This window comes from Brevibacterium oceani (assembly GCF_013623835.1).
GTDB classification, from domain to species: domain Bacteria; phylum Actinomycetota; class Actinomycetes; order Actinomycetales; family Brevibacteriaceae; genus Brevibacterium; species Brevibacterium oceani.
Map to the genome: position 1 here is coordinate 1 of NZ_JABKDE010000013.1, position 57,671 is coordinate 57,671.

The following is a 57,671-nucleotide window of genomic DNA, read 5'->3' on the forward strand; positions in this document are numbered from 1 at the left end:
GGTCGGCCTGGGCGTGGATGACGAGTTCGACTGCGCGAGCCTTGAGTTCGTCGGTGTATTTCACTGGCAAGAGAGAATCTCCTTCTTCCAATCTCCCTGCCTCTATTATCCCCGGGGCGATTCATAGTAGCCGTCGGAGACCTTGTACCAGAGGTCGTCCCATCCGCCCTTGAAGGATTTGCTGTAGTAGCCTTTCACCTTCTGTCCACGCACATAGCACTTCAGCGTCAGCTTGGATCCCTTGGCGTACCAACCCTTCTGCGTCGACTTCAACGTCGCCTTCGACATCTTCTGCGTCTTCGCCATCACCTTGGCGGTCACGGCCTTGGGTGCGGGCTTATTGGTCGATGCCTTTTTGAAGGTGATGAAGTTCGAGGGCCACGTTATTTCAGAGTACCCCTTCATCGTCTTGCCCTTTTTGAGAACCGCGCGACCGCTGTAGCTATGTACCCCTGAATCGTCATAGCTGGTACTCGACACGTAGATTGTCTTCTTGTCCGAGCTGACCCAATCGACATAAGCAACGTGCCCTCTTGGACTCCTGCTGCTTGTATTCCACTGAGCCACATCACCGACCGCCGGAGTCTTGGTCACCTTGAGACCGTATTTCTTAGCGTTTGAGTCCCATTTGTAGGCGTCACCCATATTGCCGGGATTCTTCATCTTCATCTTGGACAGTCTGAAAGCCACATATTTTGTGCAGTTGTTTCCGTACCTGTCCTTCGGATACCCCCAAGCGGTCGTGCTCTTCTTGTACCCGAATTGCTTGACACAGACTTGGTTCTTCTTTTGGTAGCACGGCCAGGATTTCTGGCTCATTGGTGCTTTCGTTGACTTCGCTGCCGCCGGCGACGCGGACACCGTGGCTTCGGCAACGGAGAGTCCGGCCATACCGACGACGAGTGCAAGTACGAGCAGAATGCCGATGACGGCACGCTTGCTGATGGCAATCATGATGATCCCCCGGGTCAGATGAACAGAATGTTCGCGAAAAAGGAATACCCGGGGTCATCGCGCTCATCAGTTGCGGAACATCAGAGGGAAGTTCTCAGCTGCGGAAGTATCGTCTTTCCCGGTTCAGGTTGAACTCAGTAAATCATCACACTCGAGGGTCGACAAGACACTTTCGGTCACAAATACATCACATGCAGTACGTCCGATCGCTGGCCGATCGAGGACCGGCTTGTCGCTCACCTTTCGATTATCGGCTCGATCGGCAGGTCGTATTCTGCCGCGAAGGCCACCCAGTGGGCTGTCGGCTCTGCGGCGAAGGCGCGTTCGAGCGTTTCATGATCCGATCCGAGGGCCGCGGCGAGCGCCTTCGCGAAGTGCGGCTCCAGACAGGCGACCGCGACATGACCGTCGGCCGTGGCGTAGGTCCGATAGAAGGGAGTTCCCCCGCCGAGGTGGCCGCCCGGTGAGCTGAGACCATGCCGTGCAGGCCCTGCCGCCCATCCGGCGGCTTCGTCGAGGACGACCCGCCGAACGATCCCGCGCCGTGCAGTGCCGTCTCCCGCGCCACCCGCGCTCGCGTTGCCCGCGCCCGCGCCGGCCGAGCCCGTACTGCCCGATCTGCCGGCCCCAACTTGAGCACCCACGCCCCGCCGCACGTCTCGCTCGCGCAGACCGGCGAGCGCCTCGAGAGCAGCATGCTCACCGCCGAGTACGTCGGCGACGGGGATCGTCGGCATGTGCCCTGGCACCAGCGTGGCGTGCGCGGCCTGGTAGGTAAGGTCATGGCCGGGGACATCGGCGCGGTCACCGGCGAAGCCGACGATCTCGACATGGACGAGTTCATACTCGTCGACGAGCCCCGGCAGGCCGAGTGCGACAGCGGCCTTCGGCCGCATGGCGGTGAGCAGGATGTCCGCCTCGGCGGCGAGCTCCCCCAACCGACCGATTCCCGCTGGATCTTTGAGGTCGAGCGTCAGGATCTCCTGCCCTGCAGTGAGTTCCGCATAGTACGCAGGCACGCCGGCCTCGAGGGCATCGCCGGCCGGCGGCTCGACCTTGATCACGTGTGCCCCGAGGGCGCTCAGACGCGCTGCTGCCAAGGGCCCGGGCAGGTTGCCCGCCAGCGAGATCACTGTGATTCCGTCCAGGGGCTGATTTGTGCTCATCGTTCCTGATCTCCTTCGCTCAGCTTGACCGCCCCGACCGCCTGGCTCCCGCCGCTTGCAAGGCCATCACTCCCACCGGCCCGCGCATGCTCCCGCGCCCCTTCCACCACGACCGCGACGATGTCGTCCGGGTGCGATTCGGGCAGCCAGTGCGATGCACCTTCGAGCGGAACGAACCGGTAGGTTCCCTCGACCCAATGGGCGCTGAGCTCCGCGGTGGTCCGAGTGAAGGCGACATCCTCACTGCCCCAGATGAAACTCGTGGGCACGGTGATCGGGGTGCTGGGCATCTGGTCGTCAAGCGCCATGGCCCGGTAGTACTTGAGCACGGAGACCAACGCACCCGGTTCGGAGAAGCGCTGAACATACGAGACGGCGAGGTCGCCAGGCACCGCGCCGCCATAGAGTCCGATGAGCCGCTCACCGTCATTGCGCAGCAGGGAGTTCGCCACCGCCTCGGGGTGGTCCTGGATCGAGCGCATGTAATCCATCCGGGCATACTGCTCGTCATCGGTCTTCAGCTGCCGCCCCAGCGCCTTAGGATGCGGGGTCGAGACAACGGTGCAGGTGTGCAGACGCTGCGGATGGTTCGCGACGAACGGCCATGCGACCACGCCGCCCCAATCGTGGCCGACGAGGTGGAAACGCACGAGTCCGGCGGCGCGGGTCACCTCGGCGAGGTCGCCGACCAGCTGCGAGACCGCGTAATCCTCGACGCCGCCGGGACGCGCGCCCGGCGAATATCCTCGCTGGTCATAGGCGAAGACACTCATCCCCTGCGCGAGGAGACCCGCGGCCGTCTCCTCCCAGCACGAGGCGTATTCCGGCCACCCGTGCACGAGAACCGCATCGCCGAGGTCGGGGGCTGGCCGCGCCGGTGTCGCTCGGAAGGCGCTGAACTCCCCCTGCGACGTCGTCACCGTGAGCGCTTCGGCCGCAGCCGTAGCGGGCAGCTCCTGCAGGCGCGCTGCCACTGAGGCATTGTCGAACGGAAACCCAAGGCGGTGCTCGTCGCGGTTCCCACCGCCAGACGGCGCCCCATCCTGGTTCCCATCGGTTGTCGATGACGTCATGCGTCACCCTCCTCGCTGAAGGTGTCTCGTCGCGAAGGTGCCTCATCCGAACCGAGGATCAGCGGTTCTGACAGGCCGGTCCTGAACGAACGTACATGAAGCCGGTGAGCAGTTCAATGATGCGCCTGACAGCGCCCCCTCACCCGGGCGAACGGCGCACCCGCCCTCGCCCGGGCGAACAGTTCGCCACACCTGAATAAACGGTTCGCCGTCGCGATTCGAGGTTGTGCCGCACGGCACATTCCCGTAGATTCTAAACATAGGACATCATACGTCTTATGTATCGGTGTCTGCTGTATCAGTCGGGACCTCGCGCTTCGGTCCCCTACGAATTTGAGGAGGGAGGATGGACGCTCCGGGACTCGGCGGCCTCAATTGGGCCGTGATCATCATCTATCTGCTCGCTACACTCGGCATCGGCGTCTGGTTCACCCGGCGAGCCAGCGGAGGAACAGAGGAGTTCTTCAAGGCCAGCGGGCGGATCCCGGCATGGGCGGCGGGCTTCTCGATCTACGCGACGACGCTGTCGGCGATCACCTACATGTCCACGCCGGAGCAGGCCTTCCTCAGCGACTGGTCGTATGCCGCCGGCAACATCGCGATCTTCGCGATCGTCCCGCTGCTCGTCATCTTCTATATCCCCTTCTTCCGCAAGCTCGAGGTCACCACGGCCTATGAGTACCTCGAGGAGCGATTCGGGCCGAGCATCCGCGTGCTCGGCTCTGTCCTCTTCGTCCTCTTCCACATCGGCCGCGTCGCCATCGTCATCTACCTGCCGACCCTGGCCATCACCTCGGTCACCGACATCAACCCAGCGCTCGTCGCCTGGGCCGTCGGCGTGCTCTCGGTCGTCTACACCTTCCTCGGCGGCATCGAGGGTGTCATCTGGTCCGATGTCGTCCAGGGCATCATCCTCCTCGTCGGTGCGGGAGTCATCCTCGTCTTCGGCATCATGGCCCTCGACGGCGGTCTGGCCACGGTCGCCGCCGACGCCGCAGCCGATGACAAGTTCATCTCCGCGGACAACTGGAAGTTCGGCGGAGCGGCCGCGGCGATCCCGATCGTCTTCCTCGGCCCGGTGTTCAACAACCTGCACCAGTACACCGCGAGCCAGGACGTCGTCCAGCGCTACCAGACCACGGACTCCCCGAAGTCGACGGCCCGTTCGCTCATCGTCAACGGCTTCCTCGCGCTCCTGACGATTCCTCTCTTCTACGGAATCGGCACCGTCCTCTACAGCTTCTACCAGCATTCGGAGTCCCTGCCGGAAGGTTTCAACACCTCGGCGCTGGTGCCCTACTTCGCGGTCACCGCACTGCCGGCCGGCATCTCGGGTCTGCTCATCGCCGCGATCTTCGCCGCGGCACCGTCGACGATCTCCTCGAGCCTCAACTCGATCTCCGCATGCGTGACCGTCGACATCCGCGACCGCTTCTTCCCTCCCAAGGACGGGGCGCCCCGCACCGGGGTCGGATTCTCCCGCGCCGTCATCGTCATCGTCGGCGCCCTGTCCGTCGGGGCCGCGCTCTACCTCTCGGCGACCGACCAGGCTCAGACATGGGACCTGTTCCTCTCGATCACCGGGCTCTTCGGCGTCCCGCTGGCCGGAGTGTTCGCGCTCGGCATCTTCACGAAGCGGGCGAACACCTCTGGCGTGCTCGGCGGGCTCATCCTCGGCGCCGGCCTGGCATGGATCGTCCAGGAGCAGGCTGGGCTCACGCCGTTCATGGTCTCGACCGTCGCGTTCATCGGCGCCCTGGTCTTCGGCTACCTGGTCTCGCTGCTCACCGGCGCGATGCGGCGCGGCCGGACCGGTCACGATGTGCTGCCGCTGACCATCTACGGCAAGCGCGCCGCCTACACCCGCCGAGTCCCGACTCGGCCCACCACCCCCGCCGAGGCGGTCACCGCTTCCCCGGCCACCGCCGCCTCGGCGACGGCACACACGAACGATACGCAAGGAAAGAACCATGACTGACTTCCACGGAATCATCCCCCCGCTGCTGACCCCGCTCACCTCCGGCGGTGAGATCGACCGTGCCGGCATCGCCGCCCTCGTCGACCACCTCGTCGATGGAGGGGTGCACGGCATCTTCGCGCTCGGTTCCTCCGGTGAAGTCCCGTACCTGACGAACGCCGAACGCGACCTCGTGCTGTCGACGGCGATCGACGCCGCGGACGGCCGAGGGCCCGTCCTCGTGGGCATCAGCGAGCAGACGACGACCCGCACCCGCGATGAGGCCGACCGTCTGCTGGCCATCGGCGGGGACGCGGCCGTGGTCACCACGCCGTTCTATGCCCTGTCCGACGCCGCCGAGGTGGAGCGCCACCTGCGCGCCGTCGCCGCCCATATCAACGTCCCCCTCTTCGCCTATGACGTGCCCGTGCGCACGCACATGAAGATGCCGCTCGACGTCCTCGTCCGCCTCGCCGAGGAGGGTGTGCTCGCCGGAGTCAAGGACTCCTCCGGTGACGACGTCGGCTTCCGCCGCCTGCTGCTGGCGACGAAGCACCTGCCCGACTTCGCCGTGTTCACTGGCCACGAGGTGGTCACCGACGGTGCGATGCTCGGCGGCGCGGCGGGCATCGTTCCCGGCCTCGGCAATGTCGACCCCGCCGGATACGTGCGCATCTATGACGCGGCGAAGGCCGGCGACTGGACGGCCGCGACTGCCGAGCAGGATCGCGTGGCCAGACTGTTCGGCATCACCGGGGCTGCCACCCCGGGGCGCGTGTCCGCCGGTGCCGCCGGGCTCGGTGGGTTCAAGACCGCCCTGCAGCTCATGGGCGTCATCGGCTCGAACCGGATGGCCGAGCCGATGGAGGCCCTCGACGCCGCCGAGACCGAGCGCGTCCGCGAGATCGTCGCCGCCGCAGGACTGCTGTGACCCTGCCCGCCACCGTCGCCGTCGATGTCGGAGGCACGAAGATCCGTGCCGGTTCCGTCATCGACGGACGTCTCGCGCACGTGCGCGGCGTGCCGACCCCGGCGACCGCGGGCGCCGAAGCCGTCCTCGACACCATCGCCGAGGTGGCCGCCGCCGTCATCGCGGAGACGCAGAGTGCGCGTGCCGCCGCCGAGTCGGGCCTGATGTGGCGTATCGGCGGCGGTGCGGCCGGGGTCATCGATCCCGCGAGCGGCATCGTCGTCTCGGCGACGGATTCGCTGTCCGGTTGGGCCGGCACCGAACTGACCGCCGAACTCTCGGCTCGCACCGGGCTGCCGGTCCGCGCCGTCAACGATGTCCACGCCCACGCCCTCGGTGAGGCAAGCGCCGGAGCCTCCCGCTACTCGAGCAGTTCGCTGCTCGTCGCGGCCGGCACCGGCATCGGCGGCGGCTTCATCACCGACGGACGCCTGCTCACCGGGCGAAATGCCGCTGCCGGGCACATCGGGCATGTCCCGGTCGCCGCTGCTGCCGGGCTGGCCTGCCCGTGTGGGGGCACCGGACACGTCGAGGCCATCGCCTCGGGCCCGGCCATCCTCGCCGCTTACCGACGGTTGGTGCGAGACGAAGACACCACCACCTCGGCGCAGCTTGGCGCATGCACCTCGGCGCCGGCCGACACCCGCGCATTGGCGGCGGCCGCCTCGGCGGGGGATGATCTCGCCGTTCGAGCCTTCGATATCGGGGCACGTGCCCTGGGATCGGCACTCGGCGGCATTGCGAACGTCCTCTCTCCCGAGGTCATCGTCGTCGGCGGCGGCCTCGCCGAGATGGACGAGACCTGGTGGGCACCCCTCCGCGATGCCTTCGCCGCCGAACTCACCCCCGCCACAGCCGGCCTGAGCCTGCGGAAGGCAGAATTGGGACAGGACGCGGCCCTCATCGGCGCGGCAGGACTGTGGGCAGACGGATTCGCCCCACGCACCGGCACGTACACGCAACGCACCGGCACGAGCACCCCACGCACCGGCACGAAGAAGGAGTCTCACTGATGCTGTCGAAGACCGAGATACTCACGGCGCTGCACGGGCGGCTCATCGTCTCCGTGCAGGCCTATCCGGGCGAGCCCATGCGCGATCCGAAGACGATGGCGCAGATCGCTGCCTCGGCGGTAGCCGGAGGTGCGGCAGCCGTGCGCGTACAGGGTCTCGGCGACATCCAGGCGACGCGATCGGCCGTCGAGGTTCCCGTCATCGGACTGTGGAAAGACGGCAGAGAAGGCGTCGTCATCACGCCGACGTTCCAGCACGCCTACGCCGTGGCTCTGGCCGGCTCTCACATCGTCGCCCTCGACGGAACCCGGCGCGAACGCCCCGACGGCCTGAGTTTGACCGAGACGATCGGCCGCCTCCACGACCGGACGAATGCGCTGGTCATGACCGATTGCGGCAGCCTCGACGATGCCCTGGCCGCAGCGGATGCGGGCGCCGACATCATCGGCACGACCCTGGCCGGCTACACTGGCGAGCGCGGGGCGACCGACGGACCAGACCTTGAGCTCATCAGCGACATCCGCGATGCCGGGCTGAGCCGGTTCCTCGTCGCCGAGGGCCGCATCCACTCCCCCGCGCAGGCGGCCGCCGCCCGTGAAGCCGGCGCCGAGGCGGTCGTCGTCGGCACCGCGATCACCCACCCGGCGACGATCTCGTCCTGGTTCGCCGAGGCCGTCGAAGGCTGAGAAGCCATCTCTCAGAGGTGCTGCCAGTCCGGCTTGTTCGCGTAGGAATGGCGATAGTAGTCGGCCAGCTGCAGCCGTGAGGCCGCCGCATCGTCGATGAGCACGGTCACGTGCGGGTGCATCTGCAGCACCGTCGCCGGCCACATCGCCGAGACCGGCCCTTCGATCATCTGGTGCACCGCCTCGGCCTTGGCGCCGCCGGTGGCGATGAGGACGAGATGCTTCGCCTCCATGATCGTGGCCAACCCCTGGGTCAGGCACAGCGGGGGCACCTGGTCGACATCTCCGTCGAAGAACCGTGCATTGTCGAGACGCGTCTGCTTCGTCAGCGTCTTCACTCGCGTCCGCGAGGCCAGCGACGATCCGGGTTCGTTGAACGCGATGTGACCGTCGGTGCCGATCCCGAGGATCTGCAGATCGATTCCACCTGCCTCGGCGATCGCCTCCTCATACTCCGCCGAGGCGGCCGCGAGATCCGCAGCCGATCCCTCGGGTCCGTGGACGGCTCGCGGGGCGAAATCGACTCGAGCGGCGATCTGCGCGTCGATGACGTTGCGGTAGCGCTGGGGATGGTCGTCGGCGATGCCGACGTATTCGTCGAGCATGAAGGCCTGCGCATGAGCGAAGGACAGGCCGTCGCTGGTGTGTCGGCTGGTCAGTTCGTCGTAGATGCGCAGCGGACTGGAACCGGTGGCCAGACCGAGAACCGGTGCCGCCTCTGTGCGCAGGAGCCTCTCGACGGCGTCGGCGGCGAGTTCGGCCAGGGTGCGCTCTTCGGCAATGACGACCTCCATCAGTTCTCAGCCCTTGCCTGCGCCGGCGTCTCTACTTCGCCCAGCGTCTCTTCGTCCTGCGACGCCGCTCCCCCGGTCTCGTTCTCCAGCGCCCGCACGATCGGCTCGTAGTGGGAGGTGATCGCGGCGCGGAAGGCGTCCGCGTCGCCGGCCTCCGCCGCATCGAGCATGAGTCCATGCGCCCGGGCGGTCTGCTCGAGGTCGGAGGCGACGGCGACGTTGAGTCGCGGCAGGACGGCGGTGTGCACGTCCCAAAACGCGGCGACGAGCTGGCCGACGAGGGAGTTGCCCAGCGTGGCCAGCAGACCGGTGTGGAAGGCGCGGTCCTGCTGCGGGAAGCTCTTGCCTGCGGCGGCCATGGCGACCATCTCGTCGACCAGAGCGTGCAGGTCGGGGTTCGAGGTGCCGGCCAGAGCCTCGACGATCTGGTCGGACATCCCCCGGTCGAGCGCAGTGCGGACGTCGACGACGTCGCGCAGAGCGTCGAGGTCGTCGCCGGGGCTGAGCACTCCCCGGAAGACGAGCGCCTCGACGAGGGCGTCGAGGGACCCCTGGCCGACGTAGGTGCCGTGACCATGGCGGACGTCGACGATGTCGAGGGTCGTGAGCTTGCGGATGGCTTCGCGGACGTTGGATCGAGAAACGCCGAGGCGGGTGCACAGTTCGCCTTCGGTGGGCAGGAGGTCGCCGGGGCGCAGTCCGTCTGCGAGGATGAGATCCTTGATCCGATCGGAGGTCGTGACCTTCCGTCCGGTCGCTGTCGTCTCCGTCATGGGCACCCTCCGCCGATCGTTCTGGACTGAGTCTCCAGTATACGTCTGACATCAGATGTTTGCTTGAGTGAGGCCGAATCCACAGACACGATTCCCGGTCGCCGCCGGCCGATCCTCACGTCAATCTCGCCCTTGCCCGCAGTCCCGGCATATGGCCTTGTCATATACGGGAAGGCGTCGGACTACTAGGGTGGTAGACATCAGCGGTCGCCGCGCGGCCGACAAACACGACCCATGGGAGTAGTCATGACTGGACTCGCGGTCACCATCGCCATAGTCATCGTCATCCTCGTCGTCGCCGTTCTGCTCTTCGGCAAACTGCGCACGAGCATGTTCTTCACGGTGAAGACGCAGGAGAACGTCGTCGTCGAACGGTTCGGCAAGTTCAAGAAGGTCGCGAAGCCGGGGCTGAACACGAAGCTGCCGCTCATCGAGACGCTCAGCCGCCCGATCTCGCTGCGCGTCCAGCAGCTCGAGGTCAACATCGAGTCGAAGACGAAGGACAACGTCTTCGTCACCGTTCCCGTCGCCGTTCAGTACGTCGTCGAGGAAGACAATGTCGCCGATGCCTACTACCGGCTGGCGAATTCCGAGGAGCAGATCCGCTCCTACGTCTTCGACACCGTCCGTTCGGCTCTGTCGGGGCTGACCCTGGACACGGCGTTCGAATCGAAGGACGACATCGCTGAAAACGTCGAGCGTCGGCTGTCCGAGTCGATGAAGCGCTACGGCTTCAAGATCGTCAGCACCCTGGTCACGGACATCACCCCGGACCCGAAGGTGCGCGATTCGATGAACTCGATCAACGCCGCCCAGCGCGACCGGGTCGCCGCGCAGTCGCTCGCCGAGGCGGACAAGATCAAGCGCGTCACGCAGGCTCAGGCCGAGTCCGAGGCGATGCGCCTGCACGGTGAGGGTGTGGCCGCTCAGCGCAAGGCGATCGCCACCGGCATCGCCGAGCAGTATGCGAAGCTGCAGGAGGTGGGCATCGACAAGACGGCCGAGCAGCTGCTGATGATGACCCAGTACTTCGACACCATGCAGAACGTCGCCCAGGAGGGGCGGTCGAACGTGCTGTTCATGCCCTCGAACCCGGGCGGCCTGGGTGAGATGGGGCAGGAGATCAGGAACGCCCTGTTCGCCGCCAATGCCGCCGAGGATGGGGCGGGCTTGGCCGCGCCAGAGAGCCGGTATGGTTCGAGCCACGGTTCAGAGCGCCGCAGCGTGCCGCCGCAGCCGTCGACACCGCCGAGTTCGAGCGGGTCCGGGCAGGGCGCGGGCGAGGGGTACGGTCAGGGCTCCGGCCACGGATCGAGCGACAGGTACGGTCAAGGCTCCGGCCAGTCAGAGGCGCAGTCGCTGAAGTCGCGAGCGCAGTCGATCGCCCAGCAGTGGACGAACGGCCAGCAGCCGCCGAACGGTCAGCCGCCGCAGAATCCGCAGCAGTGACCGGCCGCTGACCCCGCCTCACGGGCCGAGCGGGCGATAGCCTCAGGAGCATCGCACGCCAGGCCACTGAGGGGCGGGCGAAGAGAGATCTTCGCCCGCCCCTCAGTCGCATTCAGCACGCCGTATTCAGCGCCACCCACTCCCGCCTTTCAATGAAATCAAGGTCGTCTCGATCCATTGGTTGTGCACAATTGAATTGTGTGCAACCATTGCCATATGAACCCGCTCGATCTCGACAGGCAGCTCTGCTTCGCTCTGTATTCGGCGTCGCGTGCGATGACTGCGTCGTACAAGGATCTGCTCGCCGAACTCGGCATCACGTATCCGCAGTACCTGGTCATGCTCGTGCTGTGGGAAAACGATGCTGAGCCGGAGGGCGTGACGGTCAAGCGCCTCGGCGAGCGCCTGCAGCTGGATTCGGGCACGCTCTCACCTCTCCTCTCCAGGCTCGAGAAGCTCGGGTTCATCACACGACACCGGTCGACCGAAGACTCGCGCAGCGTCTTCGTCCGCCCGACGGCCGAGGGGGCGGCGGCCAAGGAGCGTGCCGAATGCGTGCCTGCTCGAATCGGGGCGCGCACGCAGCTCGATCCCGACGCATTGCCCGGGCTGCTGGAAACTCTGCGCACGCTCACGGGTAACCTCCGTGGAGATCACGCCCCCACCCCCTGAACCCACACTGCACCACCGATGAAAGGAAGAATCATGAAGGCTCTCTACACCGCAGAAGCCCTGGCCACCGGCGAAGGCCGCGACGGCCACGGTCGCACGAACGACGGAAAGGTCGACGTCGATCTCGCGACGCCTGCAGAGATGGGCGGCAGCGGCAACGGCACGAATCCCGAACAGCTCTTCGCCGTCGGCTACGCCGCCTGCTACCACTCGGCGCTGCGCCTCGTGGCCGGTCAGGCCAATGCGAACGTCGACGACTCGGCCGTCGGCTCACGCGTGAGCATCGGCAAGAACAATGAGGGCGGGTTCCAACTCGCCGTCGAACTCGAGGTCACCCTCCCGCACCTCGACAAGCCCGAGGCCCAGGCACTCGCCGACAAGGCCCACCTGGTCTGCCCGTATTCGAACGCCACCCGCGGCAACATCGACGTGACCATCACCGTCACCGACGACTGACCGTCGCCGAACAGAGCCGAGGGGCGGGCGAAGAGAAATCTTCACCCGCCCCTCGGTCGTATTCAGGCTCGGTCCCGATCTGGCCCCCTCGACTGCGAGTCGAGCGCGCCGAGCTCCCGCCCACCGACACCATCCCTCACCATTAGCGTCACCCCGTCCCGTTTCTGCGGGAGGTTTTGACGCTCACGGTGAGTGATGCTCCATTACCGGGTGGAATTGGCGCCAACGGAGAGGGATGCCCAAAAGGGCGGGCGAGGAAGTCGAAACTTCCTCGCCCGCCCTTTTCACCGGAACGGTCCGGCTACCTCGGCGAAGATCAGGCCGACCCCACCGAAGGCTCACCCGACCCAACCAAGCGTCAGCGCTCGGTCATCGCTTCGAGCGCGGACTTCTCGACCGCCTCGGCGACGGCAGGCGCCACCCGCGGGTCGAGCGCACCCGGCACCACATAGCCCGGGGCCAGGTCATCGCCGACGAGATCGGCGATCGCACGGGCCGCGACGAGCTTCATATCGTCGGTGATCTCGCTGGCATCGGCGTCGAGCGCACCGCGGAAGATCCCGGGGAACGCGAGGACGTTGTTGATCTGGTTCGGGAAGTCGCTGCGCCCGGTGGCCACCACGGTCGCGTACTTCGCGGCGATGTCGGGGACCACCTCGGGGTTGGGGTTCGACAGGGCGAAGATGATCGCGTCGTCGGCCATGTTCTCCAGGTGAACCTCGTCGATGGTGCCTCCGGAGACGCCGATGAAGACGTCGGCGCCGTCGAGGGCCTCGCCGATTCCGCCGGAGATTCCCCGCGGGTTCGTCGATGCGGCGATGGCCTGCTTGGTCTCGGTGAGGTCGGACCGGCCGGATTCGATGACGCCCTTGGAGTCGAGGACGACGACGTCGCTGACCCCGGCGTCGGCGAGGATCTTCGCGACGGCCACGCCCGCGGCGCCGGCCCCGGAGACGGCGACGCGGATGGAATCGAAGGGCTTGTCGACCACGCGCAGCGCATTCGTCAGGGCAGCGAGGACGACGACGGCAGTACCGTGCTGGTCATCGTGCATGACCGGGATGTCGAGGGCCGCCTTGACCCGGTCCTCGATCTCGAAGCAGCGCGGGGCGGAGATGTCCTCGAGGTTGATCGCACCGAAGGTCGGAGCCATGCGGACGATGGTCTCGACGATCTCGTCGGTGTCGTTGGTGTCGAGCACGATCGGGATCGCGTTGAGCCCGGAGAAGGACTTGAACAGGGCGCACTTGCCCTCCATCACCGGCAGCGATGCGGCCGGGCCGATGTCACCGAGGCCGAGCACGGCCGATCCGTCGGAGATGACCGCGACGAGGCGGCCGGTCCAGGTGTGCGTGCGAGCCAGCTGCGGCTCGTCCTTGATCGCGGTGCAGACCTTGGCTACGCCCGGAGTGTAGGCGATCGAGAGGTCGCGCTGGGTCTCGAGCGGACTCGTCAGCTCGGCGGAGAGCTTCCCGCCCTCGTGCGCAGCGAAGATCTCCTCATCGGTGATGGGCGACTGCGCACTCTGGTCGGCGGAGGTGGAGTTGGAGGCAGTGGTCGTCATGGTTGGTCCTCGTGGTTGATGCGGTGACAGTGCGGATGCTCTGCTGCCGACAGTGATCGTCTGACCGCGGGCCATCGCTCGCGCGATGTCGGGCTCAGCCGGCACGATGTCGGGCCATCGATGGCACGACGTCGGACTCGCCCGATTGGGCGCGCCGAGGCGGTCGAAACGAAGAACTGGTCACCAGTGAAGGATGGTGCGGTGACGCCTGCGCGAGCCGTGGTCATCACCCTTGGTGAAGGGCGCCGCGGTTGCGCGCTGTGCGGATACGGCTCGCATGAAGGCGAGTACCGACCTCATGGGTCGCATCCGGCAACCCGATCAGCATAACCGATGAGGTGAGCTGTTTCACCCGAAAATCCCACCCTCACCGAGGTTGCCCCTCGTTTCGGTGGCATGTTCTCCGAACCTTTGGAACCGTTTCGCCCGAACCTTTGGGACCGTTCACGGGCGAGGGAGGCGCCCCATTTCTCCAGGTGACGGGCACCGGTTCTCCATATAACGAGCAGCTGGCATCTCATGTCAGTGTCGCATGCAACGATAGATAGACAACCCAATCAGGCAACCACAGTCATCGAGAACTATTCGAAACTATTTTCTGTTTTCTATTGTACTCGATACTTTGATCGAATATCATGGTGTTACAAGCTTTTCAAATCAGCTCCACTCCCCCGACAACGAGGTCAGAGGCAGGTGAAAACGCAATGAAGGGCACGACCAACAGCTCCACCCCGGCACACGCCGAGGAGGCCGCGACGACGCCGTCATCACCGCGGTTCACCATCCGCTTCGAATCGAACGTCACCCGCTTCGCCGAAGAGGCCGCGGCAGCCGATCGTGCCTACTTCTCCGTCCTCGAGTCGCTGTCGGCAGTGGTACTCGAACAGGTCTTTCTCGACAACGAGTTTCCCGTCCCCGACGGCACTGATCCCTTCCGCTGCGAGACGATCGCCGGAACGTTCGAACGCCGCAACGAGGAGTCCGAGCACGCGGCCGAGCCTGAAGCCGCCGCACAGGCCACCGTCGGACAGAAGCCGGAGACGACGCTGGATGAAACGAGCGCCGAGGAAGCGGCACGGAAGTTGCTGCCGGAGTTCCCCGAGCTCGATTCCGGCGTCTGCTTCTCGAAGTGGGTCTACGACAATGTGGCGTCTGACTACCTCGTCGAAATCTCGACGGTGCTGGGCACGAACTCGGGCCGCACTTACCGCCAGCTGTCGACCGCAATGACGATCGTCTACGGACTCCCCCGGTTCGTCGACCGCGTCCGCGCGGGCGAGTTCACGCGCGCCCATGTAGAAGTCGCGGCTCAGCAGTGTGCCAACGTCGCGTTCGAGTTCCTCCCGAAGCTCGATGCGTTCCTGGCCACTAAGAAGGCCGACGTCACCTGCGATTCGCTGCGCCGGGCGCTGTCGAAGCACATCGCCCTGCTCGTTCCTCCGACCGATGCAAGCGAGATTGCCACCAAGCGTCGCCGCATCGACGTCGAGGGCTTCAAGGACGGTTCGGCGTGCCTGACCGTCAGCGGCCCGTCCGCCGAGATCTTCTCCTGCTTCAACCGGATCCAGGCCATGGCGCTGGCGATCCACGGGAAGAACAAGTCGACGTTCAACCTGCCTGCAGGTATGGAGATCAGTGACGAGCGTTCGGTCTCCCAGCTGGAATACGACCTGTTCATCCGCCCTGTCCCCGAACTGAGCGTCAAGGTCGTCTCCGTCGACCCCGTCACCGGCATCCAGACCGCCACAGAGGCGCCGGCGCTCGATGCCGATGGGAACCTCATCCCCGGCCTCGACTCGGACGACGGCCTCGCCGACTACGCCAAGCACGTCGCCGAACAGCCGCCCGCCGACGAGGCGGCCGAGACTGGGCACGACGCCGCCGGCTTCGATTCGCCCGAGACCGACACAGCGGCCGACACAGCGGCCGCGCGCGACCGTGCCGCCGGATCCGCCTTTGTACCGGACCCCGAAGGCACAGACGAGGCCGACCGGGGCCCGCTCGAGTACTCGATCAAGCTGCGTATGCCCACGAGCCAGTCGTGGCTGGCCAATCAGGCTGCCACGGTCGTGACGGTCCCGTTCCTCACCCTCACCGGCGACTCCAATCTGCCCGGCACGTTCGCTGGCGGCTCACCGGTCCCCGCCGAGGTGGCCCGCACGATCGCCGGCCGTTCGAAGACCATCCAGCGGATCCTCACCGACCCCGCAACCGGCACTCCCATCGACGCAAAGGCAACGAGCTACACGGTCCCGAAGGACCTGCGCAAGACACTGATCGAGCAGTGGACGGTATGCACCGTTCCCGGTTGCTCGCGCAGGGCCGAGAAGTCGGAGATGGACCACGTCAAGCCGTTCTTCCACCTCGATCCACTCAAGGGCGGGCTCACCCGATTCGGGAACATTCATCCGCTCTGCAAACGACACCACGCGCTGAAAACCGCCGGGCGGTATGGGGTCACTATGCCCAAATCCGGTGTGCTCGACTACGAGTTCAGGCACGGAATCTCGGCCAGCGTGTCGGCTCCCGAGCAGCCGATCAACGTGGCACAGGTCCTCGAGTTCGCTGCCTTAGGACACGTCGGCCTCGAGCGGTGGACTCTGCCCACATCGATGGTCCCTGCCGCTCCGCAGGTTCTCGAACTCATGCCCGGCGAGTCGACGATTCGCGAACGCGACGAAAAGAAGCGTCGCCGCGAGGAGGAGAAGCGCCTCCGAGAGGAGCGCGAGGCCAGGCAGCGTCAGCTGTCGGAGGCGTTCAGGGCCCAGCGGGTCGCGCGGCAGAAGCTGCGACTCGAGCGCTGCCTCGACTGGGAGAACTCTGTCTTCCAACCCTGCCTGCCCGTGGGCAGCAACCCTGCCGCTGCGGCCAAGCAGCTGACGGGAAACGCCAAGTATGCCCAGGCCGTCTAGTGGTGCCGTCTTGCGGGGGTCGACATCGATACGATCTCCTTCGACCCCAACGCCCCAGCCAACGCCCAGGTCAAGATCGACCGTAACGCCCCCGCCAAGGCTGATGACTCGGCCGATACCGCTGCGCAGTCCAAGGAGAGTTCGGATCCGGATGCCGCCACAGGCCCCAGGAATGCTCGGGAGGCCGAAGGCGCCGGAACCAACGACCCGTGGGATAGCCACTATGTGCCCAAGGTGAACTGGGACCACGATCCCGAGACCGATCCCCCGCCGTTCTGACCGCGGTCTGCGGCCCTGGCAGATCAACCCGGCCAAGGTCTTCTGGTCAGCGCCGGGTGATGAGCACGGCCGCTCGGCGACCCAGATCTGCTTGCGAATACCTCACCTGCAGGCGGGAGTTGGTGCTGAATTCGCCGGGCACAGACTGACTGGCCCAGCGTTCTCTTGCCTCACTATCAACGAACTTCACCGTCACTCGAGTCATTGGCCGATAGTTCGACGAATAGGTCCTGGCGCGGGTCACTCGACCGGTCGTAACGGTCCCATTCCGCTCGACCCAGGTCCGAAGCGCCTCAGCGGATCGATGCCGACGGACGAGGATTTCGATGATGACGAGAGCAAGGAGTCCACCAAGAGCAAAGACGGCATAAGTAACCTCGATCTGCTCGCTTGACTGATACCGACCAAGTACTCCGCCCAGGCCAAGCGCAGCAAAATAGGCAGCGATGGGCATGAAGATCGCCCGGATGTCGAAGTCACCGCGGCCTGTTCCGATGATCCAGAGGAACTCCCCGAGGAGGAGCAATGGAAGCGGAATGATCGACCCAGTGAGTTCTACCCACATGGGGAGCGGGAGTGGAGTCGCGTCTCCCACCCAGGTGATCCACGAGCCGACGAAAGCAGCGACGACCGCGAGTACCCAGCATGCCCACGCGCCCGCGCGTCGGATGCCGTACTTGTTCCACCACAGTGTCCCAGGGTCCACCAGACTCATGAACTGAGTCTAAGCGGCGATCGTATCGCGGGCTCCGCTCGCACCGGTTTGGCACTCGCAGAATCCCTTCACACAGCGTCCCTCCCGCAGAGTCACTGCTGGCTCTGCGTCTTCACCTCGAAGAGAGCACAGGCTCATCCACCGCATCGACTTCGACCGTGAGGTCACGACCGCGAGTCTCGGGCGCGAAGAGTCCGCCGAGCAGTCCGCAGCCGGCGAAGAGGATGAGGACGATGGCGACAGGCCACCAGGAGTCGGTGATCACTGCGACGAGCGAGGCCGCGATCACCGGCGCGAGCCCGCCCGAGACGACCGATCCGACTTCCTTGATCGTGGTCATGAACGTGTAGCGGTGCTTCGATCCGAACATCTCGACCAACCAACTCGATTCGACGCCGTAGAGGTTCGGCAGAGGGCCGCCGACGAAGATCGCGAAGACCGCGGCGATGACAATCGGATTGCCGGTGTCGATGAGCAGCATGGCTGGGATCGAGAAGAAAATCTGGAACAGTGTGAAGCCCAGGAACACCGGGCGCCTGCCCAGCTTGTCACTGAGTTTGCCGAAGAAGGGCACGGTCGCAAATCCGATGACGGTGCCGATCATGATGCCGGTCGTGACCACCGCGGAATCGATACCCGTCGTGGTCACCACCCATCCGACCATGAACCCCTTGACCAGGTAGACTGCGGAATTCTCGCCCATGCGGATACCGAGCGCGAGCAGGAACGACTTCGTCGACCGGCGCGCTTCGACGAGAATGCTCGGCTGGGCATCCTTGTCCGCAGCCACCTCGGCGCGGCGTTCCTTGGCTTCCTCGAACACCGGGGATTCCTTGACCTTCGTGCGAATCGCCAGCGCCACGAATGTGGTGATGATGCTCAGCAGGAACGGAACCCGCCAACCCCAGCTGAGGAAAGCATCATCCGGCAACAGGGTGAGCAGAGTCCAGAGGACCGTGGCCAGGAAGATTCCGCTGTTCGTGCCCATTGCAACGATCGCTCCGAACAGTCCCCTGCGGCGCACCGGCGACGATTCGACCAAGAGCACCGAGGCACCCGCGAGTTCGGCACCGGCTCCGAACCCCTGCACGAGTCGGAGAACGACGAGCAGCAGAGGAGCCCAGACGCCGATCTGCGCGTAGGTCGGCAGAAGACCGATGCCCATCGTCGCCACACCCATCATCGACAAGGTGACGATGAGGACGATCCGCCGCCCGTGTCTGTCGCCGACCCGGCCGAAGACGTATCCGCCGATCGGCCTGACGACGAACCCGGACCCGTAGACGCCGAGGCTGGAGATCAGCGCGATCGCGGGAGTCTCGTTGGGGAAGAAGAGCGGTCCGAAGACCAGGGCTGAGGCGAGTGTGTAGAGAGTGAAGTCCATGTACTCCAGCGAGCTGCCGAGCCACGATGACCATGCGGCCCGGCGCAGCTCAGGACGAGTCACGTTCGGATCAGGAGGAGAGGCAGTTGAGCTGTGTGTCTTCATTGACATGATTTCAACCTTCTTCGGTTCAACGGAGGTGGATGCGTTTGGGATTTCAGCGCAGGTAGATGCGTGTGGGATCGAGCTGTTCTCGCAGCAGCGACAGCTCGGCGGCGCTCGGCGGCTGCGTCGTTTCGAGGTCGGGCGAGACCAGGAGGTTCCAGCCGGTCTGCCGCACCACCTCGGAGGGGTCGATGCCGGGATGGACGGCCGTCAGGGTGAGTTCCTCGTCCCGGGCGGACCGCGTCATGATCCCCAGGTCGGTGATCACATGCGTCACCCCGGCTCCCGCCGGCATCGAACCGACCTCCGCCTCGGCGGCTTTCCGCGGTCCCGGCGACGTGACGAAGTCGAGGTTCTCGACGAAGGTACGCGGGGTGTGCCGACGCATGACGAGGAAGATCTCGGCCGCACCGGCCATCGCCTCGATGGCCCCGCCCGACCCCGGCAGTCGGCTGTCGGGATGCTCCCAATCGTCACCGATGAGCGTGGAGTTGAGGTTGCCGTACTTGTCGACCTGCGCGGCACCGAGGAATCCGACGTCGATGCGCTGACCTTGCAGAACATAGTTGAACAGGTGGGTCATCGGCATCACCGAGGCGGCTCCCGGAACCAGAATCGAGTCCGAGATACTGCGGGGCATGGCCGGCGGTCGGGCTCCGGTGACTCCCGATTCGTAGACGATCTCGACGTCCGGTGCCACTGTGTGCTGGGCGAGCGACACAGCCAGCGTCGGCAGCCCGTGCCCGGCGAACACAACATTGCGCCCTGCCAATGCCCGAGCCGAATGGACGGTGAGAAGTTCGCTGCTTGTGACCTCGTCGTGTGATGCCTGTACCCCGGTGCTGGCCTCCCGCGCCGCGGCGCCGACCGCCTGTACCCCGGTGTCGGCTTCTTCGTGTGTACGCAAGCTCATGCTCGGCCTCCATAGTTCACAGGTGTCGAATAGGCGTCGTGGATCGTGCTCGTCTCGAAATGGTCCGATCCGAGACTCGCGAGGAATTCGTCATGGTCGCTCGTGCCGCGGACGTTGGTCTCGAGCCATTTCTGAACCGCCTCCGGATCCCGGGCGAGCGCCGACCACTGTCGGGAGAAATCATCATCGCGGTCGTAATACCCCTGGACGGAATGCGGATGCGAGCCGCGGGGAACAGCGACCACGGCGTCGACGACGTGCGCGGGCACGATCGTCCGGTTCGGATCGGAGCGGACGATGTCCTCGTCGACGATCTCCTCGACGGTGACGATGAGTCGACGACCGGCGAACGCGGCTTCAGTCTGAACGCCGAGCATGCCCCAGGCCTGAACGTTTCCGTGCTTGTCGGCTCGTTGTGCGTGGATGATCGTGAGGTCGGGGTTGAGGGCGGGCACCACGTAGATGTCCGGACCCCCGTACGGATCGGGCACCGACGTGATACGCGGATTCTTCGCCGCCAGGTCGCTTCCCCGGTAGGAGGCGATGGGTTGGAAGGGAAGCTTCGAGGCACCGGCCTGGTAGCGGGCGACCATTCCCCCGTGGCTGTATTCGTCGAACCACAGCGGCTCCGGATCGGACTTCTCGACTCGTCGCCTGAGCTCATGGAGAGACCCGGCCGAGCTGTTGGCCACGAAAGAGGAGATGAGGCCGCGCAGACAGTTCGCGCCGAGGAGCTGATCGACGATGACGTCGCAGGACATCCTGGCCAGGATGAGGTCGGTGAACCCTTGGCGGATGATCTCGTGGGCGGCCGCGACCGGAACGATGTGTCCGAAGCCCTCGAGCGCGACCGTGTCCCCATCGCTGAGGTAGGTGCTGATCGCCCGCGGAAGGCTCAGCGTCTTGTCCATCGTGTTCCTCCTCGAACCTCTGACGTCTGTGACCTGAGTCATCATGTCAAACTGATTTATGCTGGTCCAATACATTTCGTATCGCAGATTAAGTCTCACTTGACATAAAACAATAAGACGCGGTCGGCACAGCAGAACAGCCCGCACGACAGAACAACCAGCACGGCAGCGCAACGAGCACAGCGGACAACACAGCAGAACGAAGGGCCCGAACATGGATGCCAAGCAGATCAGAGCGTTCCTCGTCCTCGCCGAGGAGCTGCACTTCGGTCGAGCCGCCGAGCGCCTGCAGATGACGCAGCCGCCGGTGAGCCGGCTCATCCGGAATCTGGAGACGTCATTGTCGGCGCAGCTCTTCGACCGCAGCACCCGGTCGGTGCGGCTGACCGCAGCAGGCGAGGCGCTCGTTCAGCCTGCGCAAGACATACTCATGAGTAATCAGCTCGCCGAGGCGGCCGTCAAGGCCGCCGGCCAAGGCGAAGTCGGGCATGTGCGACTCGCCTTCACCGGGATCGCCACCCACACGCTGGTCGGGCGCTTGGCGAAGCTGGTCCGCAACACGCACCCTGGGATTCAGCTGAGCCTGCAGAGTGCGACGTTCGCACTGCCGTCGATCGAGGGAGTCGTCGACGGCTCGTTCGACATCGCGTTCGGGCACTGGCCCTTCATTCCCCAGACCGTGGAGACGCGAATGATCGCCGAGGAGGCCCTCGTCGTCGCCGTCCACAACGGTCATCCGCTGGCAGGCCGAAGCTCGGTGTCCATGGCCGAGCTCGAGGGCGAGGACTTCATCACCCTGCCGTCGAACCCGGGATCGACGACCATCGAACGTTTGTACTCGCTTTCGCAGGCGGCGGGGTTCAACCCCAATGTCGCCCAAGTGGCACCGGACAGCTGGACGATCCTGTCGCTGGTGGGAGCCGAATTCGGATGCTCGGTCACAGTGTCCTCAGTGCCGCGCAACTTCACGTTCCCCAACGTCACGTTCATCCCGCTCGATGACGAACAGGGCCCCTTTCCCCTGCTTATGGCATGGCGGAGGCACGATGACAGTCCGGCACTGCGAGAGGTTCTGCGTCTGGCCGAGCAGCTGTTCCCCCACCCGACTCCGACGGAATGATGGCAGCCGGCCAGACTGAATGATGTCCGCCGACCCGACTTCCGTCGAGCGTCCCGTAGACTCAGGGTCAGTGAACGATCGATTGAACAGTAATTCGAGCATCACGACGAGGATGTGGTGATTCATGAGCGTGCTCTATCTGGTCCGGCACGGACAGGCCTCATTCGGCACCGACGATTATGACCGACTGTCCGATCTCGGCAGGGAACAGAGCCGCATCACCGGGCGATTCCTCGCAGCACAAGGTATCGAACCTGCACGAGTCGTCCATGGTGAGATGCTGCGGCAGCGACAGACGGCTGAGGGCCTCCTCGACGGCTTCGGACTCGGAACCGGCTCCCTCCCGACCCCTGACATCAATCCAGGTTGGAACGAGTACAACGCGTGGGAGCTCACCGCTGCTCTGACGGAGACCGATCCACGGGCCAAGCACGATTCGAAGATCTTCCAGGCCGAACTCGAACGCGGGTGCGCTCGCTGGGCATCGGGCGAGCATGACGAGGACTATTCGGAGTCCTACACACAGTTCACCTCTCGAGTCGACCGCGCCCTCGACGAGGTGGTCCAGACGATGGGCTCAGGACAGTCGACGATCGTCGTCTCCAGCGCAGGCGCCATCGCCTGGACAGCGGCGCGACTGATCGGCGGCGGTTTCGATCAGTGGATGGCGTTCAACCGGGTGACCATCAACACCGGGATCACGAAGATCATCACCGGCCGCGGCGGCACCAGCCTCATCTCGTTCAACGACCACGGCCACCAGTCACCGAAGAACGCGACCTACCGCTGACGCCTCGGCAAACTGGTCGAACCGGCCCCGGCCCCCGCCCCGACTACTGGGCCAACGACACCCCAACGCAGTTTCCCGTGCTGATTCGGAACCGAACGCGCACCGTCAGGTCGTTCGCACCGCGCTTACCGTCCAGGCCATCCCATCGTCGACTGTTTCGACGGCGGCCGACGGCGGGCCTGAGTCGCGGACAGCATCAAAGATGGCAAAAGGCTCCTGGCTCCGAGGAGAACGGAGCGCCGTCGCACCGACGAACCACACCGAGATGGACACCAGCAACCGCGGCCTCCGGGCCCGGCGCGGGATCACATAAGCAGATCAGGATCGAACAGAAGTTCTCGCCGGCTGCAGGCGGTTCCTTGGAGCTGAACGCGATGACGCGGGGCAGGTGCGCACTGCGTTCCTGGCCTCAGACGGGCCACCCGGGTCAGCCGTCCCGGCCGTGGAGAAGAGGTCTCGTCACGCGTACAGCGAACTCAGTCCGAAGACGCCGAGCCACCCCCGGGCACTTCTGCCGATGAGAGGTACCCGTTCCGCTTCGCGTGTTCGAGCACTTCGGCCCGACTGCTCACACCGAACTTCTTATACAGCGCGGACAGGCGATTCTTCAACGTCCCGACGACCACTCCGAATTCGCGGGCGATCTGTGGAACCGGCTTCTGGGAGTCGATAGCGAAGAGCAGCGAAAGCTCTGCAGAAGACAGCTCGACATCACGTTCGACGGTGACGCGCAGAGCTTCCGGAAGGTCCAGCAGCCGTTGCTGCAGATCTGCGGCCGAATGGCTCGGATCGTCGAATGCCTCAGCCAGATCAGTCCAGGCCGAGTGAGAGGCCGTAGCCTCGATGAGAGCCGACCTCGAGGATTTCGACATCTGCGCAATCGGCATCAGTGTCGCTCCGATGATGCAGTAGTCGAGAACGTGGCCAAAGCTGTCCACTGCCGCGCTCTCCTGACCCTCGTGATGCAGGAACGCGGAGCGAAGTGCCGCAGCACAGCCCTTGAGCCGAGGGCCATCGGCACCATTGAGGACACGAGCGGTGCTCGACCACAATTGTTCCCGCTGCCCGAAGACAAAGCTCTGTCGCGCTTTGACCAAGTGATACGCGGGATGAGTCGGAGGCAACTGGGTCGCAAGGTCCTGGATCGGCTTCGTCTCTCCGGCGGCCAGATACACGAAACTGGCGATATTCACGATCCCGGAGTACCTGGTATTCGACGAACTCGTCATCGGAGAGTTCCGAGTGGCGGCGTTGTCGATCAGCTCTTTGGCTGCGATCGAGGCCCGGCCGATGTAGACGCGGTAGAGACTCTCGGCAATTGTGGGCAGCGAACCGAGCCCCTTCACGGTTCCCGCATTTCTCAGTTTCGCAAGAGCCGTGCCGGCTGCAGACAGGTCGAGTCTGTCGAGGCTCCTCATCGCATCAAGGCATTGCCACTTATGCTCGCCTGGCAAGGTCTCCATCTCGAATGACTGCGCCTTGTCCCGAGCAAGAGTGAGATTGCGACCCATCTCTTTGCCGTACCCGTGCCCGAGATTGGCCAACGCGGTCTCCACATAGCCGGCAAGCATCGGGTGCCATGAGTTCGGCGCGTAGGTTTCGGAGAACTGAACGACCCTTTGGAGAACCCGCAATGCCTCAGCGAACCGTCCTGCTGAAATCAAGTTCTTTCCATGCTCAAGGTTGAGTCCAGCTTGCATCATAGCCGTGGGGCCGGACCCCTCGAGATCGCGATTGCGAAGCAGTTCGCGTCCCGAGTCAATCGTCTGCAACGCCGCCTCGTAGTCACGGTTCGAGCGATGAAAGCGCGCCTCCGCCGTGGTGAGTGCAACGATCTCATCCACACTGCGGGCAGTGTCATGACCGGCCGACAGCATGCCGTGGAGGCTCGGTACGATTACGCTGTCGAAATCTGTCAACGGCACTAAGCGAGTACTGTCCTCGGTACCGAGACGACTGCGCATCGAATCGATCCTTCGTGCGGCACTCCTGGCCAACGCGAGGATCGGCCTTGCGGTGATGACAGAAGCGGGCACTGCGAGAAATGCGTCGACCGCGTTCACCACGTCGTCGAACACATTGATCGACCGTCGGGTCCACATCTGCTCAAGAAGTTCCCATTCTTCGATTTCGACAACGAGGTCGAGGATCTCGTCGTGTCCCGGCACGTCGCTCGCCTTCGCCCTTGCGTAAGAGTTGTCGATGGCGATGCTGAATGCTTCGTGTGGACTTCTGTGGAACTCGCCTGCCCAGGGGCCCGTGATTCGTCGCATCAATGAGCGAATGAGACCAGGAACGGTCAGCGTTCCCTCTTCTCCTGATTCGACCACCAGCAGACCCGCGGCAACAAGTTCGGAGACCAGCTCCGTGGACGTCGTGGGAACTGCTGTCTTGGCCCCAGCTAGATCATAGGCGTCGTGAACGAGCCCAATCGTCGGCGCGGTGATCTTCGGGAGCCAGGAGAAGAGAGCCAGCAGAAACAAGGGTTGCGCTTGAGCTCCTCCGGTCGAGAGGCGCGGAGTCAGCGAGGGCTGAAGCAACGCGTCGATCTGGGTCTGGTCGACGTCAGTTACCCGAATTCCGGCACGATGCGCGGAGTCCACGAGAGACTGCGCAATGTCGATTCTACCGGCGCTGCAGCGAAAGATGTGCTCGATTCCGATAGAGCCGAGAGCGCCTCGGTGATTGAGCGCTTCCGCGAATGAACGTTGGTCTGAGATTCGGGGGCCGAAATAGACTTCGAAAGCGTCTTGTCGGCGAGGAGGGGATGATTCCTCGCTGTTGCCGCGGTTGGGTTCACTGATAGGCAATGATGGGATCTTCTCTGTGCTGTCGGCGGGTGCCGTGGCAGTGGGGACTGCCAAGGTGAGGGGAGATGTGCGGTGCTACGTATTCATGTATAGCACAGCAAACTTACCGGGCTGTCGAGATAATGGCTCGGCAGCCCGTTCCTCATCGTATATCGGTCCTGCTTCCGGGCGGAAAGCTGCCGGCGCTGCAATGCGACCGGTGTACCGCTGTCAGCTCAGCTGAGCCTCAATTGCCTCAATCAGCGACTGGAGCGACGGGCAGTCGTCTTCGACGAACTATCGCCTCCTTCATTCGCCCCCACTGACCCTTCACCGTCTGACTGGACGGATGTCGAACTCGCGCTGTCAGCACCGTCGGGCTCCGACGGCTCGGGGTCGTTCGGCTCGTCGGGATCCGACGGAGCGGGATCACTTGGTTCCTCAGGCCCTGACGGTGAGGGCGCATCCGGCTCGTCGGGATCCGATGGAGCGGGATCACTTGGCTCGTCGGGATCCGACGGAGCCGGTTCATTCGGCTCGTCAGGTTCTGACGGTGAAGGAGCGTCCGGCTCGTCGGGTTCCGACGGTGTGGGCGAATCAGGCTTCGTCGGATTCGGCCGGTCAGGTACGCCCGGCTCTTCAGAACCGCTCTCGTCGGGCGTTCCTGGTCGGTCACCCGCCCGCTTGCCGCTCGAGGACTTTCCATCGGTGCGATCACCAGCGCCGCGCGACGCGGGAGGCCCAGATCGATCTCCGCCCACGTCTTGAGACGCCGCAGGATCATGTGGATTAGGCGAGTTGGGGGAATATGACCCTGCGTGCCCATCGTCGGATGAGTGCCCGGACGATGGGCTGTGCTCGCTGACACTGCCGCCCTGGCTCCCTGCTTCCTTCCCCGCTGAGGCGGACGATGGCCCGACATCCGTCCGATACCCCGAATTCTCGCTGGTTATGGGCGAGATGGATAGGCCGACCAACGATCCGAGAAGCCCGATACACGCCGCTGCCACTGGAATGAGAACAGGTTTAGGGAGGTGAAAGAGTGAGTCTCCTTTCTCGACCCCTGAGTCTTCTTCGGCGACCTCGTCTTCTGCAGCGCCCGAGTCTTCCGCTGCTTCCGCTGCTGATTCAGAGCTTGCCTCCCCATCCGCCTCCGGCGTGGAGATGCTTTCCGCCGCGGTCGCTGCGGTGGGAACCGATGATGCCATGTGTGCTTGTGATCGATCATTGAGCGTGTCAGCGAATCGCTCGATAAGAATCGGCGAAATCAGCAGCGCAGGAATGAGCGCGGCGCGCAGCTCGGTCGCGCTCGGAGCCGATTCACCCTGCGTCTTCCGCCACTGTCGCTTCATCTCCTGCCGAGCGCGCACCGTCAGACGGGTCGCGGTGTGCACGGTGACGTTCAGCCTCTGGGCAACTGTGGTCGGCGTGAAGTCCTCGACTTCCCTCAGCCACAGAATCCGCTGCCAATTATCAGGAAGGCTCGAGAAGACGTTTGCCACATTGCTGTGCCGCTCCCAGGACGTCGAGACGTTCGACAACTCCTCCGTCACGTCGTGCCGGACGGTTTCCTCCTCAACAGCACTCTCGATGAGCGCCTCGAGCCCCTCCGAAGTCAGGGGCGGGGAATCAAGAACCTGCTTGAGGACTGCCAACAGCGCAACGTCATGGATCGCCCGGGGTATCGACTTCTCATTCGCCACGTCGTCGATGCGGCGACGATAGATCTCGGAGAACGCGCCGACAGTTCCGGAGTCGATGAGCTGGAGGACTTCCTCATTGGTGAAATCGGCGAGATTCTCGTCAGGCTGATGTTCATGCACGTCTATTCGGTCCTCATCGGTCTCGACAGAAGTAGGTCGCAGGAGCCGCGCTGCTTGGAAGCGCCAGAGCCTCCGATCGAAGTCGTACTCTCATCGCAGCAGTTTATCGTAGGTTTTCAAGATCAGTTGCATCCCCATGACTTTTTTCTGCCGCTCAGATGACTAATCCATGATTGCTTTTCGCTCTTTGGTATTGGTCGAGTGAGCCAGCGGGAGGAAGTTACTCAGACTCGCACAAAAGTAATGGCAACTGGTCCTGATTGAATCCAATGTCGACTCACAGAAATTGAATGCCCCCTCCCAGGCGCGCGCTCACACACGCCCAGGAGAGGACACGTGACCGCACTGAGGATGCCGTCACGCAAGCGCCGATGTACTCATGAGATTTACCGACAAAGACATACTAACTTGCTTCCACCTATTATTCAAAAGGAATTCCATTGCGCTTGAACGCCTCATAGTATATATATCGTGCCTTTTATATGACGCTTTGATGACTTCGGTGGCGCGGCGCACATCAGATCGTGCCCAGTGATCAATTGATGGGCTCCTGGTTCCACTCGGAGTCCGGCACCCCGTTGACCCCCTCGTGACCCTTCGGCAGATCGAACCGCTGCGCGGTGAGATCCCGAGGCAGCAGGGTGAAACCTTGCCAATGCATCTCCATTGGTGACTGCTCCTCGTCTCTGGGCACATGATGGAATCCAACTGCCACCCACGAGACGACATCGTCGAGGTCCTGGTCCTTTCCGTCTTCGACGAACTCCTGCACTCCCCGTCCGCAGTCGCCTCGATTCTTCGTTGCATAGAGCTCGCAGTCGTTGTGATTCGTGAAACCTACGTCGTAGCCGATGTCATCTTCGTGCGTATGCGAATGCTCAGCATCGTCGACGAACTCGAATGAGTCAGTTTTGCCGACATCGATCTGATAGGAGATGGGGTGGCCGTCATCGTTGAGGCGGTTCGGGTTGAGCACTCGCCACCACCGGCGATCCTGCCACCGAGCCGTAGTTGGATGGTCGATGTCTTTCAGCTTGCCGGTGAGCTTGGGCGACTCGGCACCTCTGTCCCCTGTTTCATCGGCGTCGAACTGCTGTGCGCTCATGCCTCCAGTGCCACCGAGACCCCACCGAATTCTCCAGACGGCGTTATGTGAATGGCTGGCCGCGTGCTCGTGGTCACCGACATCCCATCCGTGATCCTCATCGGTGTAGTCGACTGGAGACAAGTCTCCCGTTGCTCCGAGCTGAACGCTGATCGATCCATCTGCACCGAATGTGTATTGCGAGACGTATTCGTACCAGCCGACCCGAGAGACTGTTGACAGTTGCCAACCGTTCTTGCGGGCACTCGCTGGAGCGACAAGATCGCTGGAGTGGTACGCAAGCCCTTCATCGACGACCTCGGAGCAGAGGACCTCCCTCGTCTCAGATTTGCCGTATGAACCATCGCCGATCTTCGGGATGCTTGCTGATTGAAGTCTTCCACCACACGCGTCGTCGCTGAGCGTCTTCATTTTGCGTCCGCCGAATCCGGATTCAGTGATATCGGAGGTGAGTCGTTCGCCGGTGTCATAGGGAACCTCAAGCTGAGAGATCGACATCGTGTCGATGACACGGGTCGGGTCTTCACCCGGTGGAGTGATGTAGATGTCAGAGAGCGTCAGTCCGAAGTCCGGATGGACACCCCAACATATCGTCCATGTGGCTCCGCTGGACAGTGACTGCGAGACCTTCTGCTTGGGACTCTCGCAGGAGATGTCAGCAGTGATCTGTTCATTCGTGCCCTGCTGTCCAGAATGAGAGCTGTCACCCTGGGTGCAGGCCGTGACAATGAGCAAGAGAGACAAAGCTCCGGCAACGATCTGTGTCAGTCGTCTTTTCACTTCGGTATCGATCCTCAGAGGAAGCCGCCCCACACGGGCGGAAAGTCAAAAATAGTGGACGGGTGCGGTGATCATGTGAGCGAATGATCACCGCACCCGAGCTCATCTCATCTCGACGATGAGCGTCACACGGTCGACTTGCTTCTGAACGTGTAACGTGCAGCTGCACCGACAGCGATAAGCGCAACGGCAGCCAGGAAGATCGGCACAATCTCGCCACCGGTTCGCGGCAGATCACTGCTCACACCTTCGTCGCCACCGGCGTTCGACGAGGCATTCGCGTCATCGCCACCGGCATTCGACGAAGCACTCGCGTCATCGCCACCGGCATTCGACGAAGCACTCGCGTCATCGCCACCGGCATTCGACGAAGCACTCGCGTCATCGCCACCGGCATTCGACGAAGCACTCGCGTCATCGCCACCAGCGTTCGACGAAGCGTTCGCGTCATCGTCGGCCTCAGCGGAGGTCACCTCAATGGACGCCGCGGCTTCGGCGCCATTGTCATCGGTGCCGACCACGGCGAAGTCTCCGGCTGTGATCTCGGCGGGAACGGGCAGCTTCGTGCCCTCAGGGACGTCGCCTTCTCCATCGGTCGTCACAGTGACAGCCTCGCCGAGGTCGCTGGATGCGTCGTCGGACTTCGCTGACTGCGTCTCCAGGCGAATGCTGACCTCGGAATCAGGCAGCCAGCCGCTGCTCGTCACTGCGGTTTCATCACCGGCCGGAACCGGTGTTGTCGCCTCGATCGACGGAGCATAGACCTCAAAGGTGCCTTCGGCAGTCGTCTCGTTCGACGCTGTTCCGGTCACTGTGAGTTCTCCGGCTTTGGTGTCATCAGGTACCTGAATCTTCGTACCTTCGGGCAGAGCACCCTTCGCATCGGCCGTGGCGATCACTGGGCTGCCGACTTCGTCTCCATCAGCGTTCGCAAGCTTCAGTTCGACTGAGGTGTTCGCCTCCCAACCAACGCTCTTCAGCGATGCCTCACCGCCTGCTGGAACCGGCGAAGAAACATCGATCGAGGGCTCAGCAACGGTTACGGATGCATCGACCTCGGCCTTGTTGTCATCGGTCGCTCGCACCGCGAAGTCGCCTGGTTCGGCGTCTTTGGGAATCGTCAGGACAGTACCTTCCGGCAGGCTTCCCTTTTCGTCGGTGGTCACATTCACGGCGTCACCAGCGTCTTCTCCGTCGGGGTCGACGAGCTGCAGCTTGACATCACTCGTCGGAAGCCAGCCGGTGCCCTTCACTGCCGTGTCCTGTCCGGGAACCACTGGGGACGTTGTCTCGACCGCCGGAGTGTAGACGGTCACTGTCGCCTTCGCGGAGTTGTCGTCAGGATCGTTCGCCGTCAGCGTGTAGTCCCCGGCAGCCGCGTCGTCGGGAATCGGGAGTGTCGTTCCCTCCGGCACATTGCCTTCTCCGTCGGCTGTGACCGTCACCTTGTCGCCCACCGAATTCCCATCGGGATCTGTCAGCTCGAAGGTCACGTCGTTATCGGCAGACCATCCACGTGAAGTCACGTCGATGTCAGTACCTGCCGGGGCGGGAGAGGTGGCTGATACGATCGGGGTACCCGCCTCGGCGACGGTGAGAGGCGCATCGATGTTCGCTCCGTGGTCATCACTTCCGACGACGGTGAAATCACCGGGCTCGGTGCCTTCTGGCACCGTCACGCAGGTGTCATCAGGCAGAGCGCCGTCCTTGTCGGCAATGGCCGTGACCGGGTCGCCGACCGGCTTTCCGTCCGCGTCAGTCAGCTGAACAGTGACCTCCGAATCAGGAGTCCATCCGTCCGAGTTGATTGCAGCGCAATCACCCGGGTAGACGGGGCCCGCGACGGTCAGACCAGGTGCGTAGACCGTCACTTCGCCTTTTCCGGTATTCCCGTCGGGGTCAGTGCCGACGATGGTGAAGTCACCGGGGGCGGCATCGCCAGGAATCGGAAGAACCGTGCCCTTCGGGAAGTTGCCGTCGCCATCGGTCGTCACCGTGATGGGTTCACCGACCGGTTTGCCGTCGGGACCGTTGAGCTCGACAGTGACATCAGTATCCGGTGCCCAACCAGTGGAGTCGAGCGTCGTCTCTCCACCCGCAGGGGCGGGCGACGAGGTGTCGATCGACGGTCCGTCAGCGGAATCATCGCATGAGTCGGTGCGAACGCCCGCGTTGCCGATGCCCAGACGTGCCGTGCCATCGCCGACGCCGAGGCTCAGTGCAGAGACTTCCACACCATTGACCGTGGTCGAACCGTCGGCCGCGGTGCAGTCCGTCGTCTCCTGATGGTTGATCTGCAGCGAGACGAGGTTATCGGCTATCAGTTTGAGGAATGGGTCAAGTGCCGCACGGATGGGCACTGTCATCATGTCCGTCTTGATCGTGGTGAACGCTTTGTACAACAGGCCCGAAGGATCGGACAGCTCGTCGTAGATCGGGCCCATCACCGTATCCATGGTTTTCATGACGGTGTTGATCGTTCCGCAGGTGACGGTGCCGGTAGCACCCGCCGCGTCGCAGAAGTCATTGCTGACCTTGCCCGTCAGGTCCATATCCCATCCGGCTTTCGTGCCATCCGGAGCCGTGATGTCCACGTTCACGGTTGCGCTGCGCAGCGACTCGATGGCCGTGTCCACGGCAACGTCGATCACCTTCTCGATGACGTCGTGGACACTGCTGGCGATGAACGGGTAGGTCTCGTCATCGATCAGTTCGGTATTGGGATCCTGATTGTTCATCCCCACGGGCCGATCGATCACACCGTCGTCGTTGCCGCCGATCCGTCCGACGTCGACTTCGATCGACCCTTCCCCGAGGTCGATCGTCGCCAGACCGTCATCAGTGCTGATCGGTTCGAGCAGAATTGCATCAAGAACGTCATCTTTGATGCTGCTCTTGACACTGGTATCCACAGTCATGCCCGGAAGGAGATCGGTCAGTCCGAGCGCGTCGTTGAGCGCATCGTTGACTTCGCCCTCCATCTCTCCGGCCGCATCCGAGACACCGTCGCCGGCATCGTCGATCGCCGGGGAGTGCAGTTGCAGCTTGGCATCGCCGACTCTGTACTGTCCATACTTTCCGACAGAGTCGGGATCTTGGAACTCGCCGTCGATCGCTTCGACCCAGGCACCGCCGAGGCCGAGACTCAGATCGGCCTGGTCGATCAGGCCATCGGTGACATCGGATGAACCGCTCGCTGCCACGATGGAGAGCAGGTCGACCTGCGCTGTTCCGAAATCGCTGTCTTTCCCATCAAGGCTGAGACCGCCATCGGCACCGACGATGCCGGACACGGCCTTGCCGTTCTTGGCATCGGCGGCAGTCGATTCGCTTTCGACAGCTCCGGCCTGGCCGAAGTCGATGAAGTCGTCGACTGGTATCTGATAGCCCGCGCCGAAGTCGATGACTTCGTCCCCGCCGATTGCACCGTTGAATGCTTCACGGTTCGGCCCCGGATCCGACTGCGAACCGGCTTTCGACTGTGCCGCAGCGATCAGATCCTTGGAATCAAGGCTCATGCCGGCGACACTCGCCTCGGCTTCAGTCGGATCGTCGGGATAGTTGTCGAGCCCCAGCGCCGAGGCGCTGGTCGTACCGACCATCGCGCCGACAACGCCAAGCGCCAACCCTGAAAGTGCCCATCGTGGAATTCTTCTTCGCCGAGTCTTCTTCATGGAATCTAAACGGCGTGAATGGACGTGTTGAGACACGTTTAACCTCCAAATTTACTCATTTGAAAGGTTCCGCTCCCTCAGATGTCGGATTTTGATCCAACGAACGTGACCCGGGGTCAATTCTGTCGAAACTTCCAGTCAGTGTCTAGAGTCTTTCAACTCCGGATGAAGCTCACGCACAGGTTCATCACCCCTCGGCACGCTCGGGGATCTCGCTCAGACATCACACAACTCCCCCTAGAATACGGGAAACAACCGACTCAAAGAGCACTCTGGAACCGTCGCCTCTCGACGCTGAACACGTTCGATATGCAGCAAATATTTTTTGACTGCTGTCCGCATTGCGATACGTGAACGAATTTGCCGGACAAGAACTTTTCATACAATCCAGGTTGAGTAACTTTCCTGCGCACAGAAACGAGAACTAAAAGTCAAGGAGAAATTCAAATAGACCAGCCCTATTTGTCAATTATTCAGGGCTCAAGCGACACCCGGCTTTGCCGGATGTTCGTCTCCTTTGGGCAGGGCGGCGCTCCGGGCCTCGGCATCGCCGAGGTGGAGTGCCGCCGATTGTGCAGGCCCGCACTGAGGCAAGTGCGCAGTCGTGCACCGAGGTGGGCGAAGGTGCGATCGCGGATGAAGATCGCGTCGACAGCGATCATCGTCAGCGAAAACCACGGGAGTCCCATCAGCAGCGCGATCCCCAGGTGGAACGACAGAATGCCGAGAAGCCCGGCGATTCTCGTCCATCGATTGAAGAGCATGAACGGGAACGCGCATTGGAACAGCACGGATGCCCAGGAGATCATCACGACCATCGGTCCCCACGCTGTGACAAGCTCAGAGAGCACCGGCCATGTGCCGAACTGCTGGGTGTGCAGGGGGTTGCATACCGCGAAACCGTGCTGCCAGGCGGCACCACCGGCCTTGTAGAGGCCGCCGGACATGTAGATTGCACACACCTGAAACGTCAGCACGACTATGGCGAGATTGTGGGCCATGATCATCACCCACCGCCATCGGCTTCCGCCGGTCGTACCGTGCACCTCGGGGTCGTTGCCGGCTCTATCGCTCGCCTCACCACCGTCATCACGGTGTCGACGAGATCGCCGACGGGCGTCCAGCGACCACTGCCGAGTGGTATCGGCGAAGAGCAGAGCGATGAGGAACATCCGATACGCGTTGTCGCCCTGATCACCGGCGCCGTCGTTGAGCTCGATGAAGCTGACCCAAAGAATCAGGTAGAAGGGCAGAACGATCCGTGTACGCCAGCCGAGTGTGACGACGATGGCGAGGATCGCCAAGCCGATCATCATGGCTGTGAACAGCGGCGGAACCGTCACCACCCGGTGGAAGAGCGAGAAGAGCCAGATATTCGGGAAGTCGCTCTTCGGATCCGCGATCTCGCCGCTCCAGGCGCTGCCCACTCCGAACGCATAGTGACGGGCATTGAAGTTCGTCAGAATCAGGCCGAGTCCGGTCAACCCGATGAGAATCCTGGTCACTGCCAGCCCATAGGTCGCGTGGTATCGCCCGGTGAGCAGAACCTCGAGCCTATCCCAACCTCGCGCGATCACCGTGCGCACCTGAGCAGGAAACGGGACCATCTCCGGGTTCGCCGAGGTGGTGCGTGCTTGGTCCCGGTCCGCAGAGTCTGCCCTCGCCGAGGTGGCATCCACCTCGGTCGGTGTGGTCTCAGTGCTCATCGGCGCACCTCACCACGTCGGAGGCGCAGAAGTACTTCGCGAACTCTTCCTCGGACTGATCGTCCTCGACGACCAGGGCCCGCCACCCGACCGGCACCGGTTGAAGTTTCGGGCGCTTGGCGTCCTTATCATTGCGCTGGGCGAACGGGACGACATTCTGGCGAACCGCCTGAAACTGCACCCGCGGCACGTCTTCACCCCACACAGCTCTCGCGACCTGGGTCGCGTACGCCGCAGCCACATGCTCACTGTCGAGATACCCGCCGACCGCACCATCGGGGTCGTCGTACTCGTCGAGTTTCGCCCTCAGACGTTTCACGGAGTCGCCGCCCTTGAAGTAGCTGAGCTTCACAATCGCCTTCTGATCAGCCGGCAGATCATCCCATGATCCCTTCAGATCCGAAGCCACGCCGATACCCAGACCGGCCGATCGCGGCGGGAACGGCCTGTACGTCGAATGATCCGACTCGACATCGGTGGCCCGCACCCACTCTGTGACCTCTTCTCCGCCCCCGGTGTCGATCACCGCACGCACGTCGAAGTAGTAGTCCCCGTTGATCGGTTCCGGCGCAAACACACTCCACGACTGACCCCACAGCGGAATCATGTACTTGGAGAGCAGTTCCCCCGGGACCGCCTCCCGCAGGGCGGATGAAGGTGCGATCCACAGAAAGGTCGCGAACAGGTGGAATCCAGTGACCGCCACCGCGATGACCATCAGCGTCCGCCTGACCACCGGACGACGCCGAGCCTCGGTCTCTGTCGTCGTCTCGTCCATGGCACATCCGGATTCTGGTCGATGATTTCGTCTGTGTGTCCCAGCTCGTCTGCGAGTCTCACGCACGAAGCCAGGTGGTGGACGCGAAGTGAAGACTTCTCCCCCACCACCTGGCCGGTGCGATCAGTGGCTCAATCTGGTTCAGCGACCACTGCGGTTGCGGTGACGGCGAGCGGCGTAGACCGCGGCCGCGCCACCTGTGATCAGCAGCGCTGCGAATCCGGCCATGGCCAGGGTGCCCTCGGCACCTGTCCTCGGCAGATCTCCGCCGTCGCTGTCGTCCGAAGCGTCTGCGCTCGCGCCCGCTTCGACGTCCGCCGACGCATTTGCGGCGGCAGAGGCGTTTTCATCGGACGAAGCGTCTGCCTCGTCGCCGTCGGCCGAAGCGCTGGCTTCCGCACCATCGGCGTTGTCATCGGACGCCGCCGAGGCGTTTGCCTCGTCGGTCGAGTCCGCTGCGGCCGAATCGTCGGCATTGGCCGCAGCCTCAACCGAAGCCTCGTTGGACGAGTCAGCAGTCGATGCCGCAGATGCGGCTGCGGCCGGATCGGCATCGGCAGCAGCCGAGGCCTCAGCGTTCGTCGAATCCGAATTGTCTGCATCGGCAGCGGCGTTCGACGCCTTCTGTGACGAGGCGTTCGGATCGGAAGCCGCATCAGCCGAGGTGTTCGAGGACGCGTCCTCGGCAGCTGCCGATTCGGCGGCCGCTTCGGCGTTTGCGTCAGCTTCTGCCGATGCCGCGTCGTTGGCATCGTCATCGGCAGCCGCCTCTGACGCTGCCTGAGCCGCAGGGTTCGAATCGTCGTCCGCATCGGCGGACGCCGAGGCCGATGCCGCCGCGTTCACGTTGACGTTCGCGTCGGCATCATCAGATGCCGAAGCATCGGGGTCAGCCGCAGCATCCGGGTCAGCCGAGGCGTCCGCGTCGGGGTCAGCCGAAGCGTCGGAATCCGCCGAATCGTCCTGATCGGCAGCAGCGCTGTCGTCGGCGTCCGCGTCGTCGTCACCCGGGGCATCGTCTGCGGTCGCACGGACCGAAGACGAGGCGAGGTTGACGTCGATCGCATCGGATTCAGGGAGCAGTTCCAGGCTCACAGCGTTGACTGTGAATCCCGGACCGTTGTCTCCATCGACCCGGCTCGAATCCAATGAGGACTGAGCAGAGGCCTGTTCACCCGACGGGTTGGGCGACTGTTCGTTGATCGTGAGGTCGACGACCTGGTTGAGTCCGCCGAAGACGGGGTCGAGTCCGTCGAGGACGGGGTCGACGATGTCGGTGACAGAACCGGACACCTCTTCCGTCGTCGAGTCGAGGACTTCCCCGATGATCGGCTTCGTGACTCCGAGGACCGCCTTGACCACCGGACCGGTGATGGCGTTGACCACAGTCCCGACAGGAACGCCGGCCACTGAAAGATCGGTGTCGACGACCGGTTCGGAATCGTCCGTGCCGGCCAGCTGGCCCAGCGTGGCATCCACGGTGACCTTGCCGTCGGCTGCAGGGATTCCGGCGGCCGTGATGCTGGCGGGCAGCGCGATGTTGAGATGAACATCGTTGAGTGCATCGGTCAGAGTCTCATTGACCCGCCCCGACAGCGTGCCGAGGGCATCGGCAACGGCGTCGGTGATCTTCTTCGTCGTATCGGCAGTCAGCGCCTGGGTGTTCGGATCCAGACCATTGAGGTCCTCACCGTCGGCACCCTTCACGACCTTGGCGAGGTCGATCTTGATGTCGCCGTTGGCCAGATCGATCGAGACGATGCCTGATTCGTCCTCGAGCTTTTTGTTGACGACGTTTTCGACGACGCTGTTGAGCGCGTCCCCGGTGTCCACCGAGACCTTCGTGTCCTCTCCGCCGACCTTGACAGAGGCGAGGCCTGCATCGACGTCGAGTCCGAGACCGGCCAGTTCGTTGACCAGGCCTTCGTCGCCGATGGCGTCGTCGAGGGAACCACCGACACCGTCAACGGCATCGGTGAGCGCACCGGAGAGGTCGTCCACCGCAGGGCTGGAGACGGTGAGGGTTCCGTCGGCGACGACGTACTCCGAGTCGGTCGTCTCGCCATCGCTTTCGGCAGTTGAACCGATGGCGCCCAGCTCGAGGCTGAGCTCGTCGACGATCTCATCGCTGACACCGTCGAGGTTCAGCTGGCCCAAGACCGATGTCAGATCAACCTTGGCGTTGCCGAAGTCGCCGTTGTTGATGTCGTCGAGGTTGAGGGCGCCGTCCTTGCCGACGGCGCCGGCACTGGCCTTTGCCGCATTGCTTGCAGAAGCGTGGCCGTAGGAATTGAGGGCACCGGCCTCGCCGAGCTCGAGAAGACCGTCGCCGCCCTCGTTGCTGATGAGCGGGAGATCGATTCCCGGAAGTTCGACCCCGAGAGACTGCAGAACTTCCGCGTTCAGCGGCGTGCTGTCCTCCGCATCGCTGGAAGGGGAGCTGCTGTAGGCCGAGAGCGCATCGACGGCGTCCGCGGACAGCAGATCCGCATCGATCAGCTGCCCGAAAGCCTCTGAATCCTCTTTCGGGTTCTTTTCATCGGCTGCACCTGGTGACGTCGTCAACAGGGTCAGCCCGACTGCGGTCGCGGCAGCCACCGTTCCCGCAGCGATCTTGCGGCCGGAAGTGGGCCGGCCTCCGAGCATCTTCATAGTCCTCCACATCGGTTCATGTTCTTGATCAATCGCAGACAGCAGCCTGGACGGAAACATGCAGTTTCCTGGCAGATCCCGCACAACATTACGGAATCATTCGTTAGTAATCATTCAGTAATCGGCAACGTTATAATTCCGTTATATTGCAAATCTGATGAGTTCACGATGCGAACTGATGCCACAAGGATATATGCTTGATGCACAGACACTTCAAGGCCCTCATCGGTCCTGATCTGCGCCTATTCCTCGGCGATCGCCCGAATCCCGAGAGCGCCGCAGCCCATCGCCCTTATGTTCATTGAAAATTCAAGACAAGGGCGGTGATGACAAAAATGTAATATTACGATCCATGACTTAATCGCGAAGAATCGATGCTTTCATTCAGCTCCGACGTGAGCTGCGTCCTTCGGCCGAACGCTGAGTTCCCTCTGCCCGCAACCTCAACGCTGCCTCAGCCAGCGCGAGGGTCACACGCCTCAGCCAGCGCGCATCGGTACTGAACGGGCACTGTGAGGAGTCACACCCACCGATACTCGTACTCCGGCCGACCGGGAGTCCCATGCCTGGGCTGCTTGATCGCCTGTTTCGTCGACACGAGGTGCTCGAGGTAGCGGCGGACGGTGACACGGGACAGATCCAGACGCTGACCCACCTCGGTGGCGGAGACCGGAACAGCAGAATCGCGAACCTCGGCCGATACCGCCTCGAGGGTCTCGGCGATGAGCCCCTTGGGCAGCCGGGTCGAGGACACCGAGCGCAGGGCGGACAGGGCATTGTCGACCGATGCCTGCGTCGCCAACGACCCCGATCCGGTGAGCCCGCGCCGGAACTCCCGCTGATTCTCCAGCTTCTCCCGAAACATCGCGAACGTGAACGGCTTGATGAGGTACTGCGTGATCCCCGCCGAGATCGCCGACCGGATCACCTGCAGGTGCCGCACCGCGGTGATCGCGATGATGTCGACGTCCTTCCCGCGCGAGTTCAGCCGTCCGGCGACCTCGAGCCCGTGCGAATCCGTGAGGTTCATATCGAGCAGAACGATGTCGACCGGCGTGCCGGCCGCGTCGAGCTCGTCGAATCGTTCGATCGCCTCGTGGCCGCTCAGGCAGGTCCCGGCCACCTCGAATCCGGGCACCCGCTCGACGAAGTCGGCATGCGCCTGCGCGGTCATCGGGTCGTCCTCGACGATGAGCACCCGCAGCGCGGCATCATCCACGTCGGTCACCTCCTTCGACGATCGTATCGCCCAGCGGCAGGGTCACCGTGAAGATCGCCCCACCGTCGGATTCGACCTCGATATCCCCGCCGAGGCGGCGCACCGCCTGCCTGACCAGCACCAACCCGAACCCGCGCCCTCCAGGGCCCTCGACGTCTGATTTCGCGGAAGCGCCGAGGTGGAACAGCGCGTCGATCTCGTCGACGTCGACCCCCGGCCCGGAATCGGCGATCGTGATGATGAGCTCCGAATCCGCGGCGACGAAGTCCGCCCACACATGCTTCTCGACCGAATCGGCTGCGGCGTCGAGGGCGTTGTCGATGAGGTTGCCGGCCACAGTGACGAGGTCCTTGGCGTCAAGACTCTCCGGCGGCAGCTCCCCGGTCGCGGTGACCTCGAGTTCGATCCCGCGTTCGTGCGCCTGCGCAGCCTTGCCGATCATCAGCGCCGTGATGAACGGTTCGTCGAGCGAGCCGACGAACGAATCGGTCAGCCGCTGTGCCTCCTGCTTGTCCTTGACCGCGAAGTCGAGCGCCTCCTGGCTGCGGCCGAGTTCGATGAGCGTGGACACCGTGTGCAGCCGGTTCGCGTGTTCGTGCGTCTGTGCCCGCAGCGCCTCGGACAGGGTCGTCATCGTCGCCAACTCCCCCGTGAGTTCCTGAATGTCGGTGCGATCGCGCAGGGTCGCGACCGTTCCCCCGCCGGATCCGTGACTGCCGCCCCTGTCATGACCACGCGGCTGGCTCGCCTGCTTCTGGCTGATGACGAGGACACGGTCGTCGGTGAGGTGGATCTCATCGACTGCGACCCGGCCGGAGGTGAGAAGGTCACGCACGGATTCGGGGAGGGCCACCTCGGCGAGGGTGATGGGGGTCGACTCATCGGATGGAGGCAGTCCGAGCAGGGCCGCGGCCTCGTCGTTGTAGAGGACGAGCCGGCCGGAGTCGTCGACGAGGATGAGCCCCTCGCGCAGGGAATGCAGGGCGGAATCGTAGAACGCGAAGAGGCGCTTGAGCTCCTCGGGCCCGTAGCCGAGCGTGACCCGCCGCAGATACCGAGCCAACAGCCAGGATCCGAGTCCGCCGAGGGCGAGCGCGGCGAGCGCGACGATGATGATCTGCGGCAGCGACGCCGCCTGCGCCACGGACAGGGTCTCGAGCGTCACCCCCACTGCGACCATCGCGGTGACCTCGCCGTCAGCATCTTCGATCGGCACGATCGCGCGCACGGACGGTCCGAGCGTGCCGACGTATTCCTCGGTCTCGGCCTGCCCGGCGCGGGCCTTCGCGGTGCTGCCGAGGTACTTCCCGCCCAGCTGTTCCGGGTCCGGGTGGGTGTAGCGGGTGCCGTCGCGGTCCATGATCGTGATGAAGTCGACGTCGGCGGTGTTGATCACGGTCAGCGCGTAGGGCTGGAGACGTTTCGTGGGATCGTCCCCGGTCACCGCCTCGGTGACGAAGGGGTCGTGGGCGAGGGTCTCGGCGATGGAGAGCACGCGTTCGCCCGTGGCGTGGCGGATGTTGTTCAACGTCGTCACGTAGCTGGTCACCGACAGGGCGGTGCAGACGATGACGATGAGGACGAGCTGGACGAGGAAGAGCCGGCGGGCCAGGGGCCCGCTTCGACGAGCCCGGAAGCGTTCCCGGCCCCGCCGTAGTGGGGCCGGGGCGGAGTTCACTTCTTCTTGCTCTTCTTGCTGCCGCCGGAGATGAGGAGTGCCAGGCCGATCGCGGCCAGCCACGTGTCCTTGGCCACCGCGGTGCCGTCTTCGGACGGACGGATGCCGTCGTCCTTGGTCATCGAATCGATGGAGAAGTAGTTCGCGACGAGGCCTGCAGCAAAGGTCGTCAGTGCGGCCCCGGCGATGCGGGTGGGCACGAACGGCAGCAGCAGGGCGGAGCCGACGGCGATCTCACCGTAGGAAAGGAACTTCCCGAACTGGGCAGGGGTCATGTTTTCGACCAAGGGCACACCGTTGGCGGCCATCTGCTGCAGGCCGGCGGCGGTGTCCTCGTCCATGCCGAGCTTGCCGATGCCGGAGTTGAGGATGAAAGCGCCGGGAACTGCGCGCAGGAGTGCGGTGCTGATCTTCACGAAAGTGCTCCTTCTGATCTGGTGTCCTGACACCTCCACAGTAGTCGCGAACTGTGTCTGTGAACACTATGAACGCAACCGAGACACCGGTCACATCTCCTGCCAGAGTTGTCGGGTACATCACCACCGCGGCCGGTCAGTCGCGGACGTCCGGGTCCATCGCAGGGCTCTGACGTGAACACGACATGGAGGAACCATGGCAACGTCGCCACCGAATGACAACAATCCGGCACGCTCCGAAGAGAACTTCGGGAACGCCGCCGCGGATCACGCCACGACCTATGCGCGGCGGAAGAAGGACCGCACCCACTGGCTCTACATCATGGTCATCGTCGCCGTGATCGCCGGTGCCGCGATCGGTCTGCTCGCCCCCGATGCGGGCATCGCCCTCGAACCCCTGGGCAAAGCGTTCGTCGCTCTCATCAAGATGATCATCGCCCCGGTGATCTTCTGCACGATCGTCCTCGGCGTCGGCTCGGTCGCCCGTGCCGCCACCGTCGGCAAGGTCGGCGGTCTGGCGCTCATCTACTTCCTGGTCATGGCGACTTTCGCCCTGGTCATCGGCCTCATCGTCGGCAACTTCATCCACCCGGGCGAAGGCCTGCACCTCCAGCCGTACGAAGAGGCCTCCGGTGGCGAGGAAGGCGGCATGGTCGCCTTCCTCATGAGCCTCATCCCCGGCGACATCCCGGTCCTGCCGACCCTCGTGCTCGCGCTCCTCGTCGGCTTCGCACTGCAGTCGATGGGCAAGGCCGGCGAGCCCGTGCTCAACGGCATCAAGCACATCCAGGCCGTGGTCTTCAAGCTCATGATGATGATCATGTGGGCCGCTCCCGTCGGTGCCTTCGGTGCGATCGCCGCGGTCGTCGGCAAGACCGGCTGGGCCGCGATCGGTGCGATGGCGACCCTCATGGGCGCCTTCTACCTCACCTGCGCGCTGTTCATCGTCATCGTCCTCGGCGGTCTGCTCAAGATCGTCACCGGGCTCAACATCTTCCTGCTGCTGAAGTACCTGGCCCGAGAGTTCCTGCTCATCTTCTCCACCTCCTCGTCGGAATCGGCTCTGCCGCGTCTGATCGCGAAGATGGAGCATGCCGGTGTCTCGAAGCCGGTCGTGGGCATCACGGTGCCCACCGGCTACTCGTTCAACCTCGACGGCACCGCGATCTACCTGACCATGGCCTCGCTGTTCGTGTCCTCGGCGATGGGCATGCCGATGTCGATCCCCGAGCAGATCTCGCTGCTCGTGTTCATGATCATCGCCTCGAAGGGTGCGGCGGGCGTCACCGGTGCCGGCCTTGCCACTCTGGCCGCCGGCCTGCAGTCGCACCGCCCGGAGCTGCTCGACGGCATGGGCGTCATCGTCGGCATCGACAAGTTCATGTCCGAGTGCCGTGCCCTGACGAACTTCACCGGCAACGCCGTGGCCACCCTGCTCATCGGCAAGTGGACGAACGAGATCGACCTCGACCAGGCTCGCGCCACGCTGTCCGGCCAGAGCCCGTTCGATGAGCTCTCGCTCCAGCCCGACGCCCACGGCCCGGCCCCGACAGCCGCGGAAGAAGGCGAGAAGGAGAAGGCCACAGTGAGCTGACCGTCGAGTCCCGACTCACACCACCACGGGTGCCGTCGTCCTCATCGTGAGGACGCCGGCACCCGTGGTGTTTCGTCTCCCCTCGCCGAGGTGGCCCTGGCCTGACGTACTGCTGTGACGAGGGGTTCGAATCATCGGAGCAAGAAAAACTCCTGGCCGGCCAATCCACGTGCGTGAGCCTTCCGAATGGCACATGTCCGTCCCCATACGGACGATTGCAGCCGATGTCAGAAGAGGACAGGGACCATGAAGAATCTCAAGCTCATCAACGCCCGCGCCGTCTCCGGTGCCACACTCGCGACCATCGTCATCGCCGTCGGTCTTATGGCCGCACCCGGGAGCGCCTCCGCTGCCGAGACCTCTCCGGCCTCTTCGACCGAAGCCTCGGGGGCACTCATCAACGGCCCGATCATCGATCTGGGCGACCTCCTCGGCGATATCAACATCGGACAGTTCCAGTAACGACCGATCCTCTGCCGCCGTGCTCACGTGATCCGACCACCGGGTTGAGCTGAGCACCCGCGCGCCTCCCTGCCGCCGGAGACCTCGCTCAAGGAAACCCCCACCCACTGCGAAAGACACGATGACTGACGAGAACACTCGAATCGACCTCACCTCAGCACAGCGCGGAATCTGGTACGCCCAGAAGATCGAACCCGACAACCCGACGTTCCAGATCGGGCTCTATGTCGACATTCGCGGGCCGCTCGATGTCGACAGAATGCGTGAGGCGGTCGCCACGACCGTTGCCGAAGCCGACTCGCTCAACGTCGTCTTCGGTGAGGACGAAAAGGGACCTTTCCAACAGCTCGGACCGGCACGCAGCCACCTCCTGGTCCGTGACCTGCGGACGGAGTCGAGCGAGGATCCCGAAGCCTCGGCCCATGCGCTGATGCAGGAGGATCTCGACACCGTCCACGATGTCGATGAGGGTGACCTGCTCCGGTCCCAGCTGTTCCACCTCGGAGACGACCACTGGATCTTCTATCAGCGGGCCCACCACCTCCTCGTCGACGGCTATTCCGCCGTCCTCGTCCTCCGCCGCGAATCCCAGGTCTACCGAGAGCTGGCCGAGCCGGGAACAGGACCTTCGGACTGGCCCTTCGGCAGCCTCGACGATCTGGTGGCCGAGGAGGCTCAGTATCGTTCCTCGCAGCGCTTCGCCACCGACGCCGAGTTCTGGAAGCAGGTGCGCTCCGAGTCGGAGACGGCCACCAGTCTAGCCGAACGTCCGGCATCACCGGCACGACGGCTTGTCACCTGCAACGCCGACATCCCCCAGGAGCTCTCATCACGCCTGGCCGGTTCGCGGTCGGCGCCGACGCTCATCCTCAGCGCCGCAGCGGCCTACCTGCACCGCATGACCGGACGAGAGTCCATTTCGGTGGGCCTTCCGGTCACTGCCCGTCGCAGCGCCCTGTCCAAATCGGTGCCGTCCATGATGTCGAAGATCCTGCCGGTGCAGATGCAGGCAGCACCGGAGATGACGACGGCGGATCTCGTCGCCGGCGCCGGCGCGACGCTGCGCGAAACGCTCATCCACCAGCGCTTCCAGTATCAGGAGCTGAGCACCGACAGCGACTACATCGGGCCTTCGGTCAACATCTTCCCGCACGTCGATGACATCGACTTCGGAATGACGACCGCCTCGCTGCACCTGCTGTCGACCGGCCCGGTCGATGACCTCTCGATCATCATCCACGGCATCGGAGCCGATCCCAGCTCCGAAGGCGGCAGCAGCCCGGCCATCGTTCGGTTCGAGGCGAACGCCGAACTCTACGATCAGCACAGCCTCGCCGAGCACCTGCGGCAGTTCCTCTCCGTCCTGTGCCAGTTCGATCCGAGCGGCGATCAGCACCTGGCGGGACTCTCCCTCATCGCTGCCGACGAGTCAGGCGAACTCATCGCAGGGGGCAAGGGACCCGAGCAGAGCCTTCCCCGCCACACCGTGGTGGAGGAATTCTCCCGCCACGCCCGCAGGTCCCCATTCGCCACCGCGGTCGTCGCCGAGGACGGGCACATCAGCTTCGGCGAACTCGACCGCCGCTCGACTCAGCTCGCCGACCGCCTTCGGGATTTCGGTGCAGGGCCCGGGGCTCGCATCGCGGCGCGCTTGGGCCGGTCCACCACGCTGCCCGTCGCCGTGCTCGGAATCCTCAGAACAGGTGCCGCCTACGTGCCCCTCGACCCCGACTATCCGGCCGACCGCATCGAAGCGATGATCGCCGACGCAGCGCCGGTGCTCGTCATCAATTCCTCAACCGTGTCGGGTCCCGCCGGAGAGACGAACATGACCACCGACCGTCCCGTCATTGACATCGATGCGGTACCGCAGTCGGCAGCGCCCGCGCCCGAGTCGACCCAGACCGGGTCGACACCTGCTCCCGACGACCTCGCTTACGTCATCTTCACCTCCGGGTCGACCGGTCGACCCAAGGGCATCGGGGTCGAACACCGATCACTGCTCAATCTCTTCCACAGTCACAAGGAGACCATCTTCGATCCGGCCGCCCGTCGACTCGGACGAGGACTGCGCGTGGCACACACGGCCGGGATCTCCTTCGACGCCTCCTGGGATCCGCTGCTGTGGCTCTTCGCCGGGCACGAACTCCACCTCATCGACTCGGTCACCCGCCGCGATCCCGAAACCCTCACCGACTACTTCTCCACCCACGGCATCGACTCGATCGAGACGACGCCTTCATTCGTCAAGGCTCTTCTCGCCCACGGCACGTTCAGCGGCACCGAGCATCCCAGCGTCGTCGCCCTGGGCGGAGAAGCGGTCGAACGTGGGCTCTGGGACCAGCTCGCGGCTCTGCCCGAGGTGGACTCCTACAACCTGTACGGACCGGCGGAGACGACCGTCGACAGTCTCACCGCACCCATCGTCGCGGGCGCGTCACCCGACCTCGGCGGCTCCGTGGCGAACACCAGGCACTATGTCCTCGACTCCCGGTTGACCCCTGTCCCCGCGCAGGCGCGTGGGGAGCTCTACATTGCGGGGCTGAATCTGGCGCGCGGCTATGTGGGCCGGCCGGCCACCACATCGGAACGGTTCATCGCCGACCCCTTCGCCGACGACGGCTCCAGGATGTATCGCACCGGCGACATCGTCCGCAGACCTCTGGCCGGGGGAATCGAGTTCCTGGGCCGGGCCGATGAGCAGATCAAACTGCGCGGCTACCGCGTCGAACTCTCCGAGGTCGAGCTCGCCCTCCAGTCGGAGGACCGGATCCGGTCGGCCGCGGTCGTCCTGGGACAGAACCGGGCCGGCTACAGTCAGCTGCTCGGCTACATCACCGCCGATGAGCAGATCGATGCCGCCGAGGTGCGCCGACACATGAAGACGCGCGTGCCCGACTACATGGTCCCCTCATTCATCACGCAGATCGAGCGGATTCCCCTCACGGTCAACGGCAAGCTCGACCGGGCTGCGCTGCCGGAACCGGAGTCGACGCGATCGGGATCCGCGGCACCGAGGACAGTCGAAGAGCAGGCCGTGGCCGAGGCCTTCGCCCAGGTGCTGGGAGTGGAGACCGTCGGCATCGACGATGACTTCTTCGAACTCGGTGGGCACTCCCTGCTCGCCACCCAGCTGGTGGCCTCACTGCGGAAGCGATTCGCTGCCCCACCCGCCCTGAGCGAAATCTTCCACCATCCCACCGTCCGCGAACTCAGCGCCGGGCTCGACCTCGGCGACACGGCGGAAGAGCCTGCAGACGAACTCGTCGCCGCAGACCGTCCCGCGACCATTCCCCTGTCCTACGCGCAGAGCCGTCTGTGGTTCCTCAACCAGTTCGACCCGACGTCCGCGGCCTACAACATTCCGCTGACCCTGCGCATCCGCGGAGATCTGGACACCGATGCTCTGCGTGCTGCGATCAATGATGTCGTCTCTCGGCACGAGAGCCTGCGCACTGTGTTCCCGTGGACCGAGGGTCAGCCCCACCAGGTGATCCGCGCCGCCGACGATGTACAGATCGCCCTGCCCATTGTGGAGATCAGCGAGGACCTCGTCGATCACACCGTCGATGCAGAGGCGACACGCGGCTTCGACGTCTCGACGCAGCTGCCGATCCGGGCCCTGCTGGTCAGACTCGGTGCCGAGGATCATCTCCTGCTGCTCACGCTGCACCACATCGCCGCCGACGGCTGGTCACTGAGACCCCTGGCGAAGGACCTCTCCGATGCCTACCGCGCTCGGGCTCGCGGCACCACCCCCACGCTCCCCGAGCTGCCGATCCAGTACGCCGACTACGCACTGTGGCAGCGGAGGGCTCTCGGCTCCGAGGAAGACCCCGACAGCGAGATCGCCGACCAGCTGGCCTATTGGAAGAACGCGCTGAGCGGAGCTCCGGTCGAACTCAGGCTTCCCGTCGATCGACCCAGGAGCGCGCAGAACACCGACCGCGTCTCCCGCAGGATTCCGATCGACATCGACGCCGAGACCCACGCCGGTCTGCGCCGGCTCTCCGGCGAGCGCAACGCCAGTCTGTTCATGGTCCTGCAAGCCGCCTTCGCTGTGCTGCTGAGCAGACTCGGTGCCGGCAGCGACATTCCCATCGGCACTCCCGTCGCCGGCAGGACGGAGACGAAACTCGACGACCTCATCGGCTTCTTCGTCAACACCCTCGTCCTGCGCACCGACACCTCCGGCAACCCCAGCCTCGTCGATGTCGTCGATCGGGTCCGCGCGTCCAACCTCTCCGCCTATGCCAATCAGGATGCGCCGTTCGAACGAGTCGTCGACGAACTCGCTCCCCCACGCTCGGACCAGCTCCATCCTCTGTTCCAAGTCATGCTGACCCTGCAGAACACTGCCCCGGCGGCCCTGGACATGGGTGACCTCGACGTCGAACCCGCACCCGGGCCCCAGGTGTCGGAGGCGAAGTTCGACCTCCTCCTCGACCTGACCGAACGCGAGAACGACGGCGCGGCTCATAAGGCCAGTGACACGCACGCGGCGGGTGACATGCACACCGTCAGTGAGGCTGCCGGCATCACCGGGTCCCTCGAGTTCGACTCCGCGCTCTTCGACGAATCCACCGCCGAAGCCATCGCCGCACGATTCGTCCGTGTGATCGACCAGTTCGCCGCCGACCCGCACACACCGCTGCGCGAACTCGAGGTGCTGCGCCCGGACGAGCTCGCAGAGATCCGCGCTCAGGGTCAGGGCCGTGACGCAGTCGCACCCGGGTCGACGATCCTCGACGTCCTCGAGTCGACGATCAGGAGCCATCCCGAACGTCGGGCGCTCATCGCCGACGACGGTGAACTGACCTTCGCCTGCCTCAGGGCACGCATCGACCAGATCGCTCATGTCCTGGCCGCCCGAGGGATCACAGCGGGAGACAGCGTCGCCATTGCCCTTCCCCGGTCCGCCGACGCCATCGCGGCACCCTTGGCCGTGCTCTCGATCGGGGCAGTCGCTGTGCCCATCGACCTCAGCTACCCCGGAGAGCGGATCCGGCTGATCCTCGACGCGAGCGCCCCCGCAGCCGTCATCACCGACGAGATGCAACTCCCGGTCCGCCCGGGCACAGCGATCGGCACCGCCGAACTCCACACCGCCGAGGTGGGTCGACGTGACGATCACACCGCCGGACTCGGTCGCCGCGGGGCCGACCAACCGGTCCCGAGCGACCGCGCCTATGAGATGTACACCTCGGGTTCGACCGGCACCCCGAAGGGGGTGGCCGTCCCTCACAGTGCTCTGCTGAATCTGCTGGCCCATCATCGGGAGACCATCTTCGCCGAGGCGGGACTCGACGTCGGACCGGTCCAGGCGGCGCACACGGCGGGCTTGGGCTTCGACGCCGCCTGGGATCCGGTGCTCTGGCTCGTGGCCGGAGCGAGTCTGCACATCGTCGGCGACGAGATCCGGCGCGATGCCGAAGCACTCGTCCGATTCTGCAGCGAGCATGAGATCCGGGCCCTCGAGACCACCCCGTCGTTCGTCAGGCAGCTCATCATCTCAGGGCTGCTCGAGGACGACACCGGTGTGGACCGCGTCCCGCTGTCGCTCGCCCTCGGCGGAGAGGCCGTGCCCGAGGATCTCTGGCAGGAGCTTGCCGAGAACCCCGCGGTGCGTGCCCACAACTTCTACGGTCCCACCGAATTCACCATCGATTCCGTCACCGCCGCGGTCGAGGGAGACAGGCCCACCATCGGTCATCCGATCAGGAATGTTCGAACCATGGTCCTCGATCAGCATCTCTGTGAGGTGCCCCATGGAGTCGTCGGCGATCTCTATCTCGCAGGCGCCGGAATCGCCTCCGGCTACGTCAACAGGCCGAAGGAGACGGCAACGCGATTCGTCGCCGATCCTCTCGAACCGGGCGCTCGGATGTACCGGACCGGCGACCTCGTGCGCCGACATCCCGACGGCAGCCTCGACTTCGTCTCCCGCGATGACGACCAGATCAAACTGCGCGGATACAGGGTCGAGCTCGGAGACGTCGAGAACGCCCTGGTCTCGGGCAGCGGCGTCACCCAGGCGGCGGCCATCGTCGAGAATCCCACGGATCCCGAATCGGCACGGCTCATCGGCTACTACACCGGGGACGCCGACGAGGCCGCCCTCCGCGATCACCTCGCCGCCCAGCTGCCGGCACCGATGGTCCCCCACATCCTCATCGGTCTCGATTCGATCCCGCTGACCTCACACGGCAAACTCGACCGTTCCCGACTGCCTGCCCCCACTGCTTCGGGGACCACGGACTCCAGAGCCGCGCGCAGCGCGGACGAACACATCATGTGCCGAGTCTTCTCGTCCGTGCTCGGTGCTGATGAGATCGGCCTCGACGACGACTTCTTCGACCTCGGCGGGCACTCGCTGCTGGCGGTCTCCCTCATCGGCCGCATCCGCACTGCCTTCGACACCGAGTTGCCGCTGCGCGCAATCTTCGACTCCCCCACCCCGGCTGCACTGCTGAATCGACTCGAGTCTCGCGGCCGCACCGAGCCGGCACCCGCCGAGGAGCCCGCGATGACGGCCCAATCGGCCGACGGTGCGCCGCACCTGAGCCTCACCGCGTGGAGTCGGTCGCACGGGCAGACCCGCCCGCAGCTGATCCCTCTGTCCTATGGGCAGGCGCGGCTGCACTTCCTCAATCAGCTCGACACCGATGCCTCGGACTACACCATCTCCCTGGCTGTCCGATTCTCCGGAGAGCTCGACGCGGATTCTCTCGGCCAGGCGCTGACGGACGTGATCGCCCGACACGAGATCCTGCGCACCGTCTACCCCAGCGTCGATGGCAGCCCCGTCCAGCAGATCCTGCCCCCGGACGCCGGCGAGGGTCTCATGGCACGCCGCACCACAACCTCTCGCACGCAGACCGCGGAGCGAATGCGGGACGAGGCCGCCGTCGGATTCGACCTGAGCCGCGACCTTCCCATTCGTGCGAGCCTCTTCGCTGAAGGCGACGAGTGGGTCCTCCACCTGGTGATGCACCATATCGCCACCGACGGCGCCTCGCTGAGACCTCTGACGCAGGACCTGTCCACCGCCTATGCCGCACTGCGCGGCTCGGCCCATCCGATGCAGCGGACCCTCGAGGTCCAGTACGCCGAGTTCGCGCTCTGGCAGCGCCATGTCCTCGAGGGCGAGGAAGCCCCGGCAGCGGAGGCCCCGCTCCTGGAACGAAAGGTCCGGGCGTGGCACGACCGGCTCGAGGGGATTCCCACCGACATCAGCCTGCCCGCCGATCGTCCCCGTCCCACGACCGCCAGGCAGTCGGGTCGTCACCATCACTTCAGCCTCGACGCCCGCACCTCTGCCCGTCTGGCAGCGGTGGCCGCGGAGAACGGGGCCAGCCTGTTCATGGCGCTGCACTCCGTGCTCGCGGGCTATCTCAGCAGGCTCGGTGCCGGTGAGGACATCGTCATCGGTTCCCCCAGCGCCGGCCGCTCGGACCCGGCGTTGGAAGACATGGTCGGACTCTTCGTCAACACCATTCCGATCCGCACCGACACCTCGGCGGGCCCCGGCCTGCGCGAGCTCCTGGCTCGCACCCGCGCCGCAGTCATCGATGCTGTGGAACTCGACGACGTGCCGTTCGAGCGTCTCGTCGAATCGGTCAATCCGCCTCGCGAACTGGGACGCCATCCCCTGTTCCAGGTCATGCTGTCCCTCGAGGAGTCGGCAGCACCGAAACTCGAGCTGCCCGGGGTGACCACGAGCCTCGAACCTGAGGTCGAAACCGGTGACGCGAAGTTCGACCTCTCGTTCACATTCCGCCGCAGCGATGCCGAGGCAGGGCTCGCGGTGGTCCTCGACTTCAACTCATCGATGTTCGACGCGGAGACAATAGCCGGCATCTGCCGACGATTCTCCCGATTCGTCGATGAGGCCGTGCAGGATCCCGAACGACCGCTTAATGACATCGCCCTGCTCGACCCGGTCGAAACGCGGACGGCGATCGATTCCCTCACCGGCCCGGTGCCCGCGGACACGCCACCACCGGTGCTCGACGTCTTCGCCGCCACGGCAGCCCGACTGCCCGATGCCATGGCGGTCCGGTCCGACCAGACATCAATGTCCTACCGCGAACTCGACGCGGCTTCGTCCGAGTTGGCGCACGAGCTCATCGACCAGGGAGCAGGTGCCGGCGAAACGGTCTCCGTCCGACTGAGTCGCGGCCTCGGCGTCATCGTCGCCACGCTGGCCGTGCTCAAGTCCGGTGCCGCCTTCAACCCGATCGACATCGACTACCCCAGTGGCCGCACCACGGCGATCCTCACCGACGCCGAACCGCTCATCGTCATCACACAGCCGGGCGGCCCCTCAGAGCTCGCGCCCCTCCTCGCCGATGCCGGGATCACCCCGAGCATCGTCGAGATCTCGCCGGCCGACGGTTCGGTTCGCACCTCGCCTGCTCCTCAGGGGACGCCGATCCCAAGGGGAACCGCTGCGACCACGACCGCGATGCCGCCCACGCCTCATCATGATTCGGCGGCCTATGTCACCTTCACCTCCGGCTCGACCGGTCGACCCAAGGGCGTCGAGGTCGGCCACTCGGCCCTGGCGAACCTCCTCGCCTCCCACCGCACACGGCTCCTGCCGACCCCGAGCGATGAGGCCGATCGGATTCCGGTCGCCCACACCACCGGAATCGGCTTCGACGCCGCCTGGGATCCCCTGCTGTGGATGGTGGTCGGGCATCCGCTTCACATCGCCAAGGAGACCGTCCAACGCGATCCACAGCAGCTGGCGGCCGATCTGCGCAGACTCGACATCGGGTTCTGGGAGACGACACCGAGCTACCTTCGCCTGCTGACCACCGAACCGGAATTCGAGCGCATGATCACCGAGGCCGCGGAAGAAGACTCTCCGATCATCCTCGCCCTCGGCGGGGAAGCGATCGATCCCGATCTCTGGCAGTGGCTGCGCGACCACCCGGGCATCATCGCCCACAACCTCTACGGACCCACAGAGACCACGGTCGACGCATTCGCCGCGCCTGTGGGCGCCTCCCCGACGCCGATTCTCGGGGCACCGCTTGAGCGCATGCGCGGATACGTCCTCGATGAACGCCTCCATTATGTGCCGTCCGGCACGGTCGGGGAACTGTATCTGGCGGGTGAGCAGTTGGCCCACGGGTATCGGGGCCGACCGGGGCTGAGCGCAGAACGCTTCATCGCCGACCCCCATGGCGGCCCGGGCGAGCGCATGTACCGGACCGGTGACCTCGTCGTCCGGCACGAGAGCGGAGAGCTCGTGTTCATCGGTCGCAGCGATGATCAGATCCAACTGCGCGGATACCGGGTCGAACTCGGGGAGGTCGAGCGCGCACTGCGCCAGGCACCGGGCGTCAGGGACGCCGTCGTCCGCCCGTTCGGCACGGACCCTGCCACCATCCAGCTCGTCGGCTATATCGTCGCCGGGGCCGGCGCGAGAACGGAGACCGACGCCGAGCTCGCCGAAGACGCAACCGGGACGTCGTCTCGGGACCTCCTCGCCGATGAGGTCCGCGACCATGTGCGATCGCTCGTTCCCTCATACATGGCGCCCTCGCACCTCGTCGTCATCGACGAGATCCCTCTCACCGCTCACGGCAAGATCGACGAGGCGGCCCTGCCCGATCCGTCGACAGCGGCCGTCGGATCGCGGCTGATGCCGCGCACGCCGCAGGAGGAGACCGTCGCCGCGATCTTCGCGCGCGTACTGTCCCTGCCGCGTGTCGGCATCGATGAGTCGTTCTTCGAACTCGGCGGGCATTCATTCCTCGCCCGGCCCTTCATCGCGGCCGTCAACGAGGCCTTCGGGGCCGATCTGTCGGTCCAGGCCCTGTTCCGCTCACCGACCGTCGAACAGCTCGTTCGCGAGGTCGGCCGAGGCGGTGCGGACTCCATCGCCGACAGCCTCCACCGCCTGCTTCCGCTGCGCTGCGCGGGTTCGAAGCCGCCGCTGTTCGCCGTTCATCCGGCCACGGGCATCAGTTGGGGATTCGCCGCGATGCTCCACGGCCTCGATCCGGATCGTCCGCTGATCGGCCTGCAGATGCCCGGCCTCTCACCCGGGGACCCGGCGGAGATGACTGCCCGGACGCTGACCGAGCTCGCCGACGACTACATCGACCATCTGCAGACGGTTCAGCCATCGGGCCCCTACCACCTGATCGGGTGGTCTCTCGGCGGCGTCCTCGCCCACCGTCTGGCCACCCGCCTTCAGGAGCAGGGCGAGTCCGTCGCGTTCCTCGGAATTCTCGACGCCTTCCCCACCGGGCAGGAGCGCAACGCCGATGTCGGCGAAGGGTCCGAGCTGTGGGCGAACTACCTCGGCGCCAATCATCCGGCGATCACGGAGACGACGGAGGGTCTCGATGACGAACGGGCCCTGGAGATCCTGCGTGCACACGGTGATCCCCTCGGCAATGTGGCACCGACAACCATAGAGGCGATGACCCGCGGGTTCTTCACCCTGGCCAGACTGATCCGCGAGGCCCCGGTGGAGACGTTCGACGGTGAGCTGGTGCTCTTCACCGCGACCCGGGACGTTCCCAGCGGCACCCCCGGCCCCGACTCATGGCGCCGATTCGTCACCGGCGACATCCACGTCACCGAGGTCGATGCCCGGCACTCGGACATGCTGAGTGCCGAGGCGCTCGACGAGATTCTTCCCGTCCTGTCCATCCACATGGACGAGGCCGCCGAATCACAGATGAGTTCCATCCACTCCTGGAACCAAACCCCGCCAAGCAACACCACTAGGAGCTGAAAACCCGTGAATAATCCCTTCGATGACACAACAGGGACCTTCCGCGTGCTGGTCAATGACCTGCAGCAGCATTCGCTGTGGCCGTCGTTCGCCGATGTGCCCGCGGGATGGGTCCTCGTGTTCGGACCGGCCAGCCGCGACGACTGCCTCGAATTCGTCGAGGAGAACTGGACGGACATCACTCCGCGCCGGCTCGCCGAGATCGCCTCATAGTGATTCGCCTGGAGAATCTGAGGAAGAACTATGGGGCCTTTCGGGCTCTCGACGGCATCAGCCTGGACATCGAGGAGGGACAGATCTTCGGTCTCCTCGGCCCCAATGGGGCCGGGAAGACGACGACCGTCAAGGTTCTGTCCACACTGATCCGCCCCGACTCCGGCACCGCCGTCGTCGCAGGTCACTCGGTGACCGCCGATCCCACGGCCGTCCGCCGCAGCATCGGCCTCTCCGGCCAGTACGCGGCCGTCGATGAGAAGCTCACCGGGTACGAGAACCTCGTCATGGTCGCCCGCCTCTACGGGATGAGTCGCCGGGAATCGGCGGGCCGTGCCCGCGAGCTGCTGGCCGAATTCGGTCTCAGCGACGTCGCAGGCAAACGCGCAGGCGCCTATTCGGGAGGCATGCGGCGACGACTCGACCTGGCCTCGGCCCTGGTCGTGCGTCCGCCGGTGGTCATTCTCGACGAACCGACCACCGGGCTCGATCCGCGCGCGCGGCTCGACACCTGGGAGGTCATCACCACCCTGGTCAGAAGCGGCACCACCGTGCTGCTGACGACCCAGTACCTGGAGGAGGCCGACCAACTGGCCGATCGCATCGCCGTCATCGATTCCGGACAGGTCATCGCCGAGGGAACCTCCACCGACCTCAAGGGCAAGCTCGGTGCCGAACGCATCACACTGACGCTGACCCACCGCGACTCCCTCGACAGAACCCTGCGGATCCTCGACCGCATCTTAGGCGACTCCGCCCACCCGCAGACGGACGCGTCGGGACTGCGCATCACCGCGTCCGCACCACTGGGACAGAGGGATCTGCTGCAGGTCCTCGCCGCCTTGGAAGACGAGGGGCATTCCGTCACCGAGGCGGCCCTGTGCCGTCCGACGCTCGACGACGTGTTCCTCGATCTCACCGGACAGCCCACCTCGGCGAGGCCCTCACGGACACCGGCCGACACCGCCGAGGTGGGAGCATGACCACGCTCGTCTCCGCCGCTCGCGACAGCTCCGTCATCGCCTGGCGCAATCTGCTCACCGTCCGTCGGACTCCGGGGGCCCTGGTCACGGGGGTCGTCCAGCCGGTGATCTTCGTCTTCCTCCTCGCATTCGTCTTCGGCGGCAGCCTCGGCGGTGGGCCGTACCGGGAGTTCCTCATCGGCGGGATCCTGGCTCAGACGCTGACCTTCAATTCCTCCTTCACCGCCGTCTATCTCGCCAAGGACCTCCAGCTCGGACTCATCGACCGTTTCCGTTCGCTGCCGATGTCACGGGTCGCCGTGATTCTGGGCAGAACATCCTCGGACCTGGTCACCAGCCTCATCTCCGTGGCCGTGACGATGATCTGCGGTCTGCTCATCGGGTGGCGCATCACGGAGGGATTCGGCTCGGCCCTGCTGGGCGTCACGCTCCTGCTGCTCTTCAGCTTCGCCATGTCGTGGATCGGTGCGGTCATCGCACTGACGGCCAGGAGCGTCGAGGTGGCACAGAGCCTCGGCCTCATCTGGCTCTTCCCCGTCACCTTCATCTCCGGAGCCTTCGTCTCGATCGACACCCTTCCGGGCCCGCTGCAGACGATCGCCGCATGGAATCCGATCACCGCGGTCGCCACCAGCGTCCGAGAGCTGTTCGGCAACGCACCGCCGGCAGGGTTCGTCACCAGCACGGGCTGGGCGGCCGACAACGCCGTCATCTATGCGCTCCTCAGCTGCGTCGCGGTCATCGCCGTCTTCTCGCCCATCGCCGTCTCCCAGTACCGTCGGATCAGTCGGAGATGACGAGAGCCGCGATCGAATACCTCATCAGCGACATCACAGCGATCGAACGGGTGCTCGCCGATCACCCGTGGCTCGGTTCGCTGCTGTCACCGGACGAGGATGCTCGCGCGGACCGTTTTCGCAGACCCGCCGATCGGGCCACGTTCCGAGGGGCGCATCTGATCTTTCGGCTCATGGCGGCTCGCCGCCTCGGCATCGATCTCGACGAGGCCGGCGAATTGGAGCTGATACGCCGCTGTCGCACATGCGGCGGCCCCCACGGCAAGCCGGCGATCCCCGGGGCGGAACTCAGCCTGTCTCGGTCGAACGGGGCCGTGGCGATCGCCTCGGCGCCTGGGACCTCACCGATCGGAGTCGACATCGAACAGGTCCCGCCCGATGTCTTCTCCGGCTTCGACGACTACGTACTCGGCCCGACGGAGACTGTGCCCGAGGGCGGCGATTCCGTGCGTCGGCGCATCGACGTCTGGGTGTGCAAGGAAGCCGCGGTGAAGACCACCGGGCATGGGCTGTCCGTGCCGCCCGGTGATCTCACGGTGACCGAGGTTGCCGACCGGCGATCAGGAATCAGCCCGCGCGGACGATGGACGGCCGCGATCGCAGCCCCCGGATATTCCGAACTCGACGCACTCAACATCTCTCGGCTCACGTGCCCTCGACCCTATGTCGCGGCGTTGTGCAGTGCCGCTCGAATGCCCGTCGAGGCTGTCGGTCTGCAGGAGATTCTCGCCGGACGGTGAGGGTGCATGCAGCCCAGCGAGACAAGCCTCCTCAGGACAGAGCCCGATCGCCGAGGACTTTCCCCGGGTTGAGGTTCTGTCCGGGGTCGGTGGCGCGAAATACGGCATCGACCATGAATGCCCCCGGCTCGCTGATGTCGTCGACGAGCCACGGCTGGTGCTCGGTGCCGACTCCGTGGTGGTGCGACAGGCCTCCACCGGAGTCGATGAACTCCTGCTGAATGCTGTCCTTGACGTCCTGATACTCCGCCAGCGCTGTGTCCTCGTCCGTGTAGGGAATCGCGAAGGTGAAGTACAGGCAGGCGCCGCCGTGATAGCTGTGGGACAGATGGCAGAACATGAACCCCGGTCCGCCCTGCTCGCTGCGGGTCTGGCGGAATCGCTCGTGCACCCGAGCATGGACGTTCTTGAGATCTCCCCACGTCACTCCCGTCTCGCAGACATCGCCGAAGACCTTGTAGTTGAGCAGGAAGTCACGCAGATACGGGGTGTCGAACTTCTTCTGATCGTAGACGGCGCCGGGCCCGGAGCCGAGGCTGATTCCGCCTCGGTGAGCGATGAGTTCCTTCACCTCGGCCTTCTCACGTGCCACGCGCTCCTTCGACCCTTCGAAGCAGACGTATGACAGGCACATGCCTTCTGTCGTGTCCCACCCTTTGGACCGCAGGTAGGCGAACAGGGCGTCCTGACCGCGAGCCGCGATCGTTGCCTTCACACCCTTCGGCTCAGAGACCATCGCGAGACTGAACCGAGTCTCGGGCCCGTCTGAGAGACGGGTGAACGCGGGCGTGACCTCGGAACGGGCGATGTCGTGCATGGCCTCGACTCCACTAGCCCAATCGGGGAA

Annotated in this window: 38 protein-coding genes (1 of these 38 running past the window's edge); 17 read left to right on the forward strand and 21 right to left on the reverse strand. The window is 64.5% G+C overall.

The features are described 5' to 3' along the window. Window positions 1-105: 105 nt before the first annotated feature. From HK401_RS19585 to HK401_RS19595, 3 genes are all read right to left on the reverse strand, one after another. Window positions 106-954 (reverse strand): CHAP domain-containing protein, encoded by an 849-nt coding sequence (locus tag HK401_RS19585; RefSeq protein WP_181276346.1) that lies wholly within the window; start codon window positions 952-954, stop codon window positions 106-108. Between the two features lie 236 nt (window positions 955-1,190). Continuing rightward, complete coding sequence (locus tag HK401_RS19590) at window positions 1,191-2,120, reverse strand: CoA transferase (RefSeq protein WP_181276347.1); 930 nt, start codon at window positions 2,118-2,120, stop codon at window positions 1,191-1,193. Continuing rightward, window positions 2,117-3,193: an alpha/beta fold hydrolase gene (locus HK401_RS19595; protein WP_181276348.1), complete on the reverse strand. Its 1,077-nt coding sequence runs from the start codon at window positions 3,191-3,193 to the stop codon at window positions 2,117-2,119. Before HK401_RS19595 ends, HK401_RS19590 begins: the two co-directional genes overlap by 4 nt. 346 nt (window positions 3,194-3,539) lie before the next feature. Here HK401_RS19595 and HK401_RS19600 point away from each other — a divergent pair, with 346 nt between their 5' ends. From HK401_RS19600 to HK401_RS19615, 4 genes are read left to right on the forward strand one after another with little or no spacing between them, the layout of a single operon-like run. Continuing rightward, window positions 3,540-5,171 (forward strand): sodium:solute symporter family protein, encoded by a 1,632-nt coding sequence (locus HK401_RS19600; RefSeq protein ID WP_181276349.1) that lies wholly within the window; start codon window positions 3,540-3,542, stop codon window positions 5,169-5,171. Beyond that, window positions 5,164-6,081 (forward strand): dihydrodipicolinate synthase family protein, encoded by a 918-nt coding sequence (locus HK401_RS19605; RefSeq protein ID WP_181276350.1) that lies wholly within the window; start codon window positions 5,164-5,166, stop codon window positions 6,079-6,081. Before HK401_RS19600 ends, HK401_RS19605 begins: the two co-directional genes overlap by 8 nt. Further along, window positions 6,078-7,133: an ROK family protein gene (locus HK401_RS19610; protein WP_309136054.1), complete on the forward strand. Its 1,056-nt coding sequence runs from the start codon at window positions 6,078-6,080 to the stop codon at window positions 7,131-7,133. Before HK401_RS19605 ends, HK401_RS19610 begins: the two co-directional genes overlap by 4 nt. Beyond that, entirely contained in the window at window positions 7,133-7,819 is a 687-nt protein-coding gene (locus HK401_RS19615) for an N-acetylmannosamine-6-phosphate 2-epimerase (protein WP_181276351.1), read from the forward strand. Before HK401_RS19610 ends, HK401_RS19615 begins: the two co-directional genes overlap by 1 nt. 11 nt (window positions 7,820-7,830) lie before the next feature. Here the strand turns inward: HK401_RS19615 and nagB are convergent, their stop codons facing one another. Both nagB and HK401_RS19625 read right to left on the reverse strand, forming a co-directional pair. After that, the gene (nagB, locus tag HK401_RS19620) at window positions 7,831-8,613 is read right to left on the reverse strand and encodes a glucosamine-6-phosphate deaminase (protein ID WP_181276352.1); all 783 of its coding nucleotides are present in this window, start codon (window positions 8,611-8,613) and stop codon (window positions 7,831-7,833) included. Beyond that, complete coding sequence (locus tag HK401_RS19625; RefSeq protein WP_181276353.1) at window positions 8,613-9,386, reverse strand: FadR/GntR family transcriptional regulator; 774 nt, start codon at window positions 9,384-9,386, stop codon at window positions 8,613-8,615. Before HK401_RS19625 ends, nagB begins: the two co-directional genes overlap by 1 nt. Window positions 9,387-9,632: 246 nt before the next feature. Between HK401_RS19625 and HK401_RS19630 the strand changes: the two genes are divergently transcribed. From HK401_RS19630 to HK401_RS19640, 3 genes are all read left to right on the forward strand, one after another. Continuing rightward, window positions 9,633-10,835 (forward strand): SPFH domain-containing protein, encoded by a 1,203-nt coding sequence (locus HK401_RS19630; protein WP_258234359.1) that lies wholly within the window; start codon window positions 9,633-9,635, stop codon window positions 10,833-10,835. Window positions 10,836-11,051: 216 nt separating this feature from the next. Beyond that, window positions 11,052-11,507: a MarR family winged helix-turn-helix transcriptional regulator gene (locus HK401_RS19635; protein WP_181276354.1), complete on the forward strand. Its 456-nt coding sequence runs from the start codon at window positions 11,052-11,054 to the stop codon at window positions 11,505-11,507. A gap of 33 nt (window positions 11,508-11,540) precedes the next feature. Next, on the forward strand, window positions 11,541-11,963 hold the full coding sequence (locus HK401_RS19640; RefSeq protein ID WP_181276355.1) for an organic hydroperoxide resistance protein: 423 nt from the start codon (window positions 11,541-11,543) through the stop codon (window positions 11,961-11,963). Between the two features lie 358 nt (window positions 11,964-12,321). Here HK401_RS19640 and HK401_RS19645 read toward each other — a convergent pair whose 3' ends face one another. Further along, on the reverse strand, window positions 12,322-13,527 hold the full coding sequence (locus HK401_RS19645; protein ID WP_181276356.1) for an NAD(P)-dependent malic enzyme: 1,206 nt from the start codon (window positions 13,525-13,527) through the stop codon (window positions 12,322-12,324). 704 nt (window positions 13,528-14,231) lie between these two features. Here HK401_RS19645 and HK401_RS19650 point away from each other — a divergent pair. Beyond that, complete coding sequence (locus tag HK401_RS19650; protein ID WP_181276357.1) at window positions 14,232-16,439, forward strand: HNH endonuclease signature motif containing protein; 2,208 nt, start codon at window positions 14,232-14,234, stop codon at window positions 16,437-16,439. 325 nt (window positions 16,440-16,764) lie between these two features. On the opposite strand, the gene HK401_RS19655 is transcribed toward HK401_RS19650, so the two are convergent. The 4 genes from HK401_RS19655 to HK401_RS19670 form a co-directional block, all read right to left on the reverse strand. Beyond that, a complete protein-coding gene (locus HK401_RS19655; RefSeq protein WP_181276358.1) occupies window positions 16,765-17,433 on the reverse strand; it encodes a hypothetical protein in 669 nt (222 codons plus the stop codon). Window positions 17,434-17,545: 112 nt separating this feature from the next. After that, complete coding sequence (locus HK401_RS19660; RefSeq protein ID WP_309136055.1) at window positions 17,546-18,880, reverse strand: MFS transporter; 1,335 nt, start codon at window positions 18,878-18,880, stop codon at window positions 17,546-17,548. Between the two features lie 94 nt (window positions 18,881-18,974). Further along, window positions 18,975-19,835 carry a CoA-transferase subunit beta gene (locus HK401_RS19665; RefSeq protein WP_181276360.1) on the reverse strand — a complete coding sequence of 287 codons (861 nt, stop codon included), beginning with the start codon at window positions 19,833-19,835 and terminating at the stop codon, window positions 18,975-18,977. Beyond that, on the reverse strand, window positions 19,832-20,746 hold the full coding sequence (locus tag HK401_RS19670) for a CoA transferase subunit A (RefSeq protein ID WP_181276361.1): 915 nt from the start codon (window positions 20,744-20,746) through the stop codon (window positions 19,832-19,834). The genes HK401_RS19665 and HK401_RS19670 overlap by 4 nt, the downstream gene beginning before the upstream one ends. Before the next feature lie 214 nt (window positions 20,747-20,960). Here HK401_RS19670 and HK401_RS19675 point away from each other — a divergent pair, with 214 nt between their 5' ends. Both HK401_RS19675 and HK401_RS19680 read left to right on the forward strand, forming a co-directional pair. Then, window positions 20,961-21,866 (forward strand): LysR family transcriptional regulator, encoded by a 906-nt coding sequence (locus HK401_RS19675; RefSeq protein ID WP_181276362.1) that lies wholly within the window; start codon window positions 20,961-20,963, stop codon window positions 21,864-21,866. Between the two features lie 124 nt (window positions 21,867-21,990). Next, a complete protein-coding gene (locus tag HK401_RS19680) occupies window positions 21,991-22,656 on the forward strand; it encodes a histidine phosphatase family protein (protein ID WP_181276363.1) in 666 nt (221 codons plus the stop codon). A gap of 476 nt (window positions 22,657-23,132) precedes the next feature. Here the strand turns inward: HK401_RS19680 and HK401_RS19685 are convergent, their stop codons facing one another. The 10 genes from HK401_RS19685 to HK401_RS19730 all read right to left on the reverse strand — a co-directional run bounded on the left by HK401_RS19685 (window position 23,133) and on the right by HK401_RS19730 (window position 41,276). Then, the gene (locus HK401_RS19685; RefSeq protein WP_181276364.1) at window positions 23,133-25,259 is read right to left on the reverse strand and encodes a helix-turn-helix transcriptional regulator; all 2,127 of its coding nucleotides are present in this window, start codon (window positions 25,257-25,259) and stop codon (window positions 23,133-23,135) included. A gap of 446 nt (window positions 25,260-25,705) precedes the next feature. Beyond that, a complete protein-coding gene (locus HK401_RS19690) occupies window positions 25,706-27,268 on the reverse strand; it encodes a hypothetical protein (protein WP_181276365.1) in 1,563 nt (520 codons plus the stop codon). A gap of 535 nt (window positions 27,269-27,803) precedes the next feature. Next, the gene (locus HK401_RS19695) at window positions 27,804-29,186 is read right to left on the reverse strand and encodes a copper amine oxidase (protein WP_309136056.1); all 1,383 of its coding nucleotides are present in this window, start codon (window positions 29,184-29,186) and stop codon (window positions 27,804-27,806) included. 92 nt (window positions 29,187-29,278) lie between these two features. Then, a complete protein-coding gene (locus HK401_RS19700; RefSeq protein ID WP_181276366.1) occupies window positions 29,279-32,779 on the reverse strand; it encodes a choice-of-anchor G family protein in 3,501 nt (1,166 codons plus the stop codon). Window positions 32,780-33,300: 521 nt separating this feature from the next. Continuing rightward, window positions 33,301-34,533 carry an HTTM domain-containing protein gene (locus HK401_RS19705; RefSeq protein ID WP_258234361.1) on the reverse strand — a complete coding sequence of 411 codons (1,233 nt, stop codon included), beginning with the start codon at window positions 34,531-34,533 and terminating at the stop codon, window positions 33,301-33,303. Beyond that, the gene (locus HK401_RS19710; protein WP_181276367.1) at window positions 34,523-35,311 is read right to left on the reverse strand and encodes a DUF5819 family protein; all 789 of its coding nucleotides are present in this window, start codon (window positions 35,309-35,311) and stop codon (window positions 34,523-34,525) included. Before HK401_RS19710 ends, HK401_RS19705 begins: the two co-directional genes overlap by 11 nt. Window positions 35,312-35,452: 141 nt before the next feature. Then, entirely contained in the window at window positions 35,453-37,963 is a 2,511-nt protein-coding gene (locus HK401_RS19715) for a choice-of-anchor G family protein (RefSeq protein WP_181276368.1), read from the reverse strand. A 520-nt stretch (window positions 37,964-38,483) separates the two neighbouring features. Next, window positions 38,484-39,191, reverse strand: a complete 708-nt coding sequence (locus HK401_RS19720; RefSeq protein WP_309136057.1) for a response regulator — start codon at window positions 39,189-39,191, stop codon at window positions 38,484-38,486. Beyond that, the gene (locus tag HK401_RS19725) at window positions 39,175-40,860 is read right to left on the reverse strand and encodes an ATP-binding protein (protein ID WP_181276369.1); all 1,686 of its coding nucleotides are present in this window, start codon (window positions 40,858-40,860) and stop codon (window positions 39,175-39,177) included. Before HK401_RS19725 ends, HK401_RS19720 begins: the two co-directional genes overlap by 17 nt. Further along, window positions 40,857-41,276: a hypothetical protein gene (locus HK401_RS19730; RefSeq protein WP_181276370.1), complete on the reverse strand. Its 420-nt coding sequence runs from the start codon at window positions 41,274-41,276 to the stop codon at window positions 40,857-40,859. The genes HK401_RS19725 and HK401_RS19730 overlap by 4 nt, the downstream gene beginning before the upstream one ends. A 322-nt stretch (window positions 41,277-41,598) precedes the next feature. On the opposite strand from HK401_RS19730, the gene HK401_RS19735 reads away from it, so the two are divergent. From HK401_RS19735 to HK401_RS19765, 7 genes are all read left to right on the forward strand, one after another. Continuing rightward, entirely contained in the window at window positions 41,599-42,870 is a 1,272-nt protein-coding gene (locus HK401_RS19735) for a cation:dicarboxylate symporter family transporter (RefSeq protein ID WP_258234365.1), read from the forward strand. Window positions 42,871-43,116: 246 nt separating this feature from the next. Beyond that, window positions 43,117-43,332, forward strand: coding sequence for a hypothetical protein (locus HK401_RS19740; protein ID WP_181276372.1), 216 nt, complete (start codon window positions 43,117-43,119; stop codon window positions 43,330-43,332). A 121-nt stretch (window positions 43,333-43,453) separates the two neighbouring features. Continuing rightward, window positions 43,454-54,091: a non-ribosomal peptide synthetase gene (locus tag HK401_RS19745; protein WP_181276373.1), complete on the forward strand. Its 10,638-nt coding sequence runs from the start codon at window positions 43,454-43,456 to the stop codon at window positions 54,089-54,091. 6 nt (window positions 54,092-54,097) lie between these two features. Then, window positions 54,098-54,304, forward strand: coding sequence for an MbtH family protein (locus HK401_RS19750; RefSeq protein WP_135810413.1), 207 nt, complete (start codon window positions 54,098-54,100; stop codon window positions 54,302-54,304). Next, window positions 54,304-55,287: an ATP-binding cassette domain-containing protein gene (locus HK401_RS19755; protein ID WP_181276386.1), complete on the forward strand. Its 984-nt coding sequence runs from the start codon at window positions 54,304-54,306 to the stop codon at window positions 55,285-55,287. The genes HK401_RS19750 and HK401_RS19755 overlap by 1 nt, the downstream gene beginning before the upstream one ends. Further along, entirely contained in the window at window positions 55,284-56,084 is an 801-nt protein-coding gene (locus HK401_RS19760) for an ABC transporter permease (protein ID WP_181276374.1), read from the forward strand. The genes HK401_RS19755 and HK401_RS19760 overlap by 4 nt, the downstream gene beginning before the upstream one ends. Next, on the forward strand, window positions 56,081-56,824 hold the full coding sequence (locus tag HK401_RS19765; protein WP_181276375.1) for a 4'-phosphopantetheinyl transferase family protein: 744 nt from the start codon (window positions 56,081-56,083) through the stop codon (window positions 56,822-56,824). Before HK401_RS19760 ends, HK401_RS19765 begins: the two co-directional genes overlap by 4 nt. Before the next feature lie 31 nt (window positions 56,825-56,855). Here HK401_RS19765 and HK401_RS19770 read toward each other — a convergent pair whose 3' ends face one another. Next, window positions 56,856-57,671: the final stretch of an FAD-binding oxidoreductase gene (locus HK401_RS19770; RefSeq protein ID WP_181276376.1), read on the reverse strand. 903 nt of this gene lie beyond the right edge of the window; 816 of the gene's 1,719 nt are visible here — the last part of the coding sequence; its start codon lies beyond the right edge, outside the window; its stop codon occupies window positions 56,856-56,858.

Excerpts from the sequence above, each read along its gene's own strand:
- HK401_RS19585 (WP_181276346.1), bottom strand. The coding sequence starts at position 954 with ATGATTGCCATCAGCAAGCGTGCCGTCATCGGCATTCTGCTCGTACTT.
- HK401_RS19590 (WP_181276347.1), bottom strand. The coding sequence starts at position 2,120 with ATGAGCACAAATCAGCCCCTGGACGGAATCACAGTGATCTCGCTGGCG.
- HK401_RS19595 (WP_181276348.1), bottom strand. The coding sequence starts at position 3,193 with ATGACGTCATCGACAACCGATGGGAACCAGGATGGGGCGCCGTCTGGC.
- HK401_RS19600 (WP_181276349.1), top strand. The coding sequence starts at position 3,540 with ATGGACGCTCCGGGACTCGGCGGCCTCAATTGGGCCGTGATCATCATC.
- HK401_RS19605 (WP_181276350.1), top strand. The coding sequence starts at position 5,164 with ATGACTGACTTCCACGGAATCATCCCCCCGCTGCTGACCCCGCTCACC.
- HK401_RS19615 (WP_181276351.1), top strand. The coding sequence starts at position 7,133 with ATGCTGTCGAAGACCGAGATACTCACGGCGCTGCACGGGCGGCTCATC.
- nagB (WP_181276352.1), bottom strand. The coding sequence starts at position 8,613 with ATGGAGGTCGTCATTGCCGAAGAGCGCACCCTGGCCGAACTCGCCGCC.
- HK401_RS19625 (WP_181276353.1), bottom strand. The coding sequence starts at position 9,386 with ATGACGGAGACGACAGCGACCGGACGGAAGGTCACGACCTCCGATCGG.
- HK401_RS19630 (WP_258234359.1), top strand. The coding sequence starts at position 9,633 with ATGACTGGACTCGCGGTCACCATCGCCATAGTCATCGTCATCCTCGTC.
- HK401_RS19635 (WP_181276354.1), top strand. The coding sequence starts at position 11,052 with ATGAACCCGCTCGATCTCGACAGGCAGCTCTGCTTCGCTCTGTATTCG.
- HK401_RS19640 (WP_181276355.1), top strand. The coding sequence starts at position 11,541 with ATGAAGGCTCTCTACACCGCAGAAGCCCTGGCCACCGGCGAAGGCCGC.
- HK401_RS19645 (WP_181276356.1), bottom strand. The coding sequence starts at position 13,527 with ATGACGACCACTGCCTCCAACTCCACCTCCGCCGACCAGAGTGCGCAG.
- HK401_RS19650 (WP_181276357.1), top strand. The coding sequence starts at position 14,232 with ATGAAGGGCACGACCAACAGCTCCACCCCGGCACACGCCGAGGAGGCC.
- HK401_RS19655 (WP_181276358.1), bottom strand. The coding sequence starts at position 17,433 with ATGAGTCTGGTGGACCCTGGGACACTGTGGTGGAACAAGTACGGCATC.
- HK401_RS19665 (WP_181276360.1), bottom strand. The coding sequence starts at position 19,835 with ATGAGCTTGCGTACACACGAAGAAGCCGACACCGGGGTACAGGCGGTC.
- HK401_RS19670 (WP_181276361.1), bottom strand. The coding sequence starts at position 20,746 with ATGGACAAGACGCTGAGCCTTCCGCGGGCGATCAGCACCTACCTCAGC.
- HK401_RS19675 (WP_181276362.1), top strand. The coding sequence starts at position 20,961 with ATGGATGCCAAGCAGATCAGAGCGTTCCTCGTCCTCGCCGAGGAGCTG.
- HK401_RS19680 (WP_181276363.1), top strand. The coding sequence starts at position 21,991 with ATGAGCGTGCTCTATCTGGTCCGGCACGGACAGGCCTCATTCGGCACC.
- HK401_RS19705 (WP_258234361.1), bottom strand. The coding sequence starts at position 34,533 with ATGAGCACTGAGACCACACCGACCGAGGTGGATGCCACCTCGGCGAGG.
- HK401_RS19710 (WP_181276367.1), bottom strand. The coding sequence starts at position 35,311 with ATGGACGAGACGACGACAGAGACCGAGGCTCGGCGTCGTCCGGTGGTC.
- HK401_RS19715 (WP_181276368.1), bottom strand. The coding sequence starts at position 37,963 with ATGAAGATGCTCGGAGGCCGGCCCACTTCCGGCCGCAAGATCGCTGCG.
- HK401_RS19735 (WP_258234365.1), top strand. The coding sequence starts at position 41,599 with ATGGTCATCGTCGCCGTGATCGCCGGTGCCGCGATCGGTCTGCTCGCC.
- HK401_RS19740 (WP_181276372.1), top strand. The coding sequence starts at position 43,117 with ATGAAGAATCTCAAGCTCATCAACGCCCGCGCCGTCTCCGGTGCCACA.
- HK401_RS19745 (WP_181276373.1), top strand. The coding sequence starts at position 43,454 with ATGACTGACGAGAACACTCGAATCGACCTCACCTCAGCACAGCGCGGA.
- HK401_RS19760 (WP_181276374.1), top strand. The coding sequence starts at position 55,284 with ATGACCACGCTCGTCTCCGCCGCTCGCGACAGCTCCGTCATCGCCTGG.
- HK401_RS19765 (WP_181276375.1), top strand. The coding sequence starts at position 56,081 with ATGACGAGAGCCGCGATCGAATACCTCATCAGCGACATCACAGCGATC.